This is a genomic window from Diaphorobacter sp. LR2014-1 (genome assembly GCF_002916785.1).
In the GTDB taxonomy this organism is placed as follows: domain Bacteria; phylum Pseudomonadota; class Gammaproteobacteria; order Burkholderiales; family Burkholderiaceae_C; genus Diaphorobacter; species Diaphorobacter nitroreducens.
Genome location: NZ_MTBE01000016.1, coordinates 1 through 54,817 on the forward strand (window position 1 = coordinate 1; position 54,817 = coordinate 54,817).

Consider the following 54,817-nt stretch of genomic DNA (forward strand, 5'->3'; position numbering starts at 1 on the left):
GTAAGCGTCCGGCAAACCCAGGCCTACCGAGGCCGGTGATCAGGCGTCGGCGGGTTTCCAGCGGTGTGGCAGGAGCTCGACGATGCGGCTGGCCTTGTGCGTGGGCAGTCGCGTGAGCACGTCCTTGAGGTAGGCATACGGGTCGTGCCCGTTCATACGGGCCGACTGGATCAGGCTCATGACGGCGGCCGCTCGCTGGCCCGCACGCAGGCTGCCGGCAAACAGCCAGTTGTTACGACCGATGGCAATGGGCCGGATCTGGTTCTCGATCCAGTTGTTGTCGACCGGCAGTTGTCCGTCATCCACGAATCGGGTCAGCGCATCCCAGCGCCGCAGGCTGTAGTCCAGCGCCTTGGCGGTTGCTGATCCGTCGGGCACCTGGCGCCGTTGCAGCGTCATCCACTCGTTAAGAGCGTCCAGGATCGGCCGGGTCTGCTGCTGCCGAACGGCTTGCCGTTGCTCGGTGTCCAGCTCTTTGACGTCCCGCTCGATCTCATAGACCCGGGCGAACTGCTGCAGGGCGAACTCGGCGATCTGGCTCTGGTTGGCCGCGTGCAGGTCGAAGAACTTGCGCCGGGCATGGGCCAGACAGCCCACCTCGGTCACGCCGCTGGCGATCAAGGCCTTGTAGCCGCTGAAGTCGTCGCAGGTCAGGCAGCCCTTCCAGGCCTTGTCGGTGCCGTGGCCCAGGAAGCGCCGGGCGTGTTCGCCCGAGCGGGATTCGCAGAAGTCGTAGACCACAGCCTTGATGCTCTCGAAGGCCCCCGGCGCATAGGCCCAGAGGTAGGCGCGGTGCGTCTTGCCATCGCCGGGCTTGAGCATGGCCACCGGCGTCTCATCGGCGTGTAGCACCCGGTGGCTGAGGATCTCGGTCTTCAGGGCATCGACCAGCGGCTGCAGCCGCACCCCGCAGGTGCCCACCCACTGCGCCAGGGTCGAGCGAGGGATGGCCAGGCCAGCGCGGCCGAAGATCGCCTCCTGCCGGTACAGCGGCAGGTGATCGGCGTACTTGCCCACCAGCACCTGGGCCAGCAGGCCGGTGGTGGGGATACCTTTGTCGATGACGTGCGCCTCGACCGGCGCTTGTTGAATGGTCTCGCACCGGGCGCAGGCCCACTTGCCGCGGATGTGGCGCTCGACACTGAAGACGCCGGGCACATAGTCCAGCTTCTCGGCCACGTCCTCGCCCACGCGTTTCATCTGGCAGCCACACGCGCACGTGGTGGACGTGGGTTCGTGGCGGATCTCGCGGCGTGGCAGGTGCGCCGGCAAGGGCATCCGCTTGGCCTGTCTCTTCTCGGGGGTGGCCGGTGCTTGCGTCTGCGCCAGCGCGTCGATCTCGCTGGCCACGGCCGCCAGGTCCGCTTCGATCTCGTCGTCGAGCAGGCTCTTCTGCTCAGGGCTGAAGCGCTCTGATTGGGCGGCGAACTTCATGCGCTTCAAGAGCGCGTTCTCGTGCGTGAGCTTGTCGATGAGGGTCTGCTTGAAGGCAAGCTCCTGGTCCTTGGCAGCAGCGGCTTGCAGCATGGACAGCAGCGCCGAGCGCAATTGCTCGGGACTCAGACTATCCAGGGATTGCGGCTCTACGACCATGGGCATGACTGTGCCAGCGCCGGTAACGCCACGCCATTGGCACATGCACCGATTGGCAGGCCGCATGTCAGCGATCAGATTCAGAGCACGGTGATGAGGCCACCATCGCCCAGGCGCTGCCAAGGCAACCCGAGCACCAGAGCGTCGAACTGCGAGCGGCTGAGCGTGGTGGTCAACGCACCGTCACGCGGCCAGACGAACTTGCCGCTGTTCAGGCGCCGCGCCGCCAGCCACACCCCAATGCCGTCGTGCACCAACACCTTCATGCGGCTGGCTCTCCGGTTGGCAAACAGGTAGGCGTGATGCGGACGCGCAGCACCGAAGACGGCCACCACACGGGCCAGCGCGGTGTCTGTGCCGGCACGCATGTCCAGCGGCTCGGTAGCCAGCCACAGGGCGTCGATGCGGATCACTTGAGCAGGTCCCGCATCCAGGCCGCGCAGTGCTCGGCCGCGCAGACCGGCCAGGTCAGCGAGATGCTGGTAGCGCCACGGCGCAACTCGATGCGGATGTCTGGGGCCGGCGCACAGCTGGGCGCAGGCAGCGTCACCGGCACGAAGGTGGGAACTTGCATATCTGTGCTGGGGGCATGGGCCAGTCGGCGCCATTTGTGCACGACGTTGGCGTTGATGCCGTGCGAGAGCGCCACGCTGGCCACCGATGCACCGGGCTGGGCGCACTCGGCCAGGATCTGCTGCTTGAGCTCGGCGCTGTGGCGCCGACGGGTCTTGTTCTGGGCTTCGGTCATGGTGTCCACCTATCTGGTTTGGTGGACACCATCGTTGCCGCTTACGCCGCCGCCCTCAAGGGTGGGATGACCGTGCGCTTACGAACAGATAGCCGTGCTGCCGGTTCAACTCCGCCAGGGCTCCCAGCACCCATGTGGCAAGCGAGTCGCTGTTGACCGCGATGGCGATGGGGCGCGCCACGGCGCCCTGGCCACTCTCTGGAAGAAAGTCCGCCAGCGCCTCGGCCTCAAGCATCTGCATCGGCCGCACGCGGCGCAGCAACAGTTCTCCCGCCGGCGTAGGCCGACACGGCGGCTGACGCACGACCAGTACCTGACCCAGCCGATCCTCCAGCGCCCTGATGCGCTGGGACACGGCCGACGAGGTGATGCACAGACGGCGGCCCGCCGCCTCGAAGCTGCCTTCTTCCAAAACCACGGCGAAAGCCGCCAACTGGGGATGAATCAAATCCATGAATCCCTCCGTGATTAGAAATTCTTAGCAACAAGAAGAATTTCTAGTTTTACTTATCAATGAAATCGCAGCACCATAGCCCACTTTCCTGTATTCGTGGGCATTGAATGTTTCTTTCCGCAGCCGTTGCCGGATTCGTGACCGGGGCTGGCCTCATCATCGCGATCGGCGCGCAAAACGCGTTCGTTTTGCGGCAAGGTCTGCAGCGCAGCCATGTGGCCCTGGTGGTCGCCGTCTGTGCACTCAGCGACATTGCCCTGATCCTGCTTGGCGTCGCTGGCGTCGGCGCCCTGGTGCTGCAATGGCCGCAACGGCTGCAAGCCTTGCGCTATGGCGGTGCCGCCTTCCTGGGCTGGTACGGTTTTCTGGCGGCGCGGCGCGCATGGCAGGGTGCGGAGATCCTGGAGCCCGACCAGGGCCCTGTGAAAAGCGGGCACCGCGTGCTGCTGGCCTGCCTGGCGTTCACCTTCCTCAATCCCCATGTGTATCTGGACACGATGGTGCTGGTGGGCAGCCTGTCCACGCGCTACCCAGGCATGCTCCAGTGGGCGTTCGGGCTCGGCGCCTGCGCCGCCAGCGTGGTCTGGTTTTCTTCGCTGGGTTTCGGTGCTCGTCTGCTGCAGCCTATTTTCCGCAATCCCCAAGCTTGGCGCGTGCTCGACGGCAGCATTGCACTATTCATGCTGACACTGTGCGCGTTGTTGCTGTGGCATCCGCTGCACTGACTTTGTTGAAACCTGACCCACCATGTACATCCCATCCCTTTTCGCCGAATCGCGCGCCGAAGAACTCCACCGCATCATCTGCGCGCACCCGCTGGGCATGCTGGTCACGCAGCGGGCAGCGGGCCTGGATGCGGACCATCTGCCTTTCCTGCTGGACGCTGACCGAGGGCCGCAGGGCACCTTGCTCGCGCATGTCGCACGCGCCAACCCGGTCTGGCAAGAGGTGCGGGACGGCGACCCGGTGCTGGTGGTCTTCCGCGGAGCCCAGGGCTATATCTCGCCCAACTGGTACCCCAGCAAGCCCGAGACGCACCGCCATGTCCCAACCTGGAACTACGAGGTAGTGCATGCACACGGCCACATCCGCGTGCGCGATGACGAAAAATTCCTGCGCGGTGTCGTGGGCCGGTTGACGCGCACGCATGAGGCGGATCAGCCCCGGCCCTGGCGCATGAGCGATGCCCCAGCGGACTATCTGTCCGACATGCTGGCGCAGATCGTCGGCATCGAGGTGGAGCTGACCCGGATCGAGGGCAAGCGCAAGCTCAGCCAGAACCGGGATGAACGTGATTTCGAAGGCGCGACCCAGGCGTTGGAAAGCCGTGGTCAGCACGACTTGGCACAGGCCATGCTGCAAGCCAAGGAGCGAGCTGTTAAATGATGGGTGCAGCAGATTCATCCATGCTTATCGTCACACCGCGGATAGAGCCCGCCATTGCCAAGTTGGCGCCAGGATTCCGGGCCTTGAGCCTCAGCGTCGAAGCCTCCGATATCGTCAGGCCGAAAGTCGGCACGGAGGCGTTGCTGCGCGCCTACCAATCAGTCGCAACGGCGGATTGTCCCTGGGCCGAAGCACATCTTGCAGCCTGGGCGGAGGTGTTCAGGAAGTTTGGTGCCAAGCCTCAGCGCACCCCTTGTTCGGCCGAGGCGTTGCGCAAGCGGGTACTGCGTGATGGATCCCTTCAGAGCATCAACCCGGTTGTCGATCTCTACAACGCCATCAGCATCCAGTACGCAATTCCCGTCGGTGGGGAGAATCTGGCTGCTTATACGGGCAATCCCCGGCTCACGATTGCCGATGGAGCCGAGTTATTTGACACCATGAAGGATGGTCATCCCGCCCACGAATCTCCTGACCCTGGTGAGGTCGTATGGCAGGATGGTCTAGGGGTGACCTGCCGCCGCTGGAACTGGCGACAAGGTGTTAGAACCCGGCTGAGCGCGGATGCCCGCCAAATGTGGTTCATTCTGGAAAGCCTGCCGGCCATGCCGCTGGAAGCCTTGCATGAAGCCGGCGAGCGTCTGGCCGAAGGCCTCCATAACATGATGCCCGGCGCGGCTATCGATATCCGAATGATCGGCATCGGCATGGATTAGCCTGCTTCCTATCGGAGAGCACACAGCACGACTTCTTAAATGGGGACGACCCCTGCCTGCATACAAACCGCAGGTCATTACCCTTCCGGGACGGCCCGGCTCTTTGATACAGGAGGGCCGTATGGCTTGGATTTTTTTGGTTGTTGCGGGATTGCTTGAGGTCGTCTGGGCCTACACCATGAAGCTTTCGGAGGGATTCACCCGGCTAGGGTATTCCTCCGTCACCATCGTGGCCATGATCGCCAGTTTCGGACTGCTGTCGATCTCAATGAAATCTCTTCCCCTTGGCACAGCCTATACGATTTGGACTGGCATAGGGGCAGTTGGCGCCTTCATTATCGGCATACTCGTTCTGGGCGAGGCCGCCAGCCCGATGCGCATTCTTGCTGCGGCCATGATCGTCGGCGGACTCGTACTGATGAAGCTCTCGTCCTGAGGCCATTTCGCTTCCCGAAACGGCATTCAAGCCGACAGCAACACAAGATGAATCATCCACCGCACGGAGTTTGACATGCGCATGTACCAGGTCGATGCCTTCACCGACCGGCTTTTCACGGGGAATCCTGCGGCCGTTCTCGTGCTTGACGACTGGCTGCCCGATGAACTGATGCTGGCGATTACCCAGGAGAACAACCTGGCTGAGACAGCCTTTGTCAAATCCCGCCCTGATGGGACATGGGATTTGCGCTGGTTTGCCCCCGCACATGAGGTCGATTTCTGCGGACACGCGACCCTTGCGACAGCGCACATCCTGTTCACCACAGCAAAGGCGGATACCCCCCTTGTCTTCCACACTCGGGTCGGAGAACTGCGTGTATCGAGGGAGGCGCCTGGCGCCCGAGGTCATCGACACGCTGCCGCCAGAGATCGCAGGGGTTTTCGCTGAGCCGCCTGTCTGCACTTTCCGCAACTTCGAGAACATATTTGCCGATCTCGGAAGCGCCGATGCAGTGCGCAGTTTCGTTCCCGATCTCGTGGCGATTGCTCGCCTTGGCCCTGTCGGCCTGGTGGTGACAGGGCAGGAAGACCAGGGTGCGTGCGCGGGAGCCAAGGCGCACTTTGTGTCACGCTACTTCGCCCCAGGTGCAGGTATTCCCGAAGACCCGGTGACAGGATCTATCCATGCAACGCTTGTGCCCTATTGGGCTGCACGATTAGGCCACAACAAGCTAGTGGCCTATCAGGCGTCGGCACGCGGCGGCTGGCTCGACTGCGAATTGACCGATGACCGGGTTATTCTGGGCGGAAACGCCGTGACCTTCATGGAGGCAACGATTTCTCTGCCGAGCACGACGGTTGGCACACATAGCGCAAAGGCAGCAGATGCATAAATTCGTCTCCTCAATGGAGACCAGCGCCGTTATTACTGGATGTGGATAAGAACTTGGACTAATTTGACGCCGTCAGTACAAGACTCTCGCTGTATTCGGTGAGGCTGAGACGGTAAAGAGATATCTTGATCTGCTTCTGGTTGTATCAGCGGATGTAGGAATTCACGGCTTCGCGTCAAAACCTCTCTCATTGGCTCCCAATGCCTCTTCCTCTGTACCGGCCTATTTCCCACACACTCCTGCCATCGCGCATCGTTGTGGCGATCTGCTGGCCTAGCCGCTGCTCGACCACCGGCTTCCACGGCACCAGGCTGAACGCTTTGCCGTCGTCAAGCATGGCATAGCGCCCGCTGGCGAGCATGACACTACGCCGGTAGATGCCGGAAACGCGCTGGCCGTCGGCCACGGGGCGATGCTCCAAGCCGGTTTCGGCGGCAATGTCCTTTGCGGCTTGCTCTAGCTCCCGATTGCGTAGCGTGCCCAGCAGGTTCCGGGCGAGGATCACGCGCTGCCCACGCCGCTCTGCCAGCCCCTGTTCGGCCAGGAAGTCCGCGCGGTGCTGCATCGCCTGTTTGGCCTCGCTGCCAAAACCCAAGTCGCCCAGCGCCTTGCCGCCGCCGATCAACTGCTGGTCGAGCCAGGTGGCCCCGATTACGCGGGCCTGGCGCTCGATGGGGAGGTGCGATTTCAGCTCTACCGCCACGCCGCCCAGGCGCTGCGCGTCGTACTGGCGGCCCTGCTCGGGCAGATCCTCCGGCACCTTCCATAGCCCCTCGGCCAAGCGCTCCACGATGCCGGCGCGGCGCAAGGCTTCAAGCCTTCGAACATGGGCTGCGACAACTTCCTGTGGGTCGCGGCCTTCCTTGGCCTGTCCTTGCGCAATGGCGAGGTGATGGTCGGTGCGGTACAGGCCATTGCTTGCCAACGCGGTGATGTTCTTGTCCGCCGCCCGTATATCGGCGGAACCCTTGACCTCGAGCACCGCGCCCATGGGGTACTGCTCCAACTCCGTCTTGGGTGGCAGCGCCACGTAGTGGGCCTTGCCGTCGATGCCATCGATTACCAGATAGCCCCGGTCGTACAACTCGTCGGCTAGCCCCTTGCCTGCAACCCGGCCCACGATGGTTCGGCCTTGCTCACCCGGCTGGAACACAGCCAGGTCACGTGGCTTGCCGCCCATCGCACGCTGCATGGTGCGGATGATGTCGCCGCGTTCGCCCATGGCCCGCAGGGTCGGCTCGGCCTCGGTATGCACGGCCCAGGTACCGGGTTGGGTTTCGGTCGCAAGCCCCATGCGCTGCAAGCGCTGCAGGCGTCCCACCAGCAGCAGACGCTGACTGCGTAGCTTGGGATCGTCGAAGCGTTCGATCTTCACCAGGCCGTCCACCGCTTCGCGCTGCAAGGTGCGATCCAGGGAAGTCCAACGCTCCTGATCCACTTCGCGGGCCAGCGTGCGCTGGATCTCCAGCTCGGTACGCGGCCCCAGCCATTCGGTCGCCAGCTCCATCGCCCGCTCGCGCATCCCGCGGGTGATGTACTCCTGCGAGATGATGAGGTCTTTGCCGGTGTCGTCCTTGCCGCGCAACACCACATGGGTGTGCGGGTTGTCGGTATTCCAGTGATCAACCGCCACCCAGTCCAATCGGGTGCCCAGGTCGGCCTCCATGCGCTGCATCAGGTGGCGGGTGTAAGTGCGCAAATCTTCGAGCTGCTCCGCATCCTCGGGTGAGACGATGAAGCGGAACTGGTGGCGGTCGCCCCGGCCGCGTTCCTCGAAAGCCGCCGTGTCCGCCTCGTCGGTGATAGCACCATAGGCCCGGCCCTGTCCGCCCTGGCGATCCACGCCTTCGCGCTCGATATAGCGCAGGTGCTGCACCGTGGATTTGCCGCTGGCCTGCTGCAAATACACCAGCCGTACCTTGACCGTGGCCCGTCGGGAAAACGCCGTCAGCGACTGGCCCGTGAAGCGGGCCGCCGTGTGGCCGCGCCCCAAGCGTGAGCCGGGCGCCTTGCCTGTGGTTTTGCCACCCATTCCACGCTTGCCGCCTGTGGCACCAGCAGCCTTGCTGGTCTGGCGCAGTACCTGTGCAATGAAAGTGTCGCCGCGCTGCCGGGGCTTGCCGGGCCGCACGCGGAAATGGTCATCACCCTCAGAGGAATTGCGCTTGCTCATGATGCGGCTCCAGACAAGCCCATCGCGCCCGAGCGGATGCGGCACACGGTACTCCCAATGCCGACAAGGCATTGGGGCTGTAGGCGGCACGCAACCGCCCTTGGGCGCGTGCCGCCCCAAGCCCACGTGCAGACTGGCTTGGCGCGCACCGTGGTGCCGCACCCTTCAATCTTGCCTTCCGCATTTGCCTCCCCTGGTCCCCCCGGTTCTCGCTCCCGGCAACTGCGGCCCGGTAGCGCTGCTGCGCGGGCAGCCAGCGCCCAGGCGAACGCGGCGATGGCCGCAGGCCAGCCGTGTTCGAGGCAAGACGCCTGCACATGGGACGGCTGCGCCGGAGGCAGCGCGAAGTGCGACGCGAATGCGCTCGCACTGCACGCGCGACGACATGGCGATGACACGCCCGATAGCACGAGGCCATGCACCCTCGCGTGCAGCGAATCGGCGGCGATCATGGCCGTGACTCCAGCCAGAGCGGATGCGCCACGCCGATCACGGCGGACGCACTCACCGGCCCGAAGTAGCGGCTGTCGAACGACGCCGGGTTGGAGCTGCTCAACAGGAACAACTCGCCAGCTTCGAGGCGGCGGCAATGCGGCCAGGATGGCAGCGGCCTGTCCAGCCGGTCGGCGGGCAGCACGGCGGCAACCGGCACGCCGTCGATCCAGACCAGGGCATCGAAGATGCACACATGCTGCGGCGCCATGGCGCCCACGCGCTTGAGCAGCGGCACGCGTGCCGGCAGGTAGCGGCGCTGCGCTGCCAGCGCAGCAACGTCTGGCGGCAGCGTGGTGAGGACGATGGCGCCGACGTGCAGCGCATCGGTCGGCCCGGTGCGATACCAGCCGACCGGAACGCTGTCGGACGGGTTGTAGACCAGGCGCGGCAGCGGCTGCACGAAGGCCGTCCAGGCGAGCGCCGCGAGGCCGCAGGCGGACAGGCCCGCAAGCACGAGGCGAACGCGCAGGCGTGAGCGAGGATGCGTTGATGCGGCGGCAGTCATGACAGCGACCTCCCAGCCAGCCAGGCGGCGTGCCGCTCGGCGCTGTATTCGGGCAGTGGCAGGCGGGCCGCGAGCCGGTTGGCGAGCGTGCGCCAGTACGCGGGCGAGGCCGCAGCGGGCGCAATGCCCAGCGCCTCGATGGCGTCGATGCGTTGCAGCACGGCACGCACCGACTTGTCACCCTCAGCATGCAGCAGCAGGCGCGCGCCGGGCTGCACGCCGGGGATGCGCTGCGCGCCATCCAATGGCGTGCCGGCCTGCATCACCATGAGCTGCCAGCGAATCGCGCCGAAGTCGTTGGACTGCCAGCGGATGCGGCAGAACACCGCGCCCGGCAGGAACACGGCAACGCGCCGCCAGCGGTCGTACCGGATGGTGCGCGCAGGCTCGCCGAAGCGCAGGTAAGTGTCGATGCGCTGATCCACGTAGGCCAACGCCACGCGCGTGAGCGGCGTAGAGGCTGGCCACACGGCAGGCGCAGCCGTGGCTGCTGCTGCAGCAGGCAAAGCGGATGCGTTCATGGCGTTTTCTCCGGGAACTCGCGCTCCAGCAGCACGCGCAGCAGGTCGGCCACGGTCACGCCCTGCGTGAAGGCCGACACCTTGATGCGCGAGCGCATGGCGGGCGTGATGTCGAGGGTCAGGCGGGCGGTATAGAGATCGCCCTTGCTGAGCGCATCGCCGTCGCCCTGGCGAATCCAGGCTTCAGCCTGGGGATTCGCGGGCGGGCGCGCACCGATGCCGACGCGCTTGGCCGCGCGTTTGCTGTTGGGCGGCGGCTTCGCTGTCATGACGGCCACCGCAGTAGTTCATCCACCAGCGCAGTGATTTCACGCGCGGCAGCGCTGTCCGGCGCCGTCTCGCGTGCGAGCCGGCCAGCGGCCACGCTGTCGGCGAACACGATGCGCTGGCGCACTTCCGAACGCAGCGCAGGCAGCGGCTGCTCGGCCAGCGCACCGCGCGCTTCGCGCCCGATCACGGTGCAGCCCACGCGCCGGTTGATGACGAAGGCCGCGCGCAGCGCAGGCCGGAACACCTGGGCTTCCCGGATCAAGGCCACCATCTCGACGCTGGCCCACAGGTCGTAGGGGCTGGGCTGCACCGGGATCAGCACGCGCTCGGCCGCCAGCAGCGCGGAGCGCGCCAAGGCCGCAATCCTGGGCGGCCCATCAATGACGACGTGATCGGCCCCCCTGGCGAGTTCTGGTGCTTCCTGATGTAGCGTTTCGCGCGCAAGGCCCACGGCGCTGAACAGCCTTGGCAAGCCTTGCTGGCTTCTGCGCTGTGTCCAGTCGAGGGCTGAGCCTTGCGGGTCGGCATCCAGCAGGATGACTGACTGCCCACGCATCGCCAGCTCGCCGGCGATGTGGGTGGCGAGCGTAGTCTTGCCCACGCCGCCTTTCTGGTTGAGCAGCGCGACGATCATGGCCTGGCCCTCCGTGTTGGAAAGCCCGGCTGTTGCTGCTGTGCTTCGCGCCGCGTAGCGGTTATCCACCGGGGCGCGGCGCTCTTACCAGTTATTGGTATTAAGTTATTAATGTTATAGGTGCCCGAAACCCGCGCCAGCATTGGCCTGGCGGCCGATTTTGTTGCCTGATAGCACGAGGGTCTGTTGCCCGATAGCACGAGACTTCTGTTGCCTGATAGCACGAGCCCGTCCACAGGCCATCCCGCGGTTATCCCCGTGCCGTGGACGGCACGGGCCGGAACAGCAGCAAGGGCGCGGCAATCGCGGAGCGGTACTCGATGTCCAGCCGATAGCCCGGCAGGGCCTGACACGCCACCAGCGCCCGCAGATCGGCGGCGAAGTCGTAGTAGCGGGCCGCACTGCCGGACTTGCGGTACAGCGACTCGAAATCGAACCACCAGCCCTCCGGCTGCCGCCCCCCGTGCTTGCGCACCAGCCGGTACAGCCACCGCTCGATGCCGCCCGTCAGCCGGAAATACGCCGGGTCGATGCTCAGCACCAGGGCAGCATCCATCACGCCCGCATAGAACCAGTCCGGCAGGATCAGCTCCAGCCCCAAGGGTGTGCCCTTGCCATCGGCCAGCTCCTTCCACTCGTTGATCCACGAGAAGCGATGCAGCCGTCTTCCCGTGGTCTCCCGAATGGAAGTGGCCACCGTGGTGGATTGCAGGCGATCCAAGGCCGCCTTCAGGCGCTGGTAGTCGCGCAGCGAGGTACCACGCCCGATGAAGCGCAAGATCTCGTAGGGCCGCACCTGCATCAGCCGCGACGGGCGCAAGCCCGCGTCGCGCGCCTCCACGATCTGCGAGGCGGCCCAGATCAGCACGTCCGCATCCCAGATCGTGGCGATGCCGTGCTCGGCTGTCCCCTCCACGCGGATCGTCACGCCACCGGCCTGGAAGTCGATCGGCGCCACGCGCCGCGACTTTGCCAGCGAAAAGAACGGAAAGGCCATCAGGTCCTGGCTGTCGCGCGGAGCCATGTCGCCCGGCAGGGCGCGGAACAGGTCGAGCTGTTCGCGTTCCTGCGAGGGTTGGGACATGGTGAAGGCCACCCGCGCACCGCCGATCAGCGCGCACGGCTGTCCGCCGAGTGCTGCTCGGCGTACTCGGGATCGGACGTGGATTCGAAGCTGCGCTCGGCGGCCCAGGCATCGAGGTCGGCCACGGCGTACATGACGCGGCGGCCGAACTTGCGGAACTTGGGGCCGCCACCGAAAACCCGCTGTTTCTCCAGCGTGCGCGGCGACAGGCGCAGATAGTCTGCGGCCTCGTCGTTGGTGAGATAGCGCTGCGGCTGCGCAGCGGATGTGACGTTGGATGCGGGAGCGGCGGCAGGCCGCAAGGGAGCTGGACGCATGACAGAAACCTCCATGGCTTTCAAAGCTCCGGCCACACAGCGCAACCGGATGGAGGCAGTCTCAGAAAACGCGGCTGTTCTGCTCAGGGTCGTTTTGCGTCCCCTTCAAAACGACCCTTCTCAAGCGGCGGCAGTTGTGCTAGGCGGCGATAGCCGCCGCGCATAAACGCATCGCCGCGCCGCGCCAGGCGGCGCACCTTGGAGCGCAGGCCGCCGTCGCTGTACCAGCCGGCCGCGGCATCCACGCCGAACAGGCCCTCGGCAATCTGGTGCAAGGACGCGCCCGCCAGGGTGGCGTCGAGCGCCTGCAGGGTGTGCAACTCCAGCAGCGCGGCAGGCGATGGCCGAGGCCGGGCTGCCGCCTGCTCGCCAGACGGCGTCGCGGTCGTGCCTCCGCCACTTCCTCGATGAGCATGGACGACCGCCATACCGTGCTCCAGGCCGGGTGCCAGCGCAAAGCGCTGGCAATGCCCAGGACTGCGCGCGATGAGCGCTAGGCCCTTGCCGTCGTGCTGCAGGTGCTTGTGGCCGAGGATGCGCCAGAGGTCGAACGGCGCAGCGTCGGCTGGCGGGTCGGCATCGGGGTAGAGCTGCACCACGGCCGCATGGCCCGGCAACCAAGCCGGATGCGCGTCCCGCGCATCGAGATCTGGGTCTTCCAGCAAGCGCAACCCCCAACGGTGTGCGGCGGGCTCTGCTGCCGGATGTGAAGCACGGCGGCGATGACGGCGCAGCCAGTCGAGCCGGTAGTCGGGGTGCCTGCGCAGGTACTCCCAGGCCAGGGCCAGCGCATCAAGCCACAGGATGTAGAGGTATGCGGCGGTGGGATACCAGTGCGCGTGGTGGTGCGCGTAAAGCTGGGGATCGACCATGGCGAAGGCTCCCGTTCAACAGCAGGAACGCCGCCATGGCGAAACATGCGGAGCTATCGCATCGGGTTCATCTCATCCTCGAAATCGCAGTAGGATGTAAGCATTGGTAATCAGAGGCCCGTCAAGACCGATTGGCTCCGGTGTATTGCGCAATTCGTCCGAATGCGGCGGCCGCGCAGTCCCAAATCGCCACACGGCAGATACCACCGTGCCGCAATCCGCCTGAAGTATCGTGACTGTTTGAGTCACGGAAATATGGGCCGGGCGCAAGAATGCGGATTCAGACCGATCTGGTCTGAAGCCAGACGCAAATAGTCTCAATACGCCCGGCTTGGCCGTGGCGCGAACGGCCTAATCGACGATGGAGCCGTTCTCCTGGGCCAGCCGCAGATATTCGGACAAGGGCCGCACTGCCTTGAAATACCGATCCCGCATCACAGGCTGTTTGTTCGGGCCGACGATGGAGGCCAGATCACTGAGTTTGATTTGACCCAGCTCGGGCATGCCGATGCCCACGTCCATCACGCCCCAGGCGGTATCGCCATCGGCGGGATCGAGCGATGCCAGCAGCCAGGTGGCATGCGCGTCCGGTGTGAACAGGCGCACCACGGGCAGCGGGTCGATGGCGAGGCCTGCCGCACGGCTTTGGCCGTGGGCGAGCAGTTCGGCGCGCTCCTGGTCGGTCGTCAGTGGTTCGGTCATGGTTCAATCCCCCGAAACAACAATAATGCGCCCGCATGCCTCGATTCCCAAGGGGCGAACGCAAACCATCGTCAAGCGTGCGGCAAAAGCACGCATGCGCCTTGTATCGAATCCACCAAAGCGTGAAAGCGCAAAGCCGCTTCCACGGATTTGAAGAAAACCACGGATGCGGTTCCGTGCCTCTGTGGGAATCCGCAGATACGGATTTCCGTAAAAACTCAAATGCACGAAAAAGTACATTTGAACGTCTTGAGTTAAAGATAACGTGGTTTTAATTGTGCTGCGAATCGACGCTTCTGTCCATGCAGAAGCGAGTCATCCAGCCTGGCCGGCCAGCCGGCGCCACCACCTTCGATGCCGAACTGGCCCTGGCCTTCGGCGCAACCGTGCGCGGGCTGCGCGTGGAGCGCGGCATCGCGCAGGAATCACTGGCCCATCGTGCCGGCATTGAGCGCTCGCACATGGGAAAAATCGAACGCGGCACGCACATGCCCACGCTGGCGATCATCTTCAAGATCGCCAGCGCGCTCGAATGCAGCGTGGCCGAACTGATGGCCAGCATGGAGGCGCTGATTGCAGCGGGGACACTACCTGACTGAAGCGCTGGCCTGTCCGATCCGGCGCATGCCGGTTCGGGGGCTGCAGGGGCGCCAAGCTCGCGCGGCGGGGATAGCCTGAAGGGCTTTCCCCTGGAGGTAAGCGAAGCGCGCAGCGCCGCAGGCGCGAAGGCGGGAGGGATTGGAGCCGAAGGGCCGTGACGACAAAGGCGGCACGGGGCGGAGCCCGCAAAGCCCGGTGGTGCGCAGCACCGGCCCGCCCGATGATTCCTGCTGCTGCCAACGCAACGCATGTAGAAGGCGCCCAATGGGAGCGTGCCCAGGCTGGGATGCGGTCTCCAGGCAATGCCACGAAAGCAGCACAGCGCCTCGCCGCATGGGCGAGGCGCTGGCGGCCGTCAGGCCGCCTGGGGCTTGCTGCGCGACCAGATCAGGTCGTGCGTGCCGTCCTCGCCTTCGATCAGGCGGGCATAGACCGGAGCCGGGAACGAAGGATCGTCGAGGGTCACGGACTTGTATTCCCGCCCGGCCTCGCTGGTCTTGTTCCAGGCCGCGCCGATGTCGTGGCCGGCGGCCTGGAGGCGGAAGTCGGGGGCGTTCTCGCTGCTGCCCTTGTCGTTGGGAACCAGCTTGACCTTGACGTTGAGCGTCAGGGTGCGAAGCGTGCCGGTGAAGCCGTCTTTGTCGGTGGTGAAGGTGCCGATGTTGGCCATGATGTTTTCTCCTTTCTGTTGAACAAGGTTCGCGCCCATCGCGTCCTTGTTGTGATCCGGCCGGCGGGGGACGGGCTGGCTGCACCGCTTGCGGTCGCAACGCAGTGGAGAGCCGGGAGGCGAAAAGAATTTGTCCCGCGAGGAATCTGCGCAGCAGAGGGGAAATTGTTTTCGCCGGACGGTTGCAGCCAGGAAGCCCGAGGCGCAGCCGCGCCCCCGCCAGGATTCACAACAACACAAGGACGCCTTGGGCCGACCCGCATCGAAAGGAGACAGGGCCGGCTCGGCATCCCCGCACGAAGGCTGCACCGGTTCGCCCGCTGACGCAGGCCAGGTCAACCACCCGACGACAAGCGAGAACGCCCCAGCCGCACCTTGCGGCGCCAGCCTTGAGGCGTGGCGTGAAAGCTCCATAGCGATGCCGGGCGGGATGTCCGTGAACCGTCCTTCGTGACGTGATGGGCGAGAACCGCCAGCGTTGAGGACGGCACGCATTTGCACAACCTGCGGCAGCAAGCTCCAGCGTGCTCGCCAGCCCCGTCTATTGCGGTGGGGCGCTGGCCCGGCCGATCCGGCAAAGCCGGTTCGGCGGCATCGAGGGGCGCCAAGCATCGCACGGCGGGGATAGCCCGCTGGGCTTTCCCTCGGAGGTAAGCGCAGGCGCGGAGGCGTGAGTGGAAGGCCGTGGCGGCAAAGACGGCACGGGGCGCGTAGCCCGCAAAGCCCGGTGGCGCTATGCGCCGACACGCCCCGTATTGCTACTTGCTGCGCTGCGGAGCCCGCTCAATTTCTGGAAAACTCCACCCTCACCCCTGTGCTACCAAGCACCTGGGCCAGACCCTCCGGATCGTCCACACGGCCCAAGCGCGTGTACGCATAGGCCGACTGGAACCCCAAATAGAAGATCACCAGGGTTTTCGACCCGTACAACATCAGGTCACCGTTGCGGATGGCGCCGAGCCGGCTGGCGTTGGCCGATAGCGCTTTCGGCAACTCGCCATGCTTTTCGTTGCCGTTGAGCTCAGCCATGTCCATCGAGAGCGGCAGCAGCGCAGCGAACGCGCGGGCGGCTTCGGTGGCGGCCAGGGTGATGGAGAAGCGGCGTTCGCCGATGGTCATCCACATGCGGGAGTCCTTGGGCTGGGCCGCGCCCACGCCGGGCACGAGCAGCCCGGGCAGCAGGCACAGCACTTGTCTGCGTGGAATATTGAGGCTCACGGGCACGCTCCAGTTTTGCGTTCGGCACGGCTGGCCATGGCCGTCAGCCAGGCCAGGCCCGCGGCCAGCAGCAGCACCGCAGCGCTTGCCATGAAGGTGCTGCGGTAGCCGGCCCCATCGAACAGCAGGCCGCCCATGGTCGAGCCTAGAGCAATGGACAACTGAATCACCGCCACCATCAGCCCGCCGCCCGCCTCCGCGTCGTGCGGCATGGCTTGCGCGATCCAGCTCCACCAGCCCACCGGAGCCGAGGTCGCCAGCAGGCCCCAGAACCCCAGCAGCACGAAAACGGCGACGACCCAGCCCCCGAAGGGAATCACCGACAGGGCAATAGCCGCCATCAGGATGGGAATGATGATCAACGTGCCGTAGAGGCCGCGCTTGAGGATGGAGCCAATCAACGCCGTACCGATGAAGCCGGCCACGCCGATCACCAGCAGGATCAGCGACAGCGTAGACACATCCACCTGTGTCACTGTCTCCAGGAACGGCCGCACATAGGTGAACAGGGCGAACTGCCCCATGAAGAACGCGCCGCAGGCCGCCATGCCCAGAGCCACGGGTCGGCTCGCCAGCACCTTGAAGACATTGCGCGAACCCGCTACACAAACTTGCGCCGTCATCGCCGGCAGGCTGGCCCACTGCCAGGCCAGCGCGATCACGGCCACCGGCACCAGGCAGAAGAATGCGCCGCGCCAGCCCACCACCGAGCCGAGGTAGCTGCCCAGCGGCGCGGCGACCACCGTGGCCAGCGCGTTGCCGCCATTGAAGATCGCCAAAGCGCGCGGCACCTGGCTGGCCGGCACCAGCCGCATGGCCGTCGCGGCGGACATTGACCAGAACCCGCCGATGACCACGCCGATCAACGCACGGCCAAGCATGTAGGTCGCATAGTTTGGCGCCAGCCCAACCACGGCACCGGACACGGCCATCAGCGCGGTCAGCATCAGCAGCAACGTCTTGCGATTCATGCTGCCAGCCAGCGCGGAGATCGACAGGCTGGTCAGCACCGCGAACGCGCCGGAAATGGCGATGCCCTGGCCTGCCATGCCTTCGCTGACCTGGAGATCGGCCGCCATCGGCGTCAGTAGGCTGACCGGCATGAACTCGGAGGCGATCAGCGCGAAGACGCACAGCGTCATTGCAAAGACACCGCTCCAGTAGGCGGGCTGATGCCCGCTCTCAAGGGATGGGGACGCATCACCCGCAGGAAACTCGGAACCTTGAGCCGTCATGACGCTTATGCCAGGTGCCGGTTGAAGAACGCCGTGAGCTTGTCCCAAGGGATCAGGTTCACGCGGTCGTACAGGTCGACGTGGTTGGCGTCCTTGACCCAATGCAGTTCCTTGGGCTCGGCGGCCCGCTGGTAGGCCTCCTCGCTGAATTCCCTGGAGTGCGCCTGGTCGCCGGCGATGAACAGCAGCGGGCGCGGCGAGATGGTCTCGATGTCGTTGAACGGGTAGAAATTCATGAACTTCACCTCGCTCGCCAGCGTGCGGTTCTGCGTCTGCTCCAGCGTGCGGCCGGCTGGAATGGCGATGCCGCGCGGGGTGCGGTAGAAGCTGTGGTACATCGCGGTCACGGGATCGGCGTCCGCAGGCAGCTTGACCGGCAGGTAGTTCTGGAAGATGGGCTTGCCGCTGGCGTATTCCTCATCGCGCAGCCGCGCGGCCTGGGCCAGCTTGTCCTTGCGCTGCGCGAGCGTCTGCGACTTGCCGTAGCCATTGCGGGTCACCGCGCCCATGTCGTACATGCTCACCGTGGCAATGGCCTTCAGGCGCGGGTCGATCTTGGCGGCGCTGATGATGAATCCACCGCTGCCGCAGATGCCGATGCCGCCGATACGCTCGCGGTCCACCCCATCCTGTGTGCGCAGAAAATCCACCGCCGCACTGAATGCCTCAGCGTACAGGTCGGGCGCCACCGCGTTGCGCGCGGCGCCTTCGCTTTCTCCCCAAAACGGCAGATCGATGGACATGGCGACGAAGCCCTGTTCGGCCATCTTGGTGGCATACAGGTTCGCGCTTTGCTCCTTGACGGCGCCCATCGGATGGCCGACGACCAGGGCGGGCAGCTTGGCGGCAGTGCGGTCCTTGGGCATGAACAGATTGCCGGCGACCTGCATGCCGTACTGGTTCTGGAAGGTGACCTTCTGCAAAGTCACCTTGTCGCTCTTGTAGAAGTTGTCGGCGCCCTCCGACACACCCGTCTGCTGGGCCTGTGCCGCGGAAGCGGAAGTCGCGGCGGCAGAGAGGAGGCCCAGTGCAGCGAGGCTAACGCCCGTGGCCTTCACAAACTCGCGGCGGTCAGAAGCCTCAGCGCTCAAAACCTCCGCGGATTCGCGGCGGATGTCGAATGTCATGCTCATGGTCGATGCTCCTTGAAGATCAGTTGCCTCAATCTTGACGGAGCCATGAGATTCTGATTAGGGGGTGCAATCTTGATGCGGTTGTGAGAAAATTTCAGCAATGGCAACCACCAAAGTGAACGATCTCCAAGCCTTCGTGGCCGTCGCCCGGGACCAGAGCTTCACCAAGGCGGCGGCGAAGCTGCGCATCACGCCCTCGGCCCTGAGCCATACGATGCGGGGATTGGAAGAGCGGCTGGGCGTGCGCCTGCTGGCCCGCACGACCCGCAATGTGGCCCCCACCGAGGCCGGGGAGCGGCTGCTGCGGGCCATTGCGCCGCTGTTCGACCAGATCGCCGCGGAAGTGGATGCACTCAGTGAACTGCGGGACAGGCCCCGGGGCACCCTGCGCATCACCTGTACCGATGACCAGATCGAGCTGTGCCTGCGGCCCATGCTGGCGGAGTTCCTGAGGAACTATCCCGAGATCACGCTGGAGCTGTATGTGGACTACGGGTTCACCAATGTGGTCGAGGAACGGTTCGACGCGGGCATCCGCCTGGGCGAGTCCATCAGCAAGGACATGATTGTCGTGCGCATCGGGCCGGACTGGCGCCTGGCGGTGGTGGGGTCACCGGAATATTTCTCGCGGCATCCGGCACCGAAGACCCCCCATGACCTGACCCAGCACCGTTGCGTCAACATCCGTCACCGGCCGTCCGGGACGATCTACGCCTGGGAGTTCGAGAAGGATGGCCACGCCTTCACCGTGAAGGCTGAAGGCCAGCTCGTCTTCAACAGCATCATGCACGTGCTCAACGCGGCCGTGGATGGCATCGGGCTGGCCTACGTGCCCGAGCAGCTGGTGGAGCCTTACCTGGCGGACGGGCGGCTCAAGGAGATCCTGGCCGACTGGTGCCCGACGTTCCAGGGCTATCACCTGTACTACCCGAACCGGCGCCAGGCATCGCCTGCTTTTGCAGCGTTTGTCGAAGCGCTGAAGTATCGAGGCCAGAGTTCTTTGTAAGAGCAACCTGTCGCTGATGCCGGGCGTGCAACCCCGGCTGGGCACTGGCATAGTGCGAGGCAGTGCCCGAGGGCATCGCGCACCACAGCGATGCCTTCAACGCCGCCGCCTGAGCCACCGCGAAGGCGGCGGCGTTCTAATTTGGCTACTGGCCTTGAACACCGGGCGCGGCCACCGCCGCGCCCGGATTTTTGAAGTTCACCGCGCCCAGGGCGGAACGGCCTGGGCGCGGTGCTGATCGCGGTTATTCCTTCGTCTCGATGATCCACCACACGGCTCGCGGCAAGGCGCGGCCCTTGATGGGATGAATGTCGGTGAGTCGGCGCGGGCCGACCAGCCCGAAGGCGGGCGATAGCCCCGCACGTCGCCATCGCCGTGCCAGCGGCGGGCGCGTGTTGTGCCGGGGGCATAGATCGCCGCCATGCGCGGGCGGCTGGTGGTGGGGCGGGTCATGGAGCGTTCACCTTCCAGCGAAGCGCCCCGGTCGAGGCCGGGGCGCTTGCCTTCGGCGCGGGTCAAGCAGCCAACGCCTCGGCGGGTTCATCCGCCATTGCCACGGCATCCTCCGGGGCGTCCTGCTTCGCGCGTGCCTCCTGCGCGCTTTCCTGCACTGCCTGTTGCGGGCCTTCGGCCTTGAAGATGGCAGGCATCCAGCCCGTGCCATCGGCCAGCCGCTCCGCTTCGCTGGCAATGTCGGCCTTCTTGAGCTTCGCCAGCCGGGTGACGGATTCCGGTGCAAACGCGCCCACGGCATCCAGAATCACGGCCTTGGAAACGTGCTTGAAGTAGCCTTCTGCGGTCGGCTTCCACCATGCGGCCATATCGAGGCCCACGGTCTGCGCCAGTTCCGCGCCGGGCTGGTGCGGCGTGGCGCGAGGTGTCACCACGTCCACCGTGGAAGCCACGCACACGGCGAGCAGTCGCACCAGTTCGTCTTGCGACTTCGCCAGCAGCGCGGCGAACAGTTCGGCGCTGTCCTCCGGCAAGGCAACGCTTGCCACCTGTTGCAGTTCGCGCAGCGCCACGGCGGCGGGCGAATCCGGCCAGTCCGGGGCTATGCCTTCCAGCCGGTCTTGCACTTTCAGGCACACGCCCAGCGGCAGAGAATCACGGCTGCGGCCGTAGCGGCTTTCCTGCAAGACGGTCTGCACCATGCCATGCACCACAGCGGCCAGCGCAGCTTGCGGATGCCGTGCGACTTCGATTTGCAGCGCGGCGGTGCGGTGGGCGCTCAACCGCTGCGCCAGCCGGTCGGACAGGCTCGCGGCCTTGGGTGCGTCGTCGGCGTCCTCGTGCTCGTCGTTGGCGGCTTCGCCTTCGGTGCTGCCGAAACCGCGCCGCAGCTTTTCCAGCGTGCGCAGCGCCTTGGCCTCGGCTTCGCGCAGCAGGCCGCGATGAATGACGGCCTCGCCGTTGCGGTCGATGGTGACGATGGCACCGGCTGCGGCCTTCACGTTTGCGCCGTAGTCCTGCAAGCCATCTTCCAGCGCCTGCAACTGCTCGCCCAGGGTTTCGCCTTCCTCCTGCAAGGCGTCGGCCTTGTCCTCGTCGTCGGCGTCCAGCGCGGCATCCACGGCTTCGGCCAGTTGGTGCATCCGGGCTTGCAGCTTCTCGATGCGTGCGGCTTCGCGCTTGTTCGGCTCGCGCCGCTCCCTCGGCGCACGCTGGAAGGCGTGCAGATCGGCATGGGTCACGCCCGGCGTGGCATCCACCCACGCCCAACCCTCGGCGCGGACAGTAGCGGCGATGCCTGCCAGCTTGTCTTGCGCCAGCCGTTCCAGCAGCGCGGCATCGTTGAGGTACACACCTGCATCGCCTTCCGCGAACAGGTCGCGGCGGATGCCGCCGCCTGCGGCTTCGTAGCTGTCCAGCCCGACGAAGCGCACCAGCGGATGCCGGTAGGCGTCAATTTCGCGCTCGGTCAGGCGCTCGCGCAAGTGCGAGGGATGGCGCTGCCACTCCGGCGCATCGTAGAACGCGGCTTCTTGCGCGGCGTGGTCGTCGGTGATGGCAAGGGCCATCAACTGGTCAAGGCTCACGGCGTCGGCGCGATGGTCCGCCATCAGGCGCGGCGAGACATTCGCCAGCTTCAAGCGGCGCTGCACCACCAGCGGCGTGACGCTGAAATCCGCCGCAATGTCCTCGATGGGTCGGCCTTCAGCCACCAGCGCCGCGAAGGCTTCAAACTGGTCTGCCGGGTGCATGGCCTCGCGCTGCACGTTCTCGGTGAGGCTGGCGGTGCGGGCCGTGCCATCGGCCACCTGCAAGCAAGGCACCTCCCAATTCTTGGCGATGCGGTGTTTCTTCGCCAGCAGCTTCAGCGCGGCGAGGCGTCGGCCACCGGCCACGACTTCGTAATGCTCGCCGTCGGCGGATGCAATCACGATGAGGTTTTGCAGCAGGCCCACGCGCTGGATGCTCGCGGCCAGTTCAGGGATGGACATGCGCGGGATCTTGCGCACGTTGCGGCCCGTGGGGCGCAGCACCAGCCGCGACAGTGGAACCAAAATCAGGTTCTTGGTCGGGTCGGCAGCTTCCAGCGGGATAGCTGCGGCGGTGTTGACGGCGCGGGCTTCGGTTTGGGTGATGGCGTTCATGGTGTATCTCCAATCGAGTGAAACAAGGGAATGGAGGGGAAACCGCCCCTCCGGCGGGGGAGCGGTCAAGCCTTGAGGGAGCGCATGCCATCGGCCAGCAGCCACAGGGCGCGGTTCAGGCGAATGTCGGAATCAATGCCCTGCACGGGCCGGGTGCTCTGGCAGCGTCCATTGCTGCTGCGGCCATGCAATCCGCCCTTGGTCAAGTTCTCCTGCGTGCGGTTGAACACGCTCCACAGGTCGGGGCGGCGGTCGTCGAACCGGCGCGGCATCAGGATTTGCGATTCGGTGATGGGCGCGGGCTTGTCCGGGTCGTCGTACTTCAACGCCAGCGCAGCACGGGCGAACACTTCGGATTCGCCATCGTCCAAAGTGATGCTGCGCATCAGGTCGCGCGATTCCTTCACGCGCTCGAAGCCGCTCAACACCTCGAAAGCGCCTTCGATGACGGAACCGGCCACGTCGCCTTTGTGGGGCACGCGTACATCGGCCACGGTGTCACCACACACAAGGCCATTGCTGCACACGAAGCGGAACATTCCGGCCAGCATCTGATAGCTGCTCGTGCCGTCGTGCGAGTTCAGCAGCACGATTTCGTTAGCCTCCGCGCCGTTGACCTGGCTGGCATGGCGCAGGCGCAGCATGTGTTTGGTGTGCTCGCGCTTGCCTTCATCGCGCACGCGGGTTTGCGTCACCATGAAAGGCTGGAAGCCTTCTTTGCGAAGCTCGGTCAGAACAGCAGCGGTCGGGATGTAGCTGTACCGTTCGGAACGGCTCTCGTGCGGGGCGTCCGCGAAGATGGACGGGGCCACGCTGCGAATCTGGTCATCGGACAGCGGGTAATCGCTGCGCAGCGAAGGGGAACGGGAAGCGAAACGGGATGCGAGTTGCATGATCTTTCTCCTGACAAAAAGAGGTTTGCTGTTCACACCGCACACCGGATTCCAAGATTCGGAGCCCAGCCTTTCGGCTGTTCGGTGCGGTCGGCACGAGGAACCCGGTTGGCCCTGTTGCCACCGTCTTTCCTGAGTTCATCGCCCGCGACGAAAGGGAGTCCGTGGACGGGGGCCGTCAAGGAGACAAGCGCCAAGGTAGGTTCGGCCCGCAGCGCAGCGAGGACACGGCCTGGCGCGCCTTGATGGCACACGGCCGCGGGCTACAGTCGCGGACAAGGTGATGGAGTCAGGGAAGACGGCTGGACATGGCAACGGCCGCCTCTGTGTGCCGAACCGCACGGCAAGCGAAGCGCGCAGGCCCGAAGCTGGAAGCCGGGCCGGAGGCGTCAGCCGAGCGGAGCGAGGGGACGATGGAAGCCCGACAGGGGCGAAACCCCGAAGGGGGTTCGATGCGCAGCACGACAGCGCGACCGGCCATGTTCCCTTGGCCGGGGATGCCCACGCAAGTCGCCCCAAATTTCAACAAATGAAGATACTTGTTGTAAATTGTGACTTGGACGGAAGTTGTATCTTTAGCCGCAAAAAAACATCAGGAGAAAAAATGACACGTAGAGCCTTTTACAGCTTTCACTATCAGCCAGACAATTGGAGAGCTGCCCAAGTCAGAAGCATGGGTGTTATAGATGGAAACAAGCCCGCTTCCGATAATGCCTGGGAAGATGTGAAAGCAGGCGGAGATGATGCAATTCAAGAGTGGATTGATGACCAATTAGCAGGGAAGACGGTTGCGATCATTCTTATTGGACAGAATACCGCCGGAAGAAAGTGGATTAACTACGAAATAAAGAAAGCATGGAGGGATAAGAGGGGAGTGCTTGGAATCTATATTCATAATCTTAAGAATAGCGCCGGAGATCAATCGGAAAAGGGAAGCAATCCATTTTCGAAATTCACTATAGACGGAGTTTCCATGGATGAAATTGTAAAGACTTACAATCCACCATACTCCACCAGCACTAATGTGTACAGTCATATCAAGGAAAACCTTGAGGACTGGATCGAGAAAGCCATTGAGATCAGGGGAAATTACTCGTAATTAAATCGTTCCAGCCAACCAGGTTTATTGCATGATTCCAAGACTGCCTCTTGCAGGGGTGAGAATTCACCTTTCAGGATCCGCTCCAGATGAGCGGCAAGAAGAAATATGCTTGTTTGTGAAGGCACTCGCCTCGCGAATATTTAGCGAGGGAGGCGCTGTGATTCACGGAAGTCACCCATCCCTATCTAAGCCTTTAGAGGATGCGGCGAGGAATTTTCTTCAAGCGGGAGGTGAGATTGGAGCGTTAACATTAGTTCGCGCTCAAAAATTTGCCGAAACAGATGCACAGATTGCAGAAATAGAAATTCAACGCCAATTCGCCGCTGTGCAAATAGTTCCTGCAGAAACTGATGGGGAAGGAAATAGTGATTTAACTCCAATGCGAGACTGGATGGCCGAGCGATCGGATGCGGTTATCTGCGTTGGAGGTAAGTGGTGGGACATAAATAAGGCTAACGCAGGAGTCCCCACTGAGCTTGATGCGATGCTAGATCTTGGAAAGCCAGGTTTCGTTGTTGCAGGATTTGGTGGAGCAATCGCGGGTTATCTAAAGGACAACCCCAGCTTGCCTTCAAGATTGCAGAATGGACTATCTGAGAATGCAAACCGAGAAATTGCGAATGATACGTCTATCGAACGTATAGTAGAAACCATTGTCAATCAGCTAAAGCTCCTACCGCTGGTGCGACGTAGTGTTTCGCGGGGGCGCAATTTTCGAATTCTTGCTCTTGATGGGGGAGGCTTGCGAGGGACGTTCACTGCCGCCGTTTTGGCGAAGTGGGATGACATGCTGAAGAGTGGCGGTGGCAACAATCTAATATCACACTTCGATTTAGTAGCTGGCACATCGACCGGCGCGATACTCGCAATCGGGCTCGCCCTCGGAATTGCGCCACGCGATATATTAAAGTTCTACCAAGAGCAAGGACCACTAATTTTCCCGAAAGATAGAAAGCTCCGACATTGGTTAAAATCCAAGCACGAATCCTCCACGCTCAGAGATTTGCTGTACAAAGTATACGGTGATAGAAAAATAAATGATGCTTCATGCTGCCGGCTCGTAATTCCTACAGTAAGAGCGAAACATGGGCAGGCTGAAGCTATTGTTACAGCTCATAGCCCAGATAGAACAGCATTCCGAGACATCTCTGCGGTCGATGCGGCACTTGCATCTTCAGCTGCTCCTACATATTTTGACGAATCTGTCTGGGATGGGCCGGTTGCTCCTGAATCTTTTCTTGATGGTGGCGTTTGGGCAAATAATCCAATTCTCCCCGCGTTGGCAGAAGCGGTTCGTTATTTAAAAATACCATTGGATCGAATAGATGTTTTAAGTGTCGGCACTATGGGCAGTGAAAGTGATTTCACTGAGTCTCTTGGAAAAGGTAAAGCTGGATGGGCGCCCAATAGCGCTGATCTCTTCTTTGCTGCTCAGGAGCATGGAGCACTAGTTTTGGCCGAAGGTTTTTTAGGTCCAACGCGCCATCTCCGGATTAATCAACAGACTCCAGCAGAAATTAAACTTGATGATGCAGAAGCGATTGAAGATATGGCAGCACGAGGGAATGAGGTAGGTAAGGATTCTTTTGTTTCCGTTCGATCTAGATTTTTGGATGGGTTGCTAGCACCAGAATGGCAAAAATATTAATTTTTCCGTAGATCCACACAAATCTCGCCTGACACTGGGTGCCTTCTCCCGATATTTAAAAATTATGTGACTAAGGTAGACATGCCTTCTCTATATCAGCTTGCAGTACTTGGAGCACCAAGTGCTGCTCAGATTTCTGAGCTTGAGAATATCGTGTCTCAAGCCGTAAGCATGTTCAATCTACGGCTGGGTCATGAGGTCGGATGGGATGTCTGTCCCGAATCATTCGAGCCTCACCAGCAAAGATCAGCCGCCGCAGTTTTTTTTGGCGGGGAGAATGCGCCTCTTGCCAATGTTGCAAAGCTGTTGGAGCGTGGCATCCCATTGCTGCCGGTGGCATCGGATGTCAGTAGAGTCAATGTAGAGATTCCAGCAATGATGCAACCGCTCAACTGCCTAGCGTATGCAGCAGGTGGTGCACAACGTGTTGCGACCGCATTGCTGGAATGTGCGGGGTTACTCCCCCGGCAACGGCGGGTTTTTGTGAGCTACCGCCGAGGTGAAGCCCGAGAAGCTGCTTTGCAATTGTTTGACGCCTTGTCAGTTCGGCTTTTCGATGTATTCCTCGACACGCACGGCATTCCACCTGCGGAGGACTTCCAGACCATGCTGTGGCATCGACTCTGCGATTCCGATGTGCTCGTGATGCTTGACACGCCAGGTTATTTCGAAAGTCGCTGGACGAGCGCGGAGTTTGGACGTGCGCTGGCCAAGGGTATCAGCGTTCTCCGTGTCGGTTGGCCGGACGCCACACCTTCTGCACGCACGGCTACTGCAAGCCGGGCGGAACTGTTGCCCGAAGAAGTAGACCCGCACACTGGGCGCCTGGCCGACGGTGCGGTAGAGCGCATCTGCTTGCAACTTGAGGAGGTCCGCAGTCAAAGCCATGCAGTGCGTTCCGTCAATCTTGTAAGCAATCTGCGTAACGCTATTGAGACGATCGGCGGTCAAATAATCGGGGTGGGAAGCAATAGAGCAGTTCATATCCGACTGCCAGATGGTCGGGCAGTTGTGGTGTATCCCACCGTCGGTGTTCCTACATCGACAACCCTGCATGAAGCCTCAACAAATTCACCCGATCAGTCAGTCGCCGTTGTCTACGATCACGTCGGTTTGCATCCCCGATGGCTAGGACATTTGGACTGGCTGGGCCGGTACATCCATTCCGCGCGATGGGTCAAGTCGAGCGAGGCGGGTTGGCAATTTGCAGATTGGGAGGCTTGAGCATGAGTGCCATCTTCCTTTCGGCCAGCGTGCCGCTTGTTGGCCGAGGCACTTATCATGAAACGGCCAATCCGTTTCTTATCCAATGTGCAGTACGAGAGTTGGCTATGGCTGTGATTCGTCGACACAAGATCGTCTGGGGTGGCCATCCCGCCATCACACCAATGATCTGGACAATCTGTGAAGACTTGGGTGTGGACTACTCGCAGTCAGTGATCTTGTATCAGAGCAAATTCTTTGAGGATCGCTATCCCGAAGAGAACAAGCACTTTCAGAATGTCGTCTACACCGAAGCGATTCCCAATGACCGGGGAGCGAGCCTGTTGACGATGCGCGAGCAAATGCTGTCGCGTGAGGACTTAGTTGCGGCAGTGTTCATCGGAGGCATGGAAGGCGTAGAGGAGGAGCACGAACTGTTCAGACACTTTCACCCCACAGCCAAGGTATTGCCTGTCCCTTCTCCGGGAGGGGCAGCGTTGAATCTCGCCAAGGATCGAGGCTATTTCGCCGATGGAGAGCTTACCGATGTGGACTTCGCTCGGCTCTTTCACACTCACCTCACGATAACCATCGATGATGAGGGCACTAGCCAGTGATCAGCTGGCTCGCAGCATCAATTGCAGCTCGTTAAAGAAACTGCCAACGCCAATTCAAAAAAGCGATTGAGTCCGTGGTGGGTATCCATAGAGTTCTGAAATTTGCTCCTGAAACTGTGTTTGGCCACCGTAACTCGGATGCCTCACACAAATAACGGGCACCGTATCCGTGATGCGATGAGCTGCTGCGGCAGCATCATTTCCTATGGCAACGATGCGGGATGGCCGCAATAGGTCAATGAGTTGCTGCAGCAATTCTTCGCCCGCACGTCTTTCACGAGCATTGTGCTGCCGGTTGGTAAACGGATCACCCGATTCGTGCGGATGAAGTGGGAAGACGTTCCAAAGGAAGATACGAGCATCAATGTGCTCCAGCATGTTCCATATGACTGCAGCAGTTCGCTCAGCGACTGCGCTTCCTACGGTAGGTCGTTCTGCAACTAAATCGAGATCCCAACGCTTGGCATGATGGGTCATGTGAACGTCATCAGTCAGGGCCAGCCCCGTGCGGCGCCCTCCACGGTATCCAAGGTCTCGGCCAATCCATATTGCATCGACCGGTTCCTCCAGCGCGCAACGCAGCATGGCAGAAAGCGCCGCGGTTCGGCGTCGAGGTGCATCGCGACGGTCATGCACTTCGCAACGATCTGAATACGGGTTAAAGCAGTTTTCAAACTGCAGCGAGGCCACCGCCTCGACAAAAGGGTGAGTCTTCATTTCTCAAGCTCCAGCGGCATATATTTAATTGTGCGCTGTTCACGGTCGCCAATGATCCAACCTCCCTGATTTTCTTTGAGCTGCCGAAAAACGGCATACCCATCAAGGATAGCTTTCTCCCACAACTTCAGCGGACACTTTTCTACTTCATAGCCGCTAACAAATTCACCAATGGTTTTCAGAATTCCCAGAGAAATCTTCTCCTGCTTCTCAAAGAAATTCAATTCCTTTGCTCTAGAAAAAATCCAGGCAGTAAGGCCTTCTTCAACAACAATGGCCCGACCACTGTCCTGCTCCTCATCGTACTTCGGCTTGCTTTTTCGTTTATGCTTGATCAATGCCCGAATTACGGGTGACCAATGTAGTACGGCCGCATAGGAAAAATGGAAGACATCGTGAAATCGATAACCATCACGGTCAGCAATATTATCAGTCAGAGGGTCTCCTATAAATACCCCATTCCATTGAAGATAGCTCTTGCCGCTTCCTCGTTGATTGACCCTAATTTTGAAATTCCTGGGCAGTTGTTCTTCATCCCCAAAATCGCTATCGAAATCAAGACCAATTAAATCAGCAGGTTGTGGCTCTAAAAATGCCCCGCGAGCTTTCCGAAGATTGCCGCGCGCCACTTCTGAAAATACCAATTCGGCAGCACGAATGGCATCCAAATAAGCTCGTGCAAAGGAAATTAGATCACTGCGCGTAGGGGAATTACCCAACAATGCCGCGGCTGACTGACCTAAACGCACCAGCGTGGTATCTACCGAACCCGGCTCAGCAATTGGTATAGCAATGTAAGCCAATGCGCCCTCGGCCATGTCGCTTGCGGCTCCCACGTTCTTAAAATCCCCATGGTTCGCTGCCTCGGCGAAAACCTCTTCAAGGGGAATCTGCATGCGCCTGCAGAGCGCGGCCAAATACCAGAGCGTGTCGCCAAACTCTTCTTCTGCCGCTTTCTTAAACCCAGGATAGGCGGATTTTTCTCGGATATGCTTTTTGGCCGTAGCCATAATTCCGCCTATTTCTCCATATAAACCTTGGAGAACAGGGCTGAAATCGGTCGGATTGAGCACGTCAGTAGCCGCAATTTCTGCAGCATAATCCGAAAGCAGAAGGGATCCTTCTTTTTGCATGTCAAATTATCCGCGAAGAGTGAGCCATTCGAATGGAGGGCCTTGGTAGCCGGTAACACCCAAACTACGTATCCACTTCTCTAGACTGGCTAGCAGTTGAGGATCATCAAAGCAAGTCAACCCTATCCCACTTTTGCACAGATGTCTGCCATTTCGGTCTTGCAACTCCCGTGGGAATTTTGGCCCCGTTCCTCCGAAATAAACAAAGTCATTGCTGACCAAAATCCTATTTACGCCAGTGTCGCGCTGTACGTGCTGAGGATTGAGCGTACCGTCTACCTGGGAGTGAAAAGAATCTCGTTGTTGCCAAGCTGCCTCAGGCCCATCTCTAAAGTAGATGTTGTCTCCACAACTTTGCTTCCGGCTTCCGTTGCGAAAAGGTTTTTTCGATTCAAACCTGGGATTCAGCGCATATTCGTCGAGTGTCATTACCTCAGTAACGCGCATGCCGTACACAAGATGTCCACCTCGACCCACGCCGTGGGCATTGCTGCCGCTGCCGATGACCCAGTCACCAACTTCGGCGCTGCGGCGAATACCTGGCTTACAGGTTACTAGCGTACAGTGACCATAGAACGGATTGGGTGCAAAACCACTGTCGTAGCGCACCACGTAGGAGTGAATGCGAGCCATCAGCAGGGGTGTCGCTTAAGGGGAACGGTGCCGCAGGGACCACCATCAGGCTTTTCCCATGTGTCTTTGCCATTAATCGCATCAATGATTGCGTCGCCGTTCCAACCAACCAAGGCGTCAGCGTATTCCTTCAAGGCATCGGGAATATCACATTCTTTTTCACCATGTTCCCAAACGCCCACAATGCGTTTGCCCTGCTTTGCGGCATATTCAATCTCCCAATTAACCCAATCGCTGTCTTTTGTCTGGGGAGAAACGTAGCAAATGAAGACGCCAGCCCAGTTGATCGCAGGTGCCAGAATTTGGGTTTTTATGTAATGCTCATCAGTGGCGTTGTTGAACTTCCCTGTATGAATCGAGGAGTCTCTGACATCCAGACCCTTCGGCGCCAGTAGATCTTTGAGCTTCTGGAGTCCATGATCGTCCTTATGGACATGGCTGATAAACACGTTTCTCGTCTCCGCCACCTGTTACCTCCATAGATGTTTTTACAACCGTTAAACATCGTAACTTCATTTGAGGCAGATGTCTGCGGGAAGTACAGACCTATTTGTCTTGATCAAAGGATTGCCTGCAGCCCCTTGTTCGCGATGACATTGAGCAGTTTGAGGGCTGGCCCTGCAGGATGGGTGTCGCCTTGCTCCCACTTGCGTACCGTGGATGCTGTGGTGTGCAGGTGCAGTGCGAACACCGGCTGGCTGAACTTCAGTCCCTCGCGCAGCCGCTTGATGTCGGCCGCGCTGAATTCCCGTACTGGCGGCGGGCAGATGGCGTCGAACTCGCGCATCGTCACCTTGCCGATCGCGCCGGCATCGTGCAGCGCGGCCAGATCGCCGCGCAGGGATTCAATGAGCTTGCTCGTCACAACACACCTCCAATAGAACGCCTATCTGCAGCGCTTTCATCAAGTCCTCTGCCGATAGCTCCAGAAACACCTTTCCGGCGAACTGCAGCGCCTTCCTTTCGTCCTGCGTGATGTTCGCCTTATCGCTTTTTGGGAATCCATGCAGAAACACATAGCGGCTACCGATTCGCGCTGACAGCAGCGTTCGATAACCGCCGCTCTTGCCGCCACCAAGACGGGCCACCCGCTTCTTGTAGAGGAAGCCGCCCAGGTCAGCATCAATCAGGCCAGCCTCCATCTCGTGAACCGCCCTGCACAAGGCGGCATCGGGCAGCTTCTCGCCCGCCTGCCACCGTGCAAAGTCCTTGCGCTTGAGGACATTCATGTCAGGCAACCCCTAAAGTATGCCCGAAACGGGCATACTTTTCCAGTCCCGCAGTCCGGCCAAGGAGGGCACCCTGAAATTGTCGTGACAGCGTCGCGACAATCCGGCAGCAGAAGCCATGTGTTGGAGCCTGCTCATGCTGCCACCTCTACCGGACGCTGCGCCCCGGTGATCGCCTTGCGCCGGTTCGCCACCAGTTCGGCCGCCTCGCGTACCGGCTTATCCTCAGTATGGACGTAGCGCATGAACATCGCCACGGTCTTGTGCGCCGTCAGCGCCATGCCCACCTTCACCGGAATCCCCGAGTTGGCGATGTCGGTGGCCGAGCGGTGTCGGATGCCGTGCGTGCCTACATGGCTCACGCCGGCGCGCTTGAGGATGCGCGTCCAGCCGCCGTAGTACTCGCCCGTGGTCATGTGCTGCCCCGGATGGTTCGGAGACGGGAACACGTGCGGGCAATCGTCCTGGCGCGGCGCAGTGGACAGCAGCCGGTAGGCTTCCTCGCTCAAGGGCTTGGACATGCCGCCGGTCTTGCTGTCGGGCCAGACCACGCGCCGGTTCTCCAGATCCACCCAATTCCATTGCAGCGTGACGATCTCGGAGCGCCTACCCGCGAACTCGAATTGCAGCCGGATGGCCAGCGGCAGAATCGCATGATCCAGCCCCAGGCCATCGGTTTCCAGGTAGTCGAGATACCGGAACAGCTTGCCCATCTCCTCGTCGCTGATGAGGTGGGTGGCCTTGCCGTTGGGGTACATCGGGACGTGGCGGCACGGGTTGGTGCCATCCGGCCGGTAGCCCCATATCTCGGCCAGGTTGAACATCTTGCGCATGACGCTGAAGGTGCGGTTGGCGTCGGCCGGCTTGTGCGCCATCTTCTTCATCGCCCCGGCCACGTCCGGGCGCTTCACGTCCTGCACCTTCATGCGGCCCAGCATCGGAATGATGTTGTTATTGATGCACTTCTGGTAGCCGACCTGGGTGCTGGGTTTGTTGCGCTGTTTGGAGTGATCCTCCATGAACTTCTTGCACAATTCCGCAACGGTGGGCGCGGATCGGGCGGCGGCCTTGGCGGCACCGGGATCGCCGCCCCGGCGCACCTCGGCCAGCCATTCTTGGGCCAGCGAGCGGGCCTGCTCGACGGTCAGTTCGCCATATAGGCCCAAGGCGGGCTTGCGGCGTTCGCCGGCGTTCGTCCGGTACTGGAGCATGAACACCTTGCGGCCTGCTGGCGTAACCTTGCACAGGAAGCCGGGCACCAGCGTGTCCCGGAATTCGACGGCCTGCGCCTGAGGTTGTGCCGCATCGACTGCGGACTTGGTGAGCTTGATCTTTGCCACGATGACTCCTCGGAAAGACCCGCTTTCCAGGAGCCTCATAGGGGCCAGCAGAGGGGAAGCCGGGTCAGGTTTCGGAAAGCACCGGCATATGTTGAACTCGCCTAAGTTATTGATAAACCTGCTGTATCGGGCTTGGGCGTAGTCCAGCGAAATGCGGTACTGGAGTCATGGTGAAATGAAAAAGCCCCGCACGAAGGCGGGGCTGGGCAAAAGCGGTGGAGCAGGTCAGCCGCCGCGGCGCATGGCCTCGAAGAACTCCACGTTGTTCTTTGTTTCCTTCATCTTCTTGATCATGAGTTCCATGGACTCGATCTCGTCCATGTTGTACATGAACTGGCGCAGGATGCGCGTCTTCTGCAGGATCTCGGGTGCCAGTAGCAGTTCCTCGCGGCGTGTGCCGCTCTTGTTGAGCTCGATGGCCGGGAAAACGCGCTTTTCGTAGAGGCGGCGGCTCAGGTGGATTTCGCAGTTGCCCGTGCCCTTGAATTCTTCAAAGATCACTTCGTCCATGCGGCTGCCGGTATCGACCAGCGCCGTGGCAATGATGGTCAGCGAGCCACCTTCCTCGACCTTGCGCGCCGCGCCGAAGAAGCGCTTGGGGCGTTGCAGGGCGTTGGAGTCCACACCGCCGGAGAGCACCTTCCCGCTGGAGGGCACCACGTTGTTGTAGGCGCGGGCCAGGCGGGTGATGGAATCCAACAGGATCACCACGTCCTTTTTCAGTTCCACGAGGCGCTTGGCGCGCTCGATCACCATCTCGGCCACATGCACGTGGCGTGCGGCGGGCTCGTCGAAGGTCGATGCAATGATTTCGCCCTTGACCGAGCGCTGCATCTCGGTCACTTCCTCGGGGCGCTCGTCCACCAGCAGCACCATCAGGTGCACATCGGGGTTGTTGGCCGTGATGGCATGGGCGATGTGCTGCATCATCACCGTCTTGCCGCTCTTCGGAGGCGCGACGATCAGCGCGCGCTGGCCGCGGCCGATGGGGGCGATGATGTCGATGATGCGGCCGGTGATGTTCTCCTCGCTCTTGATCTCGCGCTCCAGCCGCATCTGCTCCTTGGGGAACAGCGGCGTGAGGTTCTCGAACATCACCTTGTGCTTGTTCTGCTCCGGCGGGCCGCCGTTGACGGAGTCAAGCTTGGTCAGCGCGAAGTAACGCTCGCCATCCTTGGGCGTGCGCACCTCGCCTTCGATCATGTCGCCGGTGTGCAGGTTGAAGCGGCGCACCTGGCTCGGACTGATATAGATGTCGTCGGTGCTCGCGGTGTAGCTGGTGTCGGGGCTGCGCAGGAAGCCGAAGCCGTCGGGCAAGATCTCAAGCACGCCGTCGGCAAAAATCTGCTCGCCGGCTTTTGCACGCTTCTTGATGATGGCGAACATCAGCTCCTGCTTGCGCATGCGGCCGCCGTTTTCGATTTCCAGGTCTTCGGCCTGCTTGAGGACTTCAGACACGTGCAGTGCCTTGAGTTCGTTAAGGTGCATGGAGTGACTCCTGGACGGAGTGGAAATGTCTGTGTGAGGGGAAGGGCTGCGTTTCGTGCGGGCCATGGGTGATGGCGGACTTGGCGAGCCTGTGATCCGGAGCCGGCCGCTGGGTGCACGTGCGGCGAGGCGATCAGCGCGAATTATGACAGGAAAAGTTCTGCGCTATTCGCAGGTTGCCCGGGTGCTGCGCACCTCGGAAGACTGCCGGCCACGGAGGGCGGCCGGCAAGAAGGGAATCAGGCCAATTGCTGGTCGATGAAGGCGGTGAGCTGGGCCTTGCTCATGGCGCCTACCTTGGTGGCGGCGAGTTCACCGTTCTTGAACAGCATCAGCGTGGGAATGCCGCGGATGCCGAACTTGGCGGGAATCTCGCGGTTCTCGTCCACGTTCATCTTGGCAATGGTGAGCTTGCCCTGGTAGGCGCCAGCCACCTCGTCCAGGATGGGGGCGATCATCTTGCAGGGGCCGCACCACTCGGCCCAGTAGTCCACCAGCACCGGAGTGCCGGCTTTCAGCACGTCGGCTTCAAAGCTGGCGTCGGAGAGATGTTTGATGAGTTCGCTGGCCATGGCGCGTTCCTTGGTTCCTTGTGTGAGCAGTGGGCGATGCCGGTACGTATAAAGTCCAGTCATTGTGACAGAAACCGAATCCCCGCATCCTCATATGGCCGGTGCTTGTAACGCTATGACACCCATAGCAAAAGACGATCACGCCGCAGCGTGCAGCGCGGGGTGGTGCGCGGTTTTCGAGCAGGTGCGCTCAGCGGCCGCGCAGCGCGGCGCGCACCTGGCGGCCACCGTGGTGCTGGTGCCGTACGCCCAGCTCATGGGCGAGGCGCGCCGGCAATGGCAGCGCGCCTATACGCAGGGTTTCGCGCCGCGCTTCGAGACCACGCGCAACTGGGCTGCCCAGCTGGGGGCGCCACTGGCGGAGGGCAGCGAGTACGCGGGCGATATGGCGCGCGATGCGGTCACCGCACGTGCATTGCTCGACCGCGCCGGTCTTGCCGCGCACCGCGAAGTCCTCAGCGGTCCGCTGCTGGAGATGGCCGCGCAGTTGGCGGTGGTGGCAGCGGCCGTGGCTCCTGACCGGCGCCCGGACTGGGGCGAGGCGGCGCGCGCCCTGCTGCCGGCGGCGGGCGACGGTGGCGCGCTCCGGCTGGAGGCCGCCGCAGCGCGCATCGCCCTGGAATGGGTGCTGGCCTCGCGCCACGTGGGGGATGTGCTGTTCGAGTCTGGCGTGCGTGCGTCCGTGCCGCTGCTGGTGGTGGTGCAGGGCTTCCAACCCGACCCCCTGGCCCGCACGCTGGCGCAGCACTGGGCAGAGGCGGGCCTTGTCGTGGACCTGCCGCAGGTGATGGACGGCGGGAAGGCCGGCGTGCCAACCTTGCATGCCGTGCCCGATGCCGAGGACGAGGCCCAGCGCGCCGCCGCCTGTGTGTTGCAGCACCTGGCGCAGGGGCAGGCGCCCGTGGCACTGGTGGCCAACGACCGCGCGCTCACCCGCCGCATCAGTGCCTTGCTTGCCGGCGCGGGCGTGGCTGTGCACGACGAAAACGGCTGGCTGCTCTCCACCACCCACGCCGCGGCGCGGCTGATGGCGGTGCTGCAGGCCTGTGCCTGGGACGCCACCGCCGATGCCGTGCTCGACTGGCTCAAGCAGTCGCCCGCGGTGGATGGGGCCGCACTGCGCGCGCTGGAGCACTGGCTGCGCCGTGCGGGCGCCCGGCATTGGAGCGGCGCGGCGACGCAACTGCAGGCGTTGGCTGAGCGGCGCCCGGCCGAGGCCGCGTTGGCGGACCAGGTACAGGTCTGGCGCGCGCAGCTGCGGGCCGCGCGGCCGCTGGCCCAGTGGTTGCAGTCGCTGCGCGTGCTGCTGCAGGACTGCGGCCTGTGGGACGGGCTGCAGCAGGACGAGGCCGGTGCGCGCGTGCTGGCCGAGCTGCGCCTGCCCGAGGGCCTGCAGGACGATCTGCAGGACATGGACGGGGCCGGTGCGCGCATGGCGCTGGCGGACTTCACACGCTGGGTGGGAGAGGTGCTGGAATGCGCGCGCTATCGACCGGCCTATGTGGACGATGCACCCGTGGTGGTTCTGCCCCTGCCGCAGCTGCTGGCGCGCCCGTTCGCTGCGCTGGTGCTGCCCGGCTGCGATGAGAAACGCCTGCAGGCCGCGCCTGAACCGCCCGGCCCCTGGACGCAGGCGCAGCGCGAGGGACTGGGGCTGCCTACGCGCGACCTGTTGGCCGCCGCGCAGCGCGCCGCCTGGCGGCAGGCCCTGCGTATTGCGCGTGTCGACCTCCTGTGGCGCGTGGGTGACGAGGGGGGCGAACCCCTCCTGCCGAGTCCGCTGGTCCAGGCGCTTCGGCTGGACGGACCCGGCACGGACGGTGCCGATCCCCGGGTGACGCGCAGCGTGCCCGTGGCACCCACGGCGCGTCCGCTGCCGGTGGGCGCGCAGCTGCCGGTGCAGCGGCTATCGTCCTCGGCATATTCCGACCTGCGCCACTGTCCTTACCGCTTCTTCGCGCTGCGCCAACTGCAGCTGCAGGAAGACGACGAACTGGACGCCGGGCTGGACAAACGTGACTTCGGCACCTGGCTGCATGCCGTGCTGCAGCACTTCCATGAGGCGTTGCAGGACGCGCCCACGGGCGACGCCGCGGCGCGCACGGCGCTCATGGACGAGGCGGCTGCGCGCGCTACGCGCGAGCTGGGGCTGCAGGAGGGCGACTTCCTGCCCTACGCCTCGGGCTGGCCCGCGCTGCGCGCCGGCTATCTGGAATGGCTGGGCAAGCACGAAGCCGCTGGCGCCTGCTTTCGCCAAGCCGAGCTGCGCGCGCGCCAGCCGCTGGGCGCGCTGGAACTGGTCGGCACACTGGACCGTGTGGACGCCGTGCGTCCGCAGGGCGGCGGCGAACCCCTGGCGCTGGTGATCGACTACAAGACCGAGAGCGACGCCCTCACGCGCGGGCGCATCAAGGCCGGGGCCGAGGACACGCAGCTCGCCTTCTATGCCGCATTGCTGCAGGACGACACCTTGCGGGCCGCGTACGTGAATGTGGGCGAGCGCGGCGAAACCCGGCTGCACGAGCAGGACGACGTGGTGCACCTGCGCGACCTGCTGCTGGACGGCATCACGCACGACATGCAGCGCATTGCCGCCGGCGCGCCGCTGCCCGCGTTGGGCGAGGGCAGCGTGTGCGAATGGTGCGCCGCGCGCGGTCTGTGCCGCAAGGATTTCTGGAATGAGTGAAGCTGCCGCGCAAGCCGCCTACGAACACAACGGCCAACCGGTCACGCGGGAGGCCTTCTATGCCATCGCCTGCGACCCGCAGCGCAGCGTGGCCGTGGAGGCCTGCGCCGGCGCCGGCAAGACCTGGATGCTGGTCTCGCGCATGCTGCGCGCGCTGCTGGACGGCTGTGCGCCGCACGAGATCCTGGCCATCACCTTCACCAAGAAGGCCGCGGGCGAAATGCGCCAGCGCCTGCAGGAATGGCTGCAGGAGTTTGCGGCCAAGCCGCTGCCTGATCTGGAAAAGGAGCTGATTGCAAGAGGAATCGGGCCGCAGCGCGCTCTGGACAAGCGCGAGCAGCTACAAAAACTATACCGGCAGACGCTGGACGCGGGCCGCCCCGTGCAGATACGCACCTTTCACAGCTGGTTTGCGGCGCTGCTGGGCACGGCGCCGCTGGCGGTGCTGGAGCAGCAGGGCCTGCCCGCCCATTACGACTTGCTGGAGGATGACGCCGAGGCAGTGCGCGAGGTCTGGCGTCCCTACCTCGCCGCCGTGGCGCAGGACGCCGCGCTGCGCGCGGATTACGAAGCCTGCGTGGCGCATCACGGCCGCTCGCAGACGCACAAGGCGCTCGAAGGCGCGCTGGCCAAGCGCGTGGAGTTCGCGCTGGCCGACGAGGCGGGCGTGGTGGACGCATCGATCCCGCATTTCGGCACGCAGTTCTCGGACCTTGCCGGCTTGCACCATCCGGCCGATGCGCTGGCCAGCGACGCAGCGCGCCAGCGCTGGCATGCCTGGGCCCAGGTGCTGGGGGCGCAGGCGAACAAGACGCCGCAGAAGGCCGCCAACGCGGTGATCGACGCCTGGCTGTGCGACGACCTGGGCCAGCGTCTGGACACGCTGCGCAAGGCCTTCTTCGTGGCCAGCGAGGACCGCCTGTCCAAGAATCTGGAGAAGTTCGCCGCCGCGCAGGAGGCCGAGGGCGAACTGCAGCGCCTGTGCGCCGCGCGCCGCCAGCACGAGGCCTGGCTGCACCAGCAGCGCATGGCGCGGCTGGCGCGTGCGCTCATCGCGCAGTTCGCCCAGCTCAAGCGCGAGCGCGGCTGGGTGGACATGAACGACGTGGAGCGCACGGCGCTGGTCATGCTGTCCGACCCCATCCTCTCCGGCTGGGTGCAGGAGCGGCTGGACGCGCGCGTGCGCCACCTGCTGGTGGATGAGTTCCAGGACACCAACCCGCTGCAGTGGCAGGCGCTGCATGCCTGGCTGGCCGGTTACGCGGGCGCGGGCGGCGGCCAGCAGCCGCCCAGCGTGTTCATCGTGGGTGACCCCAAGCAGAGCATCTACCGCTTTCGCCGCGCCGAGCCGCAGGTCTTCAAGGCCGCCCAGGCCTTCGTACGCGAGGGGCTGGGGGGCGACTTGCTGGCCTGCCACCACACGCGGCGCAACGCCATCGGCGTGATCGCAGCGGTGAACCAGGCCATGCAGGCGGCGCAGGCGCAGGGTGAGTACGCGGGCTTTCGCGACCACACCACCGAATCGCGCGACCCGGGGCAACTGCTGCGCCTGCCCCCGATCACGGCGCCTGACGGGGGTGATGCCGCCGCGGCCACTGCCCCCGAGTGGCGCGACACTCTGACCCAGCCGCGCCATGAAGCCGAGGAAACCCTGCGCATGCGCGAATGCGCGCAGGCTGCGCAATGGGTGGCGGCGCAGATCGCCGCGGGCGTGCAGCCGCAGGAGATCATGGTGCTCGCGCGCAAGCGCGACCGGCTGGCCTCCCTGCAGGAGGCCCTGCGCGCGCTGCACGTGCCCTGCGTGCAGCCCGAGAAGGCCGAGCTGGGCGAGGCGCCCGAGGTGCAGGACATCGTCGCGCTGCTGGATGCGCTGGTCTCACCGGGGCATGACCTTTCGCTGGCGCGTGCGCTGCGCTCGCCGCTGTTCGGCCTGACGGATGACGCGCTGGTGCAGATTGCGCTGCGGGTACGCCAGACGGCCGCAGAAGGATCCCCGTGCAGCTGGTTCGACGTACTTCAAAAAAGTGAGCTGCTTCCGCCCGACCTGCAAGCGCTGGCGCCTGTTTTGGCTCAATACAAGCGATGGGTGGAAACACGCCCCCCCCACGATGCGCTGCATGCCATCTACGAACACGGCGACGTGCCCGCGCGCTTTGCCGCCGCGGCTCCCGCCTCGCAGCGTGCGGGCGTGCTGGCCAACCTGTGCGCTTTGCTGGCCGCGGCGCTGCAGCAGGACGGGGGACGCTACCTCACGGCCTATGCCTTCGTGCGCGCCATGAAGCGCCCGGGCATGCGCGCACCCGGCCGCGTGGAGGCGCAGGCCGTGCGCCTGCTCACCATCCACGGCGCCAAAGGGCTGGAGGCGCACAGCGTGCTGCTGCTGGACACCGATGCGCGCGCGCAGAAGGCCGAGACCATGGGCGCGCTGGTCGACTGGCCGGGCGAGCAGGCCGCTCCGCTGCGCTTTGTCTTTCTGGCCAGCGAATCCAACCCGCCGCCCAGTGCGGTGGACCTGCTGGCGGCGGAACTGGCGGAGCGCCAGCGCGAGGAGCTCAACACCCTCTATGTGGCCATGACACGCGCCAAGCATTGCCTGGCCTTGTCGGCGGTGCAGTCCAGCACGGCCGCGCCCGGCAGTTGGTGGAACCGGCTGGCCGAGTCCCTGCAGGACGCGCCAGTGCCGCCCGCCGCGCCATTGGGCGATGTGGCTGACGATGCCGCCGTCGCGTTGCCGCAGCTTCCGCCGTATGCGGGGGCTGCGCCGGGGGCACAAGCCGCTGCGGCGGGTGCTCCCGTCTCCACCCCGCAGTCGCGCCAGGGCGAGGCCATGCACCAGTTGCTGGAGCAGGCGGGCGTGGTCGGCGCCCCGCGGGCGGGCGGCGTGTGGCCCGCGCGGCGGCTGGCGCAGCTGGCGCGTGACTTCGACATCACGGCGGAGGCTGCCGCACAGGCCGCAGCGATGGCGCGGAGCATTCTGCAGGGCGAGGGTGCCTGGGCGTGGAACCCCGATCACGTGGAGCAGGCCCTCAACGAAGCGCCGCTGGTGTACCAGGGCCAGGGTCTGCGTCTGGACCGCCTGGTGCGGCTGCGCCAGCCGCGTGAGGGTGCGCGCTGGTGGGTGCTGGACTACAAGAGCGCCACCGCGCCCGAGCGCCAGCCGCAGCTGATGGCCCAGCTGCGCCTGTACCGCGAAGCGGTGGGAGCGCAGTTTCCGGGCGAGCGGGTGGGCGCGGCTTTCTTGACGGGCGATGGGAGGCTGGTGGTCGTGGACGCGCCAGGGCAGGGCGTGCTGTTCTGACCGGGTGGGCAGGCGCCGGGCCTGTGGCCGGCGTACGGGAATACCCCGCGTCGTGCGCAGGGGTAGGTACCATCGGTTGATTCTGCCGATTGATCGATGACCCATGAACCACACCCTCGTCCCTGATGAACTGGATGTCCTGGTCGAGTTGCTGCCAACCCCCGGCACGCGCGTCATCGAACTCGGATGCGGCGGTGCGCGCATGGCGCGGCAGATGCTGCAGCGTTGGCCGGACATGCGGTATCTGGGGCTGGAAGTGGACCTCCGGCAGCACGCAATCAACCTGCAGGACACGCCGCCGCGCATGCGCTTTGCCGTGGGTGGTGCGCAGGCCATTGCAGGCGATGACGCGCAGTTCGACCTGGCGCTGATGCTCAAGTCCCTGCACCACGTGCCGCTGGATGCGATGGACCAGGCGCTGACCGAAGTGGCGCGCGTGCTGCGTCCCGGCGGGCATTTGTACGTTTCGGAGCCGGTCTACGAAGGCGCGCTCAACGAGATCGTGCGCCTGTACAACGACGAAGGCATCGTGCGCGCCGCTGCGCAGGCGGCGCTGGACCGCGCGCTGGCTGTCCGCGGCACCTGGGAGCAGGTGGCGCAACGGCGATTCGACATGCCTGTGCATTTCGAGGACTTCGCCCAGTTTGAGCGGCGGATGATGAACCCCACCTTTGCCGACCACCGCATCGACGTGTCCTTGCGCGAGCGCGTGGCGGCGGCCTTCGCGCCGCATTGCACGATGGAGGGAGCGCACTTCGTGCGGCCCATGCACGTGCGCCTGCTGCGGCGTGCGGGTTGATGAAAGCAACACCATGATGGATACGGATCTGCGATCCTGCGAGATCGCCGTGATTGGCGCGGGCCCGGCTGGCCTGATGGCCGCCGAGACCGCCGCAGCGGCGGGCCTGAGCGTGCAGGTGTTCGACGCCATGCCTTCGGTGGGACGCAAGTTCCTGCTGGCGGGCAGGGGCGGGCTGAACCTCACGCATTCCGAACCGCTGGCGGCCTTCATGGCGCGCTATGGCGATCGCCAGCAGGCGCTGACGCCCTGGCTGCGAGACTTTGGCCCCGAGGACTTGCGCGCGTGGGCTGATGCCTTGGGCACGCAGACCTTCGTCGGTACGTCGGGCCGGGTGTTCCCCAAGGACATGAAAGCCGCGCCGCTTCTGCGTGCCTGGCTGCAGCGCTTGCGCGGGCAGGGGGTGCAGCTGCACATGCGCCATCGCTGGATGGGCTGGGCCGACGCATTGAATGGCATCACGCCGCCTGTGCTGCGCTTTGCCGCGCCGGCGGGAGAGGTGCGGGTAAGGGCGCGCGCCGTCGTGCTGGCCCTGGGCGGCGGCAGCTGGGGCCGCCTGGGCTCGGACGGTACCTGGGCGCCGCTGCTGGCGCAGCGCGGCGTGCCTGTAGCGCCGCTGGCGCCGTCCAACTGCGGTTTCGACGTACCGCGCGTGGATGCGCCCGTGGGCGAGACGCGGCGAGAGTTCTTTCTGGAGCTCATCGGCCGAGGCGCGCCCGCCGTCGGCTGGACGCCGCATTTCGTCGAGCGCTTCGCGGGCCAGCCCTTCAAGTCGGTGGTGCTGTCCTTCACCGACAGCCAGGGCCGGCGCTTTGAGCGGCGCGGGGAATTCGTGGCCACGGCCACGGGCGTGGAAGGCAGCCTGGTCTATGCGGTCTCCAGCCTGCTGCGCGACGAGATCGTGGCACACGGTCACGCCACCTTCCACCTGGACCTGCTGCCCGACCACACGCCCGAGCGCGTGCTGGCCGAGGTGCGCCACCCGCGCGGCTCGCGCAGCCTTTCCACCCACCTCAAGAGCCGGCTGGGCCTGGACGGCATCAAAACCGCCGTCCTCTACGAACAACTGGGCAAGGACGGTATGTCCGACCCGGTGGCGCTGGCCCATGCCATCAAGGCCTTGCCCATCACCGTGGTGGCAGCACGCCCATTGGATGAGGCCATCAGCACGGCCGGCGGCGTGGCCTTCGAAGCGCTGGATACGCGCCTCATGCTGCGCACCATGCCCGGGGTTTTCTGCGCGGGCGAGATGCTGGACTGGGAGGCGCCCACCGGGGGGTATCTGTTGACTGCGTGCTATGCCACCGGGCGTGCGGCAGGAGCGGGTGCCGCGCACTGGCTGGCAACGCAGGCGTAGTACAGCAGGGGCGCCGCCTTGGGCCATGCTCTGCGGTCATTGCGGGAAGGTCGGCGTCAACCCAGAGCGTTGCTGAGCGCGCGGTCAAAACTTCGCGCGGTAATACACCATGGGCCCGCCGCGGCGGGCGCGCAGCACCAGCCGCGCATCGCCTTGCAACTGCACGCCGATGGCGCCCAGCTCGGGGACCAGACCGCGCGTGCGCGATGCGGACCATTGCACCTCCAGACGGGTGCCGAAGTTGCTGCCCTGGTCGCGACCCCAGATCATGCCCATGGCGTCGTGCAGGCCCGTGTGCGGGTGGGTGCGGGCCCAGGCCTGCAGGTCCAGCCGTACGCGCGGCTGCAACTGTGATCGCCAGCGCAGACCCAGGTCGTAGGCCAGCGGGGTGCCTGACGGGTAGGCCGGGCTGACGGCTCCTGCGCGGGCCGCGCCGTCCGACGGAACCACCACGCCCAGCGTCAGCCCCAGGCGAGAGGCTTGCAGCGGCGTAAGCCAACGGGTGATGTCCGTGTACTGAACGCTGTTGCCGAATGATGCGCGCGGAAGATCGCTGCCGTTCAGGTCGGGGTAGGTGGCGGTGTTCTGCGTGAAGGCGGCGGAAGAAGGCTCATCCTGAGCCTCTCGCAATGCGGTCGCAGCACCGTCTGCCAGACTCTCATCGCCCCGGGCGGGAAATGCCGCGCACAGGCACAGCAGGCACACAATGCCCCAATCCATGGCCGGCCGTGGCAGCGGCCGGAGCAGATGACTTGCAAGCAGCGCGGACATGGCAGACAGCATGGCGGCACGGGACAGCAAGAAAGTGGATCGGTGGCAAGAACTCCTGGTGCGCAGTATGGACCGCGGGCACGTGCTTGTCGCGATCGCCGTGCTTGTTCCACTGTAGGACGGAGCTGACGCATCGCGTTCATGTGCGGGAACGCCGCAACCGCCCGATGAAACGCAAAGCGCTCAGGCGACGCAAAAAAAGAAGGGGGAAGAAAAGAAGAAGGTGACGAGCCTTACCCCCGGCACTGGCTCCACAGTTAGGGCTGCTTGGTTCCCCACCTGACCCGGTTGGCCGCTTCACCATGCGGGGAGGCCCGTCGCCTGTGATTGTACGACGAACCACGCTCTGCCCGTGGCCTGTCAGAACTTTGCCCGGTAGTACAGCATGGGGCCGCCGCGCCGGACGCGCAGCAGCAAACGTGAGTCGCCCTGCAACTGCACGCCGATGGCGCCAAACTCGGGCGTGCTGGGCAGCGAGTAACCGTCTGGCTCGGGGTGGTTACGCGCACGCACATCCAAAGCCGCAGGTAATGGCTGTTGCTGCGTCGGCGGATCGGCAGCGGCGGTGTTTTGGGAATCCTCCTGTGCTTGCGTTGGTGGCTGCAGGCACAGACACGGTAGCCAGCAGGCGAGACGCACCCCAGCCGACCGGGTCAGCAACCCTTGTCGCGATAGTCGCCTGCGGGCCGCAAGGGATGGAAGCAGGGCGGGCAACATGGCGGTACGGTGCGACTGGCAGTATGCAGTCATTCCCGGGGAGTATGAATCCTGGCAGAAAGCAGATCGCCCTCGGTTGGCGCGGTGGCCTGCGTAGGCACGGGCCAGCTAGAAGCCTTGGCGCGCTGCGTGTCTGGCCCGCACATAGAATCACGCCCCATGTCCTATCTTGTGCTCGCCCGCAAATACCGTCCCAAGACCTTCTCTGAGATGGTGGGGCAGGAGCACGTGGTGCAGGCGCTCTCCAACGCGCTCACGCAGCAGCGGCTGCACCACGCCTACCTGTTCACCGGCACGCGCGGCGTGGGCAAAACCACGGTCTCGCGCATCCTGGCCAAATCGCTCAATTGCCAGGGGCCGGACGGCCAAGGCGGCATCACTGCCACGCCCTGCGGCGTGTGCCCGGCCTGTACCGACATCGACAGCGGCCGGTTTCCTGACTACACCGAGCTGGATGCCGCCTCCAACCGCGGCGTGGACGAGGTGCAGGGGCTGCTGGAGCAGGCCGTCTACAAGCCGGTGCAGGGGCGCTTCAAGGTCTTCATGATCGACGAAGTGCACATGCTCACGAACACGGCGTTCAACGCCATGCTCAAGACGCTGGAGGAGCCGCCGGAATACCTCAAGTTCGTGCTGGCCACCACCGATCCACAGAAGGTGCCAGTCACGGTGCTCTCGCGCTGCCTGCAGTTCAACCTGCGGCCCATGGCGCCCGAGACGGTGCTGGAGCACCTCACCCGCGTGCTCGCCGCCGAGAACGTGCCCGCCGAGCCGCAGGCCCTGCGGCTGCTGGCCCGCGCCGCGCGCGGTTCCATGCGCGACGCGCTCAGCCTGACCGACCAGGCGATTGCCTTCGGCAGCGGCCAATTGCAGGAAGCCGCTGTGCGCCAGATGCTGGGCAGCGTGGACCGCAGCCATGTGTTCCGTCTGATCGACGCGCTGGCGCAGGGCGATGGCCGCACGGTGGTCGAGACGGCGGACACCCTGCGCATCAACGGCCTGTCCGCCGCCTCCACGCTGGAGGACATGAGCGCCGTGCTGCAGCGCATGGCCGTGCTGCAGGCCGTTCCGCAGATGGCTGCGGCCGCGGACGCCAGCGACCCTGAGGCGGCAGAGGTTGCGCGCCTGTCTGCCGCCCTGCCGGCCGACGAGACGCAGCTGCTGTACAGCATCTGCCTGCACGGCCGCGCCGATCTGGGTCTGGCGCCCGACGAATATGCCGCGCTGACCATGGTGCTGCTGCGCCTGTTGGCGTTCAAGCCGGCGGCTTCGGAAGGCGGCGCGGCTGCCTCGGCTGAAAAAAAAACTCTGACGCGGCCTGAAGCCGCAGCGCCGTCGGCCCATGCGCCGGCCGATACGCCGGTAGTCCAGGCACCGCAGGCTGTGCCGGCCGCCGCGGACCGGGCTCCTGCACCGCCGCCGGTGTCGGTGCACCCGGCTCCGGTCGAGGCGCCCGCGATGGACTGCGCGACTGCCGCGCCCGCCCGGCCCGCCGCATCGGCAGCGCCTACGCGGGCGCAAGCCACGCCGGACGATGTGAACCAGGCCGTGCAGGACGCGTTGGACGCGGGCGACCGCGAATCGCCCCCGTGGGAAGCCGGCGACGCGGCCCAGGCGCCCGTACGGGCCGCAGCGCCTGTGCGTCTGCCCGTACGCTCCCCTGAGGATCTAAGGCAAAAAACACCTCCAGCGCCCGCCCATACAGCGCAAGCAGCTCCTGAAACGGTAGCAATCCCCGTGCGTACCGCGCCGGAACCCGGCGCGCGCCTGCAGCCCCTGCCATCGGCGGCCCCGGCACCCGCGCGGCTGGTGCGCACCGAGGAGGGCGATGTCTGGCATGCCACCGTGCAGCAGCTCATTGCCCAGGAGGCCATCACCGCCCTGGTGCGCGAACTGGCGCTGCAGTCGCAACTGGTGGCGCGTGACCCGGACCATTGGCTGCTGCGCGTGGAGCGGGAGTCGCTCAACCAGCCCACGGCGCGCGAGCGCCTGCGCGCGGCGCTGGAGGCCGCGGGCCATGCGCGCCAGATCAGCGTGGAAGTGGGTGTGGTGATCGACAGCCCCGCGCGCCGCAACGCGCACGCCGCGGCCGAACGCCAGCGCGTGGCCGAGGAGATCGTCCACAACGACCCCTACGTGCAGCAACTGATGCGTGATTTCGGGGCGAAAATCGTGCCGGGCAGCATCAAGCCTGCATAACCATTTTTGAAACGCAAAGGAAACCATCCATGTTCAACAAGGGACAGCTCGCCGGCCTCATGAAGCAGGCCCAGGCCATGCAGGACAACCTGAAGAAGGCCCAGGACGACCTGGCCAACATCGAGGTCGAAGGCGAATCCGGCGCCGGCCTGGTGAAGGTGCTGATGACCTGCAAGCACGACGTCAAGCGCGTCACCATCGACCCCAGCCTGCTGGCCGACGACAAGGACATGCTGGAAGACCTGGTGGCAGCCGCTTTCAACGCCGCGGTGCGCAAGGCCGAGGAGACTTCGGCGGAGAAGATGGCCAAGATCACGGCCGGCATGCCAGGCCTTCCCGGCGGCATGAAATTCCCCTTCTGAGGGCAGGCTACTGCGCGCCGGCCATGCGTCGTGGGGCGGTGCTCGCAATCCTCACGTACTAGGCAAGTACGTTCCGGTTGCTGTGCTCCGTCCGCCTCGCCTGGCAGGCGCTCGCTACGCCCTTGGGGGCGGCGTTTGCACTCCGAAATCCATTCTTCATGTCCGACACCAGCTCCCTTGACGCACTGATCCAGGCCCTGCGGCGCCTGCCCGGTGTGGGCGTGAAGTCGGCGCAGCGCATGGCGTTTCATCTGCTGCAGCATGACCGCGCCGGCGCGCAGGTGCTGTCGCAGGCGCTCGCGCAGGCGGCAACGCAGGTGCGCCATTGCGAGCGCTGCCACACCTTCACCGAGGGCGCGGTGTGCGAGACCTGCCTGGACCCGGCGCGCGACGCCAACCGCCTGTGCGTGGTGGAGACGCCCGCCGACCAGGCCGCGATGGAGCGCACCGCGGCGTTCAAGGGGCTGTACTTCGTGCTCATGGGGCGGCTGTCGCCGCTGGATGGGGTGGGGCCGCGCGACATCGGTGTGCACAACCTGCTGGAGCGCGCCAGCGACGGCGTGGTGCAGGAGGTGATCCTGGCCACCAGCTTCACGGCCGAGGGAGAGGCCACGGCCCACGCGATCGGCGAGGCGCTCAAGCGCCGCGGCGTGCACGTCACGCGCCTGGCGCGGGGCGTGCCCGTGGGTAGCGAGCTGGAATACGTGGACCTGGGCACCATCGCTCATGCGCTGGCGGATCGGCGCTGAATATCAAAAACAATAGCTGCTAGCGCTTGTTGGATAAGCGCTGGAGGCCAAAAACACTGCAAAAATGAACACAACAATGCATGTGGCCCGCTTCACCGTGGCCTACTGGTGCGTGCTGATTGCGGCGCTGCTGCCCATGGCTTGCGCGCTGCTGGCCAAGCGGGGGGCTTTCGCGGCAGCGACAACCACGACCCACGCGCGTGGCTGGCGCGCCAGACCGGCTGGCGCGCCCGTGCCAATGCGGCGCAGGCCAACAGCTTCGAGGCGCTGCCGTTCTTCATCGGCGCGGTCATCATCGCGCACCAGTTGGGCGCGCCGCAGATGATGCTGGACCTGCTGGCCTTCCTGTTCGTGATGCTGCGCGTGTCCTACATCACCATGTACGTGGGCGACATGCCCACGGCGCGCAGCCTGGTGTGGGGCGCGGGACTGCTGGTCAACATCGCCATCCTGCTGATCGGCTGGCGCTGACACCAGCGGTTAAAGGTGCTGCTGCGGCACGGGGATCTCCGCGGTGCGCATGCCCAGCGCGGTGACCACGGCGCTCAGCAGGGCCATGGCGCCGCAGAACACCAGCAGGCCGCGGTTCAGGCCCACGTGGTCCGACAGCCAGCCCATGCCCAGGATGGGCACGATGGTGCCCAGGTACCCCACGATCAGGTAGGACGACAGCAGGCCGCCGCGCTCTTCGGGCGTGGTGAGCTTGGCCACCACGCCCATGCCCGCCACATTGGCCAGCCCATGGCCGAAGGCCGTGGCGATCACCGCCGCGCCAAACACCAGCGTGGCGCCGGTGAGCGTGGTCGCCATGAGCAGCAGGTTGCACAGCACCAGCGCGCAGCCGCTGGCCAGGGCCACGCGCTTGGTGCGCCAGTTGCGCACCATGAACTGGAACGCGGACGACAGGAACAGGATCATCGCGATCGACAGTCCGCTCACGGCCGGCCCATGCCAGGGCACGATCTCCTGCATGAAGCTGGGCGCCAGCGATGAGTACAGGCTGAACATGCCGAAGGCGCTGAAGGCGCCCATGCTCGCCAGCCAGAACTGGCGCCGGCGCAGGCGCGGCGGCGGCGTGAGCCGCGGCATCCACTGTGCGATCACGCCGCGCCAGGTGCCGGGCGGCAGGGCATCGTCCCGCGTTCCCCCTGTGGGCAGCCCGCGCAGTTGGTGCAGCGCATACACCGCCAGCAGGCCCATGGCCGCCGTGGGCACGTAGGCGGTGACGAGCGGGTGGGGCACCCACTGGGCCATCAAGCCGCCCACGAGCGGCCCCAGGCCGAAACCCAGCGTCATCGCCACGGTGGTCAGTGCGGCCGTGCGCCGTGGATCACGCCCGGGGCGGGCCTGCACCATGCCGATGGAGGCCGAGGTGGTGATCATTCCCGACGCCAGCCCGATCATGAGCCGCGCCAGCATGAAGACGGGCACATTCCACGCCAGGGCTGACAGGACCACGCCCGCGGTCATCAGCGCGAGGCCCGTGCGCAGGATGGCCAGGAAGCCGTGGCGCTGCGTGAGCCGCCCCAGAAACAGCAGGCTGGTGAGCGCGCCGAACATGTACACCACGAAGAGATGCGTGATGTCGCTGGGCTTGAGCCCCCAGGCCTGCTGGTAGAGCGGGTACAGCGGGCTGGCCAGCGCCGTGCCCATGACGCCGACGCACATGGCATAGCCAATCCAAACAACGGGAGACCAGGAGCGTTCTTGCATAGGTGGAGGGAGAAAGCCCGCGCGGTGGGGCGCGGCGGCGACGGAGAGCCGGCAGCGGGGCGTGTCGGGAACGGTGAATGGTACGGTGGGCGAGGGCCCCATGCAGGCCGCCGGCGCTAGACCCCACGCGCCACGCAGCCGTGGATAGGTGGCGCGCCATACGCTTGTGCTGTCGGTGGTAGGCGAGTCTTGCGCATCGCTGGGCGGGCTGGCACTGGTTGCCATTCGCCCTGGCAGGACGGCTGCAGTTGCGCGTGCTCCTGCCCCAGGCGCAGGCGCACGCCGGCCCGGGGATGTGCCCCGTCACCTAAAATCGCCCCTGTGCTCCGCTACTGCGTGGCACTGCCGCCCGGCAGGGGCAGCGCCCGGCTCGCTGAAGCACGCCTCATAACGGGGCCGTCTTATGTGCCTACTTTTTGTTCGTTGGGTTTTTCATAACGAACAATTACATTCACCCGCTGTTCTGATCTTCACCCGCCGCGGCTGGCCATCCCTGAGGGGGCAGCCTGCGCGCGCTTTGCATTGCATTTCATGATTGACCTTCGGGGTATCACCCAGATCTACCCGGGCCCGCAGGGCCCCGTCGAAGCCCTGCGCGGCATCGACCTGCATGTCACGCCGGGCGAGGTGTTCGGCATCATCGGCCGTTCGGGCGCGGGCAAGAGTTCACTGGTCCGCGTCATCAACCTGCTCAACCGCCCCACCGCCGGCCAGGTGATGGTGGCGGGGCGCGACATGACCCAACTGTCCGACGCCGACCTGCGCGCCGCGCGCCGCGAGATCGGCATGGTGTTCCAGCACTTCAACCTGCTGTCGTCGCGCACGGTGTTCGACAACGCCGCGCTGCCGCTGGAGCTGGCGGGCATGCCGCGGGCCGAGATCAAGAAGCGCATCGACCCGCTGCTGGACCTGGTGGGCCTGGCCCATCTGGCCGACCGCTACCCGGCGCAGATCTCGGGGGGGCAGAAGCAGCGCGTGGGCATTGCGCGTGCGCTGGCCAGCAACCCGAAGGTGCTGCTGTCCGACGAGGCCACCAGCGCGCTGGACCCCGAGACAACCCGTTCCATCCTGGACCTGCTGCGCCAGGTGAACCGCGAAATGGGCGTGACGGTGGTGCTGATCACGCACCAGATGCAGGTCATTAAGCAGATTGCCGACCGTGTGGCCGTGATCGACGCGGGCCGCATCGTGGAGATGGGCCCGGTGGTCGATGTGTTCACCCGCCCGCAGCAGGACATCACCAAGAGCCTGATCGATGAAATCGTGCCCCAGGAGCTGCCCGCCGGGGTGCTGGCGCGCGTGCGCAGCCTGGCCGCGCGGCTGGAGCCGGGCGCGAGCGGCCAGCTGCTGCGCCTGTCGTATGCGGGCGAGCATGCCTACGAGCCGATCCTGTCGCACCTGATCCGCGAGCTGGGACTGGACCTGTCCATCCTGCATGGCCAGATCGACGAGATCCAGGACCAGACCTTCGGTTCGCTGGCGGTGTACGCCAGCGGCAACATGGCGCGCATCGGCGCGGCCATCGACTATCTGCGTGCCAACGGCGTGGTGGTGCGCACCGTGGAAGTGACAGGCTGAGGGGCGGGCGATGTTCGAGAACTTTTCTGAAATGATGCTGGAGCTGTTCGTCACCTCGCTGTGGGAAACGATCATCATGGTCGGCGTGTCCGGCATCGTCGGCGGCCTGGTGGGCATTCCGCTGGGTGTGTTCTTGCGCCTCACGGACGCGGGCGGCGTGCTGGAGAACGGCCCGGCCAACAAGATCGTGGGCTGGATCGTGAATGCCGTGCGCTCCACGCCGTTCATCATCCTGCTGGTGGCCATCATCCCGTTCACGCGCTTCATCACCGGATCGTCCATCGGCACCTGGGCGGCCGTGGTGCCGCTGACCATCGCCGCCGCGCCGTTCGTGGCGCGGCTGGTGGAGACGGCGCTGCGCGAGGTCGACAACGGCCTGGTGGAGGCCGCGCAGTCCATGGGCGCCACCACCGGCCAGATCGTGTGGAAGGTGCTGCTGCCCGAGGCCCTGCCGGGCATCGTGGCGGGCCTGACCATCAGCTTCGTGAGCCTCACGGGCTACTCGGCCATGGCCGGCGCCATCGGTGGCGGCGGGCTGGGCGACCTGGGCATCCGCTACGGCTACCAGCGCTTCCTGCCCGACATCATGCTGGCCGTGGTGGTCATCCTGATCTTCTTCGTGCAAGCCATCCAGAGCCTGGGTGACTGGGCCGTGCGCCGCCTGTCGCACCGCTGATGCAGGGCAGGGGGGCGCACACGGGATGTGTAAGCTCCTGATTTGATAGCTTTTGGCGCTTGTGCAGCGGGCGCCGCGGGCTGTTTTGACAGAAGACCTGCGTGTGCGGGCGGCTTGGCCGATACTCGATGGCAAAGCCACTACCACGAAGGAGACCCCGCCATGCCCGCACTGCCCGCCTTTGCGCCACCGGATGACGCGCTGTTCCAGCGCGCCCAGTCCCTGCTGGACGATGAATGGCTGGCCCACGATGCCGATCTGGCTCCCGTGCTGCCCATGGTGCTGGCGCGCGGCGTGGGGCAAGACTGGCACAAGGCCGGAACCTTCCGCCATCACCTGGTGGGCGTGGCCCGGTCGCTGGCGCTGTGGGGCCAGCCCCGGGACGTGCGTCTGCTCGGGCTGCTGCACAGCGTGTACGGCAATGCCTTCGTCGACCTGGTGAAGTTCGACGCAGCCAGCGAGCGCGGCCGCCTGCAGGCGCTGGTGGGCGAGAGCGCCGAGCACCTGGTGTACCTGTTCTGCACCATGAGCCGCGCGCAGTTCGTGCAAAAGTTGCTGGCCGGCGAGCTGCAGGCCGACGGCTCGCTGGTCGTGGAGAAGAACGGCCCCGCGCCGCGCCAGACCGTGCACCTCGCACCCTACGAGGTGGCGGCTTTCACCGTCGTCAGCATGGCCGACACCATTGAGCAGTGGTTCAGCTGGCAGGACGACATCTACTCGCGCTTTCCCGCCGTCGATCCTTCGCGCCCGCAGGCCGTGCACTGGGCCGCGTCGCTGTGGCCCGGACCCATGCGCCCCACGGCCCGCATGGTCAGCCAGATCGCGGCGCTGGGCCTGGCGTTGCAGCACCCCGGGCTGCGCGGGCAGTTGCCGCTGCCGCCCGTGTTCGACCAGTGCAGCCAGGGCCTGACGGCGCAGGACGAGGCGGCCGCCACGGCCCTGTATTGGTCGGTGATCCAGCTGGCGCAGCCGCTGGTGGACCTGGACGGCGCCACGGCCACGCTGGAGCAGGCCGTGCGCCTGAACCCCTGGGTGGGCGAGCCGCAGATGGTGCTGGCACAGCTGTACCTGTCGGCCGGCCGCGCGCACGACGCGGCGTGCGCCGCACGCGGGGCGCTGCAGGCCTTCAGCGCCTGGGGCAATGCCTGGGACAAGCGCGTGCAGTGGGACGCCTGGATCGCCTGGACGCGCATCCTGCTGCAGTCGGCCGAGGAGGGCGGCTGGCCCGCGCGGCTGGACAAGCTCAACAACGTGGCGCTCAAGGGCTGACGGGGCGCCGCCGCGGCCTTCCCGGGGCGGTGGAGGATGCGCGGCCTTTCACCCCCTCAGGTGCTCTGCCGCCCGGGTGCTCTTCATGTGTGCGGGTTCTTTGGATATGGAAAAGTATTCGTTCGGAGGGCGCGCCGCAGGGGCTACGATGCCGGCTCTCCCTGTAACGGTATGAAAGGTTTCCCGTGATTTCCAAGCGCTCCCTGCTCCAATCGACCCTGGCCCTGGCAATGGCCGCCGGCCTCTCGGGCCACGCCCTGGCGCAGGACAAGCCGCTGAAGATCGGCGTGACGGCGGGCCCGCACGCGCAGATCTTCGAGCAGGTCAAAAAAGTGGCCGAACAGCAGGGCCTGAAGATCCAGGTGGTGGAGTTCAGCGACTATGTGCAGCCCAACGCGGCTCTGGCCGCCGGCGACCTGGACGCCAACAGCTACCAGCACAAGCCCTACCTGGATGCGCAGATCAAGGACCGTGGCTACAAGTTCGCCGTGGCGGCCAACACCGTCAACTTCCCCATCGGCCTGTATTCCAAGAAGGTCAAGAAGCTGGCCGACCTGAAGGAAGGCGCGCGCTTCGGCATTCCCAACGACCCCACCAACGGCGGCCGCGTGCTGCTGCTGCTGCAGGCGCAGGGCCTCATCAAGCTCAAGGACGGCGCAGGCCTGAAGGCCACGCCGCTGGACGTGGTGGGCAACCCGAAGAAGCTCAAGTTCGTGGAGCTGGACGCCGCGCAGCTGCCGCGCTCGCTGGACGACCTGGACGCCTCGGCCATCAACACCAACTTCGCCATCTCCGCTGGCCTGAACCCCAAGACCGATTCCATCGCGCAGGAAAGCCCGGACGGCCCCTACGTCAACCTGCTCGTGGTGCGTGAGGCCGACAAGAACAAGCCCTGGGTGGCGCAACTGGTCAAGGCCTACCAGAGCGAGGAGATCCGTCGCTTCATCGAGACGCAGTTCAAGGGCTCGGTGCTGGCAGGCTGGTGATGGCGCGCGGCGGGGGGCCTCGACGGGCCCCGGCCCCGGTGCCGTGACCGCCGCTTGTCTGACAGCGGCGTTCCACGGCGGCCCGTAAGATGGTCCGGCCGCCCGCCACAGCGATGGCGCTGCGCGGCGCCTACCTCTGCCAGAAAGGGTCCGTATGAGCCACTACCGCATTGCCGTCGTCGTCGGCAGCCTTCGCAAGGATTCGTTCAACCGCAAGCTGGCCCACGCGCTGGCGCGCATGGCGCCCGCGGACTGCGAATTCCACCAGGTGCGCATCGACGACCTGCCGCTGTACAACCAGGACGACGACGGCCAGCAGGCCGAGTCCGTGCAACGGCTCAAGAAGGAGATCGCCGGGTCGCAGGGCGTGCTGTTCGTCACGGCGGAATACAACCGCTCCATCCCCGGCGTGCTCAAGAACGCCCTCGACAACGCATCGCGCCCCTATGGCCAGAGCGCCTGGGCGGGCAAGCCCGCGGGTGTGATCGGCGTGTCCATCGGCGCCATGGGCACGGCGATGGCGCAGCAGCACCTGCGCAATGTGCTGGCCTACCTGGACATGCCCACGCTGGGCCAGCCCGAGGCCTTCATCCATGCCAAGGACGGCCTGTTCAACGAAGATGGCACCATCGGCGAGGGCAGCAAGGACTTCTTGCAGCGCTGGATGGACCGGTACATCGCCTGGGTCAAGCGCCACAACGGCTGACGGTTGCTATCAATTGAGTAGCTATTTGCGCTTGACTATAAAGGGTTATAGCCTATTTTGATATGAAAAAACCCGCCCCGGCATCGCCGGAGGCGGGTTTTGTTTGGCGAGGCGCC

At 64.6% G+C, this 54,817-nt stretch carries 56 protein-coding genes, 1 other RNA gene and 2 pseudogenes; 25 read left to right on the forward strand and 34 right to left on the reverse strand.

The window, feature by feature from the left end; translation table 11 throughout:
• Positions 1-39: 39 nt before the first annotated feature.
• The 4 genes from BV908_RS12190 to BV908_RS12205 form a co-directional block, all read right to left on the reverse strand.
• Positions 40-1,593, reverse strand: coding sequence for an IS66 family transposase (locus tag BV908_RS12190; RefSeq protein WP_015913892.1), 1,554 nt, complete (start codon positions 1,591-1,593; stop codon positions 40-42).
• A gap of 80 nt (positions 1,594-1,673) precedes the next feature.
• Positions 1,674-2,006: an IS66 family insertion sequence element accessory protein TnpB gene (gene tnpB, locus BV908_RS12195; protein WP_015912732.1), complete on the reverse strand. Its 333-nt coding sequence runs from the start codon at positions 2,004-2,006 to the stop codon at positions 1,674-1,676.
• Complete coding sequence (locus tag BV908_RS12200; protein WP_015912731.1) at positions 2,003-2,341, reverse strand: transposase; 339 nt, start codon at positions 2,339-2,341, stop codon at positions 2,003-2,005. Before BV908_RS12200 ends, tnpB begins: the two co-directional genes overlap by 4 nt.
• 55 nt (positions 2,342-2,396) lie before the next feature.
• Complete coding sequence (locus BV908_RS12205) at positions 2,397-2,795, reverse strand: LysR family transcriptional regulator (protein ID WP_246867499.1); 399 nt, start codon at positions 2,793-2,795, stop codon at positions 2,397-2,399.
• Between the two features lie 107 nt (positions 2,796-2,902).
• Between BV908_RS12205 and BV908_RS12210 the strand changes: the two genes are divergently transcribed.
• The 6 genes from BV908_RS12210 to BV908_RS12235 all read left to right on the forward strand — a co-directional run bounded on the left by BV908_RS12210 (position 2,903) and on the right by BV908_RS12235 (position 6,228).
• On the forward strand, positions 2,903-3,520 hold the full coding sequence (locus BV908_RS12210; RefSeq protein WP_103738284.1) for a LysE/ArgO family amino acid transporter: 618 nt from the start codon (positions 2,903-2,905) through the stop codon (positions 3,518-3,520).
• 22 nt (positions 3,521-3,542) lie between these two features.
• Complete coding sequence (locus tag BV908_RS12215) at positions 3,543-4,181, forward strand: FMN-binding negative transcriptional regulator (RefSeq protein ID WP_103738285.1); 639 nt, start codon at positions 3,543-3,545, stop codon at positions 4,179-4,181.
• Positions 4,178-4,897 (forward strand): B3/4 domain-containing protein, encoded by a 720-nt coding sequence (locus BV908_RS12220; RefSeq protein WP_210434024.1) that lies wholly within the window; start codon positions 4,178-4,180, stop codon positions 4,895-4,897. Before BV908_RS12215 ends, BV908_RS12220 begins: the two co-directional genes overlap by 4 nt.
• 121 nt (positions 4,898-5,018) lie before the next feature.
• Positions 5,019-5,333: a quaternary ammonium compound efflux SMR transporter SugE gene (sugE, locus tag BV908_RS12225; protein WP_103738287.1), complete on the forward strand. Its 315-nt coding sequence runs from the start codon at positions 5,019-5,021 to the stop codon at positions 5,331-5,333.
• Positions 5,334-5,408: 75 nt separating this feature from the next.
• Entirely contained in the window at positions 5,409-5,783 is a 375-nt protein-coding gene (locus BV908_RS12230; protein ID WP_103738288.1) for a PhzF family phenazine biosynthesis isomerase, read from the forward strand.
• Complete coding sequence (locus BV908_RS12235; RefSeq protein WP_172751388.1) at positions 5,680-6,228, forward strand: PhzF family phenazine biosynthesis protein; 549 nt, start codon at positions 5,680-5,682, stop codon at positions 6,226-6,228. Before BV908_RS12230 ends, BV908_RS12235 begins: the two co-directional genes overlap by 104 nt.
• A 187-nt stretch (positions 6,229-6,415) precedes the next feature.
• On the opposite strand, the gene BV908_RS12240 is transcribed toward BV908_RS12235, so the two are convergent.
• The 10 genes from BV908_RS12240 to BV908_RS22195 form a co-directional block, all read right to left on the reverse strand.
• The gene (locus BV908_RS12240; protein ID WP_103738290.1) at positions 6,416-8,401 is read right to left on the reverse strand and encodes a relaxase/mobilization nuclease and DUF3363 domain-containing protein; all 1,986 of its coding nucleotides are present in this window, start codon (positions 8,399-8,401) and stop codon (positions 6,416-6,418) included.
• Between the two features lie 448 nt (positions 8,402-8,849).
• Complete coding sequence (locus tag BV908_RS12250; protein ID WP_103738292.1) at positions 8,850-9,401, reverse strand: S26 family signal peptidase; 552 nt, start codon at positions 9,399-9,401, stop codon at positions 8,850-8,852.
• Positions 9,398-9,922, reverse strand: coding sequence for a DUF2840 domain-containing protein (locus BV908_RS12255; protein ID WP_103738293.1), 525 nt, complete (start codon positions 9,920-9,922; stop codon positions 9,398-9,400). The genes BV908_RS12250 and BV908_RS12255 overlap by 4 nt, the downstream gene beginning before the upstream one ends.
• The gene (locus tag BV908_RS12260; RefSeq protein WP_103738294.1) at positions 9,919-10,191 is read right to left on the reverse strand and encodes a chromosome partitioning protein ParB; all 273 of its coding nucleotides are present in this window, start codon (positions 10,189-10,191) and stop codon (positions 9,919-9,921) included. Before BV908_RS12260 ends, BV908_RS12255 begins: the two co-directional genes overlap by 4 nt.
• Entirely contained in the window at positions 10,188-10,826 is a 639-nt protein-coding gene (gene parA, locus BV908_RS12265) for a ParA family partition ATPase (RefSeq protein WP_103738295.1), read from the reverse strand. The genes BV908_RS12260 and parA overlap by 4 nt, the downstream gene beginning before the upstream one ends.
• 250 nt (positions 10,827-11,076) lie before the next feature.
• A complete protein-coding gene (locus BV908_RS12275; protein WP_103738297.1) occupies positions 11,077-11,910 on the reverse strand; it encodes a replication initiator protein A in 834 nt (277 codons plus the stop codon).
• A 26-nt stretch (positions 11,911-11,936) separates the two neighbouring features.
• Complete coding sequence (locus tag BV908_RS12280) at positions 11,937-12,227, reverse strand: helix-turn-helix domain-containing protein (RefSeq protein ID WP_103738298.1); 291 nt, start codon at positions 12,225-12,227, stop codon at positions 11,937-11,939.
• A gap of 83 nt (positions 12,228-12,310) precedes the next feature.
• A complete protein-coding gene (locus BV908_RS12285; protein WP_103738299.1) occupies positions 12,311-13,099 on the reverse strand; it encodes a DUF2285 domain-containing protein in 789 nt (262 codons plus the stop codon).
• A 351-nt stretch (positions 13,100-13,450) separates the two neighbouring features.
• On the reverse strand, positions 13,451-13,801 hold the full coding sequence (locus tag BV908_RS12295) for a DUF2958 domain-containing protein (RefSeq protein WP_012479488.1): 351 nt from the start codon (positions 13,799-13,801) through the stop codon (positions 13,451-13,453).
• A 3-nt stretch (positions 13,802-13,804) separates the two neighbouring features.
• Positions 13,805-14,041, reverse strand: coding sequence for a hypothetical protein (locus BV908_RS22195; protein ID WP_146052253.1), 237 nt, complete (start codon positions 14,039-14,041; stop codon positions 13,805-13,807).
• 62 nt (positions 14,042-14,103) lie between these two features.
• Between BV908_RS22195 and BV908_RS12300 the strand changes: the two genes are divergently transcribed.
• Complete coding sequence (locus BV908_RS12300) at positions 14,104-14,400, forward strand: helix-turn-helix transcriptional regulator (RefSeq protein ID WP_103738337.1); 297 nt, start codon at positions 14,104-14,106, stop codon at positions 14,398-14,400.
• 356 nt (positions 14,401-14,756) lie between these two features.
• Here the strand turns inward: BV908_RS12300 and BV908_RS12305 are convergent, their stop codons facing one another.
• The 4 genes from BV908_RS12305 to BV908_RS12325 all read right to left on the reverse strand — a co-directional run bounded on the left by BV908_RS12305 (position 14,757) and on the right by BV908_RS12325 (position 18,657).
• Positions 14,757-15,071, reverse strand: a complete 315-nt coding sequence (locus tag BV908_RS12305) for a DUF736 domain-containing protein (protein ID WP_003107092.1) — start codon at positions 15,069-15,071, stop codon at positions 14,757-14,759.
• Between the two features lie 783 nt (positions 15,072-15,854).
• Positions 15,855-16,289 carry a cyclophilin-like fold protein gene (locus BV908_RS12315; protein WP_246867500.1) on the reverse strand — a complete coding sequence of 145 codons (435 nt, stop codon included), beginning with the start codon at positions 16,287-16,289 and terminating at the stop codon, positions 15,855-15,857.
• The gene (locus BV908_RS12320) at positions 16,286-17,431 is read right to left on the reverse strand and encodes an MFS transporter (RefSeq protein WP_210434025.1); all 1,146 of its coding nucleotides are present in this window, start codon (positions 17,429-17,431) and stop codon (positions 16,286-16,288) included. The genes BV908_RS12315 and BV908_RS12320 overlap by 4 nt, the downstream gene beginning before the upstream one ends.
• Before the next feature lie 98 nt (positions 17,432-17,529).
• The gene (locus tag BV908_RS12325; protein WP_246867501.1) at positions 17,530-18,657 is read right to left on the reverse strand and encodes an alpha/beta hydrolase; all 1,128 of its coding nucleotides are present in this window, start codon (positions 18,655-18,657) and stop codon (positions 17,530-17,532) included.
• Between the two features lie 100 nt (positions 18,658-18,757).
• On the opposite strand from BV908_RS12325, the gene BV908_RS12330 reads away from it, so the two are divergent.
• The gene (locus tag BV908_RS12330) at positions 18,758-19,663 is read left to right on the forward strand and encodes a LysR family transcriptional regulator (protein ID WP_103738302.1); all 906 of its coding nucleotides are present in this window, start codon (positions 18,758-18,760) and stop codon (positions 19,661-19,663) included.
• A gap of 244 nt (positions 19,664-19,907) precedes the next feature.
• On the opposite strand, the pseudogene BV908_RS12335 reads toward BV908_RS12330, so the two are convergent.
• The 3 genes and pseudogenes from BV908_RS12335 to BV908_RS12345 form a co-directional block, all read right to left on the reverse strand.
• Positions 19,908-20,116: pseudogene (locus tag BV908_RS12335) on the reverse strand (hypothetical protein).
• 62 nt (positions 20,117-20,178) lie between these two features.
• Positions 20,179-22,260 (reverse strand): ParB/RepB/Spo0J family partition protein, encoded by a 2,082-nt coding sequence (locus tag BV908_RS12340; RefSeq protein ID WP_103738303.1) that lies wholly within the window; start codon positions 22,258-22,260, stop codon positions 20,179-20,181.
• Positions 22,261-22,325: 65 nt separating this feature from the next.
• Positions 22,326-23,153, reverse strand: coding sequence for a DUF932 domain-containing protein (locus BV908_RS12345; RefSeq protein WP_103738304.1), 828 nt, complete (start codon positions 23,151-23,153; stop codon positions 22,326-22,328).
• Positions 23,154-23,757: 604 nt separating this feature from the next.
• On the opposite strand from BV908_RS12345, the gene BV908_RS12350 reads away from it, so the two are divergent.
• From BV908_RS12350 to BV908_RS12365, 4 genes are all read left to right on the forward strand, one after another.
• Positions 23,758-24,252 carry a TIR domain-containing protein gene (locus BV908_RS12350; RefSeq protein ID WP_103738305.1) on the forward strand — a complete coding sequence of 165 codons (495 nt, stop codon included), beginning with the start codon at positions 23,758-23,760 and terminating at the stop codon, positions 24,250-24,252.
• Between the two features lie 31 nt (positions 24,253-24,283).
• The gene (locus tag BV908_RS12355; protein ID WP_103738306.1) at positions 24,284-25,903 is read left to right on the forward strand and encodes a CBASS cGAMP-activated phospholipase; all 1,620 of its coding nucleotides are present in this window, start codon (positions 24,284-24,286) and stop codon (positions 25,901-25,903) included.
• 66 nt (positions 25,904-25,969) lie between these two features.
• Complete coding sequence (locus BV908_RS12360) at positions 25,970-27,127, forward strand: toll/interleukin-1 receptor domain-containing protein (RefSeq protein WP_246867502.1); 1,158 nt, start codon at positions 25,970-25,972, stop codon at positions 27,125-27,127.
• Positions 27,128-27,129: 2 nt separating this feature from the next.
• Entirely contained in the window at positions 27,130-27,723 is a 594-nt protein-coding gene (locus BV908_RS12365) for a hypothetical protein (RefSeq protein WP_103738308.1), read from the forward strand.
• A 54-nt stretch (positions 27,724-27,777) separates the two neighbouring features.
• Here BV908_RS12365 and BV908_RS12370 read toward each other — a convergent pair whose 3' ends face one another.
• From BV908_RS12370 to trxA, 9 genes are all read right to left on the reverse strand, one after another.
• Entirely contained in the window at positions 27,778-28,440 is a 663-nt protein-coding gene (locus BV908_RS12370; protein ID WP_103738309.1) for a uracil-DNA glycosylase, read from the reverse strand.
• A complete protein-coding gene (locus BV908_RS12375; protein ID WP_103738310.1) occupies positions 28,437-29,573 on the reverse strand; it encodes a nucleoside triphosphate pyrophosphohydrolase family protein in 1,137 nt (378 codons plus the stop codon). Before BV908_RS12375 ends, BV908_RS12370 begins: the two co-directional genes overlap by 4 nt.
• 6 nt (positions 29,574-29,579) lie before the next feature.
• The gene (locus BV908_RS12380; protein WP_103738311.1) at positions 29,580-30,206 is read right to left on the reverse strand and encodes a hypothetical protein; all 627 of its coding nucleotides are present in this window, start codon (positions 30,204-30,206) and stop codon (positions 29,580-29,582) included.
• Positions 30,206-30,673, reverse strand: a complete 468-nt coding sequence (locus tag BV908_RS12385; RefSeq protein ID WP_103738312.1) for a TIR domain-containing protein — start codon at positions 30,671-30,673, stop codon at positions 30,206-30,208. The genes BV908_RS12380 and BV908_RS12385 overlap by 1 nt, the downstream gene beginning before the upstream one ends.
• Before the next feature lie 92 nt (positions 30,674-30,765).
• Positions 30,766-31,071: a DNA-binding transcriptional regulator gene (locus tag BV908_RS12390; protein ID WP_103738313.1), complete on the reverse strand. Its 306-nt coding sequence runs from the start codon at positions 31,069-31,071 to the stop codon at positions 30,766-30,768.
• Complete coding sequence (locus BV908_RS12395; RefSeq protein ID WP_019043430.1) at positions 31,052-31,435, reverse strand: type II toxin-antitoxin system RelE/ParE family toxin; 384 nt, start codon at positions 31,433-31,435, stop codon at positions 31,052-31,054. The genes BV908_RS12390 and BV908_RS12395 overlap by 20 nt, the downstream gene beginning before the upstream one ends.
• A 134-nt stretch (positions 31,436-31,569) precedes the next feature.
• Positions 31,570-32,775, reverse strand: a complete 1,206-nt coding sequence (locus BV908_RS12400; protein ID WP_103738314.1) for a site-specific integrase — start codon at positions 32,773-32,775, stop codon at positions 31,570-31,572.
• Positions 32,776-33,000: 225 nt separating this feature from the next.
• The gene (rho, locus tag BV908_RS12405; RefSeq protein WP_103738315.1) at positions 33,001-34,263 is read right to left on the reverse strand and encodes a transcription termination factor Rho; all 1,263 of its coding nucleotides are present in this window, start codon (positions 34,261-34,263) and stop codon (positions 33,001-33,003) included.
• Positions 34,264-34,502: 239 nt separating this feature from the next.
• A complete protein-coding gene (gene trxA, locus BV908_RS12410; protein ID WP_011805563.1) occupies positions 34,503-34,835 on the reverse strand; it encodes a thioredoxin TrxA in 333 nt (110 codons plus the stop codon).
• A 115-nt stretch (positions 34,836-34,950) separates the two neighbouring features.
• Here trxA and BV908_RS12415 point away from each other — a divergent pair, with 115 nt between their 5' ends.
• From BV908_RS12415 to BV908_RS12430, 4 genes are all read left to right on the forward strand, one after another.
• Complete coding sequence (locus tag BV908_RS12415; protein WP_103738316.1) at positions 34,951-37,521, forward strand: PD-(D/E)XK nuclease family protein; 2,571 nt, start codon at positions 34,951-34,953, stop codon at positions 37,519-37,521.
• A complete protein-coding gene (locus BV908_RS12420; protein ID WP_103738317.1) occupies positions 37,514-40,819 on the forward strand; it encodes a UvrD-helicase domain-containing protein in 3,306 nt (1,101 codons plus the stop codon). The genes BV908_RS12415 and BV908_RS12420 overlap by 8 nt, the downstream gene beginning before the upstream one ends.
• A 103-nt stretch (positions 40,820-40,922) precedes the next feature.
• On the forward strand, positions 40,923-41,618 hold the full coding sequence (locus tag BV908_RS12425) for a class I SAM-dependent methyltransferase (protein WP_103738318.1): 696 nt from the start codon (positions 40,923-40,925) through the stop codon (positions 41,616-41,618).
• A 13-nt stretch (positions 41,619-41,631) separates the two neighbouring features.
• Positions 41,632-42,975 (forward strand): TIGR03862 family flavoprotein, encoded by a 1,344-nt coding sequence (locus BV908_RS12430; protein WP_103738319.1) that lies wholly within the window; start codon positions 41,632-41,634, stop codon positions 42,973-42,975.
• Between the two features lie 84 nt (positions 42,976-43,059).
• On the opposite strand, the gene BV908_RS12435 is transcribed toward BV908_RS12430, so the two are convergent.
• From BV908_RS12435 to BV908_RS22450, 3 genes are all read right to left on the reverse strand, one after another.
• Entirely contained in the window at positions 43,060-43,695 is a 636-nt protein-coding gene (locus BV908_RS12435; protein WP_103738320.1) for a hypothetical protein, read from the reverse strand.
• A 273-nt stretch (positions 43,696-43,968) separates the two neighbouring features.
• Positions 43,969-44,065, reverse strand: an RNA gene (gene ffs / locus BV908_RS12440) — signal recognition particle sRNA small type.
• A 41-nt stretch (positions 44,066-44,106) separates the two neighbouring features.
• On the reverse strand, positions 44,107-44,259 hold the full coding sequence (locus tag BV908_RS22450; protein ID WP_172751387.1) for a hypothetical protein: 153 nt from the start codon (positions 44,257-44,259) through the stop codon (positions 44,107-44,109).
• Positions 44,260-44,622: 363 nt separating this feature from the next.
• Here BV908_RS22450 and dnaX point away from each other — a divergent pair, with 363 nt between their 5' ends.
• The 4 genes and pseudogenes from dnaX (at position 44,623) to BV908_RS12460 (ending at position 48,244) form a co-directional block, all read left to right on the forward strand.
• Complete coding sequence (gene dnaX / locus BV908_RS12445) at positions 44,623-46,662, forward strand: DNA polymerase III subunit gamma/tau (RefSeq protein ID WP_103738321.1); 2,040 nt, start codon at positions 44,623-44,625, stop codon at positions 46,660-46,662.
• Between the two features lie 29 nt (positions 46,663-46,691).
• A complete protein-coding gene (locus tag BV908_RS12450) occupies positions 46,692-47,024 on the forward strand; it encodes a YbaB/EbfC family nucleoid-associated protein (RefSeq protein WP_011805555.1) in 333 nt (110 codons plus the stop codon).
• 158 nt (positions 47,025-47,182) lie between these two features.
• Positions 47,183-47,773: a recombination mediator RecR gene (gene recR, locus BV908_RS12455; protein ID WP_103738322.1), complete on the forward strand. Its 591-nt coding sequence runs from the start codon at positions 47,183-47,185 to the stop codon at positions 47,771-47,773.
• Positions 47,774-47,837: 64 nt separating this feature from the next.
• Positions 47,838-48,244: pseudogene (locus BV908_RS12460) on the forward strand (MAPEG family protein).
• A 9-nt stretch (positions 48,245-48,253) separates the two neighbouring features.
• Here BV908_RS12460 and BV908_RS12465 read toward each other — a convergent pair.
• A complete protein-coding gene (locus BV908_RS12465; protein WP_246867503.1) occupies positions 48,254-49,486 on the reverse strand; it encodes an MFS transporter in 1,233 nt (410 codons plus the stop codon).
• Positions 49,487-50,017: 531 nt separating this feature from the next.
• On the opposite strand from BV908_RS12465, the gene BV908_RS12470 reads away from it, so the two are divergent.
• The 5 genes from BV908_RS12470 to BV908_RS12490 all read left to right on the forward strand — a co-directional run bounded on the left by BV908_RS12470 (position 50,018) and on the right by BV908_RS12490 (position 54,701).
• The gene (locus tag BV908_RS12470) at positions 50,018-51,064 is read left to right on the forward strand and encodes a methionine ABC transporter ATP-binding protein (protein WP_011805551.1); all 1,047 of its coding nucleotides are present in this window, start codon (positions 50,018-50,020) and stop codon (positions 51,062-51,064) included.
• A gap of 10 nt (positions 51,065-51,074) precedes the next feature.
• A complete protein-coding gene (locus BV908_RS12475) occupies positions 51,075-51,740 on the forward strand; it encodes a methionine ABC transporter permease (RefSeq protein WP_011805550.1) in 666 nt (221 codons plus the stop codon).
• Between the two features lie 162 nt (positions 51,741-51,902).
• Positions 51,903-53,009: a DUF6817 domain-containing protein gene (locus tag BV908_RS12480; RefSeq protein ID WP_103738324.1), complete on the forward strand. Its 1,107-nt coding sequence runs from the start codon at positions 51,903-51,905 to the stop codon at positions 53,007-53,009.
• 185 nt (positions 53,010-53,194) lie between these two features.
• The gene (locus tag BV908_RS12485; RefSeq protein ID WP_011805548.1) at positions 53,195-53,995 is read left to right on the forward strand and encodes a MetQ/NlpA family ABC transporter substrate-binding protein; all 801 of its coding nucleotides are present in this window, start codon (positions 53,195-53,197) and stop codon (positions 53,993-53,995) included.
• A 154-nt stretch (positions 53,996-54,149) separates the two neighbouring features.
• On the forward strand, positions 54,150-54,701 hold the full coding sequence (locus BV908_RS12490; protein WP_011805547.1) for an NAD(P)H-dependent oxidoreductase: 552 nt from the start codon (positions 54,150-54,152) through the stop codon (positions 54,699-54,701).
• The last annotated feature ends 116 nt before the right edge of the window (positions 54,702-54,817 follow it).

Excerpts from the sequence above, each read along its gene's own strand:
- BV908_RS12190 (WP_015913892.1), bottom strand. The coding sequence starts at position 1,593 with ATGGTCGTAGAGCCGCAATCCCTGGATAGTCTGAGTCCCGAGCAATTG.
- BV908_RS12200 (WP_015912731.1), bottom strand. The coding sequence starts at position 2,341 with ATGACCGAAGCCCAGAACAAGACCCGTCGGCGCCACAGCGCCGAGCTC.
- BV908_RS12205 (WP_246867499.1), bottom strand. The coding sequence starts at position 2,795 with ATGGATTTGATTCATCCCCAGTTGGCGGCTTTCGCCGTGGTTTTGGAA.
- BV908_RS12210 (WP_103738284.1), top strand. The coding sequence starts at position 2,903 with ATGTTTCTTTCCGCAGCCGTTGCCGGATTCGTGACCGGGGCTGGCCTC.
- BV908_RS12215 (WP_103738285.1), top strand. The coding sequence starts at position 3,543 with ATGTACATCCCATCCCTTTTCGCCGAATCGCGCGCCGAAGAACTCCAC.
- BV908_RS12220 (WP_210434024.1), top strand. The coding sequence starts at position 4,178 with ATGATGGGTGCAGCAGATTCATCCATGCTTATCGTCACACCGCGGATA.
- sugE (WP_103738287.1), top strand. The coding sequence starts at position 5,019 with ATGGCTTGGATTTTTTTGGTTGTTGCGGGATTGCTTGAGGTCGTCTGG.
- BV908_RS12230 (WP_103738288.1), top strand. The coding sequence starts at position 5,409 with ATGCGCATGTACCAGGTCGATGCCTTCACCGACCGGCTTTTCACGGGG.
- BV908_RS12240 (WP_103738290.1), bottom strand. The coding sequence starts at position 8,401 with ATGAGCAAGCGCAATTCCTCTGAGGGTGATGACCATTTCCGCGTGCGG.
- BV908_RS12250 (WP_103738292.1), bottom strand. The coding sequence starts at position 9,401 with ATGACTGCCGCCGCATCAACGCATCCTCGCTCACGCCTGCGCGTTCGC.
- BV908_RS12255 (WP_103738293.1), bottom strand. The coding sequence starts at position 9,922 with ATGAACGCATCCGCTTTGCCTGCTGCAGCAGCAGCCACGGCTGCGCCT.
- BV908_RS12260 (WP_103738294.1), bottom strand. The coding sequence starts at position 10,191 with ATGACAGCGAAGCCGCCGCCCAACAGCAAACGCGCGGCCAAGCGCGTC.
- parA (WP_103738295.1), bottom strand. The coding sequence starts at position 10,826 with ATGATCGTCGCGCTGCTCAACCAGAAAGGCGGCGTGGGCAAGACTACG.
- BV908_RS12275 (WP_103738297.1), bottom strand. The coding sequence starts at position 11,910 with ATGTCCCAACCCTCGCAGGAACGCGAACAGCTCGACCTGTTCCGCGCC.
- BV908_RS12280 (WP_103738298.1), bottom strand. The coding sequence starts at position 12,227 with ATGCGTCCAGCTCCCTTGCGGCCTGCCGCCGCTCCCGCATCCAACGTC.
- BV908_RS12285 (WP_103738299.1), bottom strand. The coding sequence starts at position 13,099 with ATGGTCGATCCCCAGCTTTACGCGCACCACCACGCGCACTGGTATCCC.
- BV908_RS12295 (WP_012479488.1), bottom strand. The coding sequence starts at position 13,801 with ATGACCGAACCACTGACGACCGACCAGGAGCGCGCCGAACTGCTCGCC.
- BV908_RS22195 (WP_146052253.1), bottom strand. The coding sequence starts at position 14,041 with ATGTACTTTTTCGTGCATTTGAGTTTTTACGGAAATCCGTATCTGCGG.
- BV908_RS12300 (WP_103738337.1), top strand. The coding sequence starts at position 14,104 with ATGCAGAAGCGAGTCATCCAGCCTGGCCGGCCAGCCGGCGCCACCACC.
- BV908_RS12305 (WP_003107092.1), bottom strand. The coding sequence starts at position 15,071 with ATGGCCAACATCGGCACCTTCACCACCGACAAAGACGGCTTCACCGGC.
- BV908_RS12320 (WP_210434025.1), bottom strand. The coding sequence starts at position 17,431 with ATGACGCTGTGCGTCTTCGCGCTGATCGCCTCCGAGTTCATGCCGGTC.
- BV908_RS12325 (WP_246867501.1), bottom strand. The coding sequence starts at position 18,657 with ATGAGCATGACATTCGACATCCGCCGCGAATCCGCGGAGGTTTTGAGC.
- BV908_RS12330 (WP_103738302.1), top strand. The coding sequence starts at position 18,758 with ATGGCAACCACCAAAGTGAACGATCTCCAAGCCTTCGTGGCCGTCGCC.
- BV908_RS12340 (WP_103738303.1), bottom strand. The coding sequence starts at position 22,260 with ATGAACGCCATCACCCAAACCGAAGCCCGCGCCGTCAACACCGCCGCA.
- BV908_RS12345 (WP_103738304.1), bottom strand. The coding sequence starts at position 23,153 with ATGCAACTCGCATCCCGTTTCGCTTCCCGTTCCCCTTCGCTGCGCAGC.
- BV908_RS12350 (WP_103738305.1), top strand. The coding sequence starts at position 23,758 with ATGACACGTAGAGCCTTTTACAGCTTTCACTATCAGCCAGACAATTGG.
- BV908_RS12355 (WP_103738306.1), top strand. The coding sequence starts at position 24,284 with ATGATTCCAAGACTGCCTCTTGCAGGGGTGAGAATTCACCTTTCAGGA.
- BV908_RS12365 (WP_103738308.1), top strand. The coding sequence starts at position 27,130 with ATGAGTGCCATCTTCCTTTCGGCCAGCGTGCCGCTTGTTGGCCGAGGC.
- BV908_RS12370 (WP_103738309.1), bottom strand. The coding sequence starts at position 28,440 with ATGAAGACTCACCCTTTTGTCGAGGCGGTGGCCTCGCTGCAGTTTGAA.
- BV908_RS12375 (WP_103738310.1), bottom strand. The coding sequence starts at position 29,573 with ATGCAAAAAGAAGGATCCCTTCTGCTTTCGGATTATGCTGCAGAAATT.
- BV908_RS12380 (WP_103738311.1), bottom strand. The coding sequence starts at position 30,206 with ATGGCTCGCATTCACTCCTACGTGGTGCGCTACGACAGTGGTTTTGCA.
- BV908_RS12395 (WP_019043430.1), bottom strand. The coding sequence starts at position 31,435 with ATGAATGTCCTCAAGCGCAAGGACTTTGCACGGTGGCAGGCGGGCGAG.
- rho (WP_103738315.1), bottom strand. The coding sequence starts at position 34,263 with ATGCACCTTAACGAACTCAAGGCACTGCACGTGTCTGAAGTCCTCAAG.
- trxA (WP_011805563.1), bottom strand. The coding sequence starts at position 34,835 with ATGGCCAGCGAACTCATCAAACATCTCTCCGACGCCAGCTTTGAAGCC.
- BV908_RS12415 (WP_103738316.1), top strand. The coding sequence starts at position 34,951 with ATGACACCCATAGCAAAAGACGATCACGCCGCAGCGTGCAGCGCGGGG.
- BV908_RS12420 (WP_103738317.1), top strand. The coding sequence starts at position 37,514 with ATGAGTGAAGCTGCCGCGCAAGCCGCCTACGAACACAACGGCCAACCG.
- BV908_RS12425 (WP_103738318.1), top strand. The coding sequence starts at position 40,923 with ATGAACCACACCCTCGTCCCTGATGAACTGGATGTCCTGGTCGAGTTG.
- BV908_RS12430 (WP_103738319.1), top strand. The coding sequence starts at position 41,632 with ATGATGGATACGGATCTGCGATCCTGCGAGATCGCCGTGATTGGCGCG.
- BV908_RS12435 (WP_103738320.1), bottom strand. The coding sequence starts at position 43,695 with ATGGATTGGGGCATTGTGTGCCTGCTGTGCCTGTGCGCGGCATTTCCC.
- dnaX (WP_103738321.1), top strand. The coding sequence starts at position 44,623 with ATGTCCTATCTTGTGCTCGCCCGCAAATACCGTCCCAAGACCTTCTCT.
- BV908_RS12450 (WP_011805555.1), top strand. The coding sequence starts at position 46,692 with ATGTTCAACAAGGGACAGCTCGCCGGCCTCATGAAGCAGGCCCAGGCC.
- recR (WP_103738322.1), top strand. The coding sequence starts at position 47,183 with ATGTCCGACACCAGCTCCCTTGACGCACTGATCCAGGCCCTGCGGCGC.
- BV908_RS12465 (WP_246867503.1), bottom strand. The coding sequence starts at position 49,486 with ATGCAAGAACGCTCCTGGTCTCCCGTTGTTTGGATTGGCTATGCCATG.
- BV908_RS12470 (WP_011805551.1), top strand. The coding sequence starts at position 50,018 with ATGATTGACCTTCGGGGTATCACCCAGATCTACCCGGGCCCGCAGGGC.
- BV908_RS12475 (WP_011805550.1), top strand. The coding sequence starts at position 51,075 with ATGTTCGAGAACTTTTCTGAAATGATGCTGGAGCTGTTCGTCACCTCG.
- BV908_RS12480 (WP_103738324.1), top strand. The coding sequence starts at position 51,903 with ATGCCCGCACTGCCCGCCTTTGCGCCACCGGATGACGCGCTGTTCCAG.
- BV908_RS12490 (WP_011805547.1), top strand. The coding sequence starts at position 54,150 with ATGAGCCACTACCGCATTGCCGTCGTCGTCGGCAGCCTTCGCAAGGAT.